Annotated in this window: 54 protein-coding genes and 1 riboswitch (2 of these 55 running past the window's edge); of the genes, 27 read left to right on the forward strand and 27 right to left on the reverse strand. The window is 73.6% G+C overall.

Annotated elements, in window-relative coordinates; all coding sequences use genetic code 11:
* Together HL189_RS18915 and HL189_RS18920 are read left to right on the forward strand one after the other, a co-directional pair.
* Nucleotides 1–115, forward strand: partial view of an acryloyl-CoA reductase gene (locus HL189_RS18915; protein WP_369135273.1) — the final stretch only. 881 nt of this gene lie to the left of the window's left edge; only the last 115 of its 996 coding nucleotides appear in the window; the start codon falls outside the window, past its left edge; the stop codon is at nucleotides 113–115.
* A gap of 125 nt (nucleotides 116–240) precedes the next feature.
* Nucleotides 241–1,830, forward strand: a complete 1,590-nt coding sequence (locus HL189_RS18920; protein ID WP_369135274.1) for a PucR family transcriptional regulator — start codon at nucleotides 241–243, stop codon at nucleotides 1,828–1,830.
* A gap of 124 nt (nucleotides 1,831–1,954) precedes the next feature.
* Here the strand turns inward: HL189_RS18920 and HL189_RS18925 are convergent, their stop codons facing one another.
* Together HL189_RS18925 and HL189_RS18930 are read right to left on the reverse strand one after the other, a co-directional pair.
* Nucleotides 1,955–3,517: a gamma-aminobutyraldehyde dehydrogenase gene (locus HL189_RS18925; RefSeq protein WP_369135275.1), complete on the reverse strand. Its 1,563-nt coding sequence runs from the start codon at nucleotides 3,515–3,517 to the stop codon at nucleotides 1,955–1,957.
* Nucleotides 3,518–3,576: 59 nt separating this feature from the next.
* Nucleotides 3,577–4,659 (reverse strand): proline racemase family protein, encoded by a 1,083-nt coding sequence (locus tag HL189_RS18930; RefSeq protein WP_369135276.1) that lies wholly within the window; start codon nucleotides 4,657–4,659, stop codon nucleotides 3,577–3,579.
* A 180-nt stretch (nucleotides 4,660–4,839) separates the two neighbouring features.
* Between HL189_RS18930 and HL189_RS18935 the strand changes: the two genes are divergently transcribed.
* The 4 genes from HL189_RS18935 to HL189_RS18950 all read left to right on the forward strand — a co-directional run bounded on the left by HL189_RS18935 (nucleotide 4,840) and on the right by HL189_RS18950 (nucleotide 11,238).
* Nucleotides 4,840–5,742, forward strand: coding sequence for a dihydrodipicolinate synthase family protein (locus HL189_RS18935; protein ID WP_369135277.1), 903 nt, complete (start codon nucleotides 4,840–4,842; stop codon nucleotides 5,740–5,742).
* A gap of 65 nt (nucleotides 5,743–5,807) precedes the next feature.
* Nucleotides 5,808–7,100 carry an NAD(P)/FAD-dependent oxidoreductase gene (locus tag HL189_RS18940; protein ID WP_369135278.1) on the forward strand — a complete coding sequence of 431 codons (1,293 nt, stop codon included), beginning with the start codon at nucleotides 5,808–5,810 and terminating at the stop codon, nucleotides 7,098–7,100.
* Nucleotides 7,101–7,355: 255 nt separating this feature from the next.
* Nucleotides 7,356–9,281, forward strand: coding sequence for an APC family permease (locus tag HL189_RS18945; protein ID WP_369135279.1), 1,926 nt, complete (start codon nucleotides 7,356–7,358; stop codon nucleotides 9,279–9,281).
* Between the two features lie 112 nt (nucleotides 9,282–9,393).
* Complete coding sequence (locus HL189_RS18950; RefSeq protein ID WP_369135280.1) at nucleotides 9,394–11,238, forward strand: putative nucleotidyltransferase substrate binding domain-containing protein; 1,845 nt, start codon at nucleotides 9,394–9,396, stop codon at nucleotides 11,236–11,238.
* Between the two features lie 352 nt (nucleotides 11,239–11,590).
* Here the strand turns inward: HL189_RS18950 and HL189_RS18955 are convergent, their stop codons facing one another.
* Nucleotides 11,591–11,902: an SDR family NAD(P)-dependent oxidoreductase gene (locus tag HL189_RS18955; RefSeq protein WP_369135341.1), complete on the reverse strand. Its 312-nt coding sequence runs from the start codon at nucleotides 11,900–11,902 to the stop codon at nucleotides 11,591–11,593.
* Between HL189_RS18955 and HL189_RS18960 the strand changes: the two genes are divergently transcribed.
* Nucleotides 11,786–12,130, forward strand: a complete 345-nt coding sequence (locus HL189_RS18960) for a hypothetical protein (protein ID WP_369135343.1) — start codon at nucleotides 11,786–11,788, stop codon at nucleotides 12,128–12,130. The genes HL189_RS18955 and HL189_RS18960 overlap by 117 nt on opposite strands.
* A 580-nt stretch (nucleotides 12,131–12,710) precedes the next feature.
* Here the strand turns inward: HL189_RS18960 and HL189_RS18965 are convergent.
* From HL189_RS18965 to HL189_RS18980, 4 genes are all read right to left on the reverse strand, one after another.
* The gene (locus tag HL189_RS18965; RefSeq protein WP_369135281.1) at nucleotides 12,711–13,310 is read right to left on the reverse strand and encodes a short chain dehydrogenase; all 600 of its coding nucleotides are present in this window, start codon (nucleotides 13,308–13,310) and stop codon (nucleotides 12,711–12,713) included.
* A 55-nt stretch (nucleotides 13,311–13,365) separates the two neighbouring features.
* Nucleotides 13,366–14,496: an alanine dehydrogenase gene (gene ald / locus HL189_RS18970; protein ID WP_369135282.1), complete on the reverse strand. Its 1,131-nt coding sequence runs from the start codon at nucleotides 14,494–14,496 to the stop codon at nucleotides 13,366–13,368.
* A gap of 109 nt (nucleotides 14,497–14,605) precedes the next feature.
* The gene (locus HL189_RS18975; RefSeq protein ID WP_369135283.1) at nucleotides 14,606–16,000 is read right to left on the reverse strand and encodes an aspartate aminotransferase family protein; all 1,395 of its coding nucleotides are present in this window, start codon (nucleotides 15,998–16,000) and stop codon (nucleotides 14,606–14,608) included.
* 184 nt (nucleotides 16,001–16,184) lie between these two features.
* Complete coding sequence (locus HL189_RS18980; protein ID WP_369135284.1) at nucleotides 16,185–16,826, reverse strand: GntR family transcriptional regulator; 642 nt, start codon at nucleotides 16,824–16,826, stop codon at nucleotides 16,185–16,187.
* 446 nt (nucleotides 16,827–17,272) lie between these two features.
* On the opposite strand from HL189_RS18980, the gene HL189_RS18985 reads away from it, so the two are divergent.
* Together HL189_RS18985 and HL189_RS18990 are read left to right on the forward strand one after the other, a co-directional pair.
* Nucleotides 17,273–17,419, forward strand: a complete 147-nt coding sequence (locus tag HL189_RS18985; protein WP_369135285.1) for a hypothetical protein — start codon at nucleotides 17,273–17,275, stop codon at nucleotides 17,417–17,419.
* Nucleotides 17,420–17,437: 18 nt separating this feature from the next.
* Nucleotides 17,438–17,698, forward strand: a complete 261-nt coding sequence (locus HL189_RS18990) for a hypothetical protein (protein WP_369135286.1) — start codon at nucleotides 17,438–17,440, stop codon at nucleotides 17,696–17,698.
* A 27-nt stretch (nucleotides 17,699–17,725) separates the two neighbouring features.
* On the opposite strand, the gene HL189_RS18995 is transcribed toward HL189_RS18990, so the two are convergent.
* From HL189_RS18995 to HL189_RS19020, 6 genes are all read right to left on the reverse strand, one after another.
* A complete protein-coding gene (locus HL189_RS18995; protein WP_369135287.1) occupies nucleotides 17,726–18,862 on the reverse strand; it encodes a serine hydrolase domain-containing protein in 1,137 nt (378 codons plus the stop codon).
* 85 nt (nucleotides 18,863–18,947) lie between these two features.
* On the reverse strand, nucleotides 18,948–20,123 hold the full coding sequence (locus tag HL189_RS19000; protein WP_369135288.1) for an MFS transporter: 1,176 nt from the start codon (nucleotides 20,121–20,123) through the stop codon (nucleotides 18,948–18,950).
* Nucleotides 20,124–20,241: 118 nt separating this feature from the next.
* Nucleotides 20,242–20,841, reverse strand: a complete 600-nt coding sequence (locus HL189_RS19005) for a YceI family protein (RefSeq protein ID WP_369135289.1) — start codon at nucleotides 20,839–20,841, stop codon at nucleotides 20,242–20,244.
* A gap of 211 nt (nucleotides 20,842–21,052) precedes the next feature.
* Nucleotides 21,053–21,892, reverse strand: a complete 840-nt coding sequence (locus HL189_RS19010; protein WP_369135290.1) for a transglycosylase SLT domain-containing protein — start codon at nucleotides 21,890–21,892, stop codon at nucleotides 21,053–21,055.
* A gap of 14 nt (nucleotides 21,893–21,906) precedes the next feature.
* Nucleotides 21,907–22,061: riboswitch (cyclic di-AMP (ydaO/yuaA leader) on the reverse strand.
* 165 nt (nucleotides 22,062–22,226) lie between these two features.
* Nucleotides 22,227–22,874, reverse strand: coding sequence for a methyltransferase (locus HL189_RS19015; RefSeq protein WP_369135291.1), 648 nt, complete (start codon nucleotides 22,872–22,874; stop codon nucleotides 22,227–22,229).
* A 51-nt stretch (nucleotides 22,875–22,925) separates the two neighbouring features.
* A complete protein-coding gene (locus tag HL189_RS19020; RefSeq protein ID WP_369135292.1) occupies nucleotides 22,926–23,465 on the reverse strand; it encodes a universal stress protein in 540 nt (179 codons plus the stop codon).
* A 230-nt stretch (nucleotides 23,466–23,695) separates the two neighbouring features.
* Here HL189_RS19020 and HL189_RS19025 point away from each other — a divergent pair, with 230 nt between their 5' ends.
* The gene (locus tag HL189_RS19025; RefSeq protein WP_369135293.1) at nucleotides 23,696–24,088 is read left to right on the forward strand and encodes a cupin domain-containing protein; all 393 of its coding nucleotides are present in this window, start codon (nucleotides 23,696–23,698) and stop codon (nucleotides 24,086–24,088) included.
* Nucleotides 24,089–24,168: 80 nt separating this feature from the next.
* Nucleotides 24,169–25,905, forward strand: a complete 1,737-nt coding sequence (locus HL189_RS19030) for a pyruvate dehydrogenase (RefSeq protein WP_369135294.1) — start codon at nucleotides 24,169–24,171, stop codon at nucleotides 25,903–25,905.
* Between the two features lie 29 nt (nucleotides 25,906–25,934).
* Here HL189_RS19030 and HL189_RS19035 read toward each other — a convergent pair whose 3' ends face one another.
* Nucleotides 25,935–26,228, reverse strand: coding sequence for a hypothetical protein (locus HL189_RS19035; protein WP_369135295.1), 294 nt, complete (start codon nucleotides 26,226–26,228; stop codon nucleotides 25,935–25,937).
* Between the two features lie 370 nt (nucleotides 26,229–26,598).
* On the opposite strand from HL189_RS19035, the gene HL189_RS19040 reads away from it, so the two are divergent.
* Complete coding sequence (locus HL189_RS19040; RefSeq protein ID WP_369135296.1) at nucleotides 26,599–27,195, forward strand: hypothetical protein; 597 nt, start codon at nucleotides 26,599–26,601, stop codon at nucleotides 27,193–27,195.
* A gap of 119 nt (nucleotides 27,196–27,314) precedes the next feature.
* On the forward strand, nucleotides 27,315–28,151 hold the full coding sequence (locus HL189_RS19045) for a CoA ester lyase (RefSeq protein WP_369135297.1): 837 nt from the start codon (nucleotides 27,315–27,317) through the stop codon (nucleotides 28,149–28,151).
* Nucleotides 28,152–28,249: 98 nt separating this feature from the next.
* Here the strand turns inward: HL189_RS19045 and HL189_RS19050 are convergent, their stop codons facing one another.
* Nucleotides 28,250–29,017 carry a putative protein N(5)-glutamine methyltransferase gene (locus HL189_RS19050; protein ID WP_369135298.1) on the reverse strand — a complete coding sequence of 256 codons (768 nt, stop codon included), beginning with the start codon at nucleotides 29,015–29,017 and terminating at the stop codon, nucleotides 28,250–28,252.
* Nucleotides 29,018–29,022: 5 nt separating this feature from the next.
* Nucleotides 29,023–29,814, reverse strand: a complete 792-nt coding sequence (locus HL189_RS19055; RefSeq protein WP_369135299.1) for a putative hydro-lyase — start codon at nucleotides 29,812–29,814, stop codon at nucleotides 29,023–29,025.
* A 109-nt stretch (nucleotides 29,815–29,923) separates the two neighbouring features.
* Between HL189_RS19055 and HL189_RS19060 the strand changes: the two genes are divergently transcribed.
* The 9 genes from HL189_RS19060 to HL189_RS19100 all read left to right on the forward strand — a co-directional run bounded on the left by HL189_RS19060 (nucleotide 29,924) and on the right by HL189_RS19100 (nucleotide 38,220).
* Nucleotides 29,924–31,165, forward strand: coding sequence for an NRAMP family divalent metal transporter (locus HL189_RS19060; protein ID WP_369135300.1), 1,242 nt, complete (start codon nucleotides 29,924–29,926; stop codon nucleotides 31,163–31,165).
* Between the two features lie 14 nt (nucleotides 31,166–31,179).
* Entirely contained in the window at nucleotides 31,180–31,932 is a 753-nt protein-coding gene (locus HL189_RS19065; protein ID WP_369135301.1) for a LamB/YcsF family protein, read from the forward strand.
* Nucleotides 31,932–32,540, forward strand: a complete 609-nt coding sequence (locus HL189_RS19070; RefSeq protein ID WP_369135302.1) for an allophanate hydrolase subunit 1 — start codon at nucleotides 31,932–31,934, stop codon at nucleotides 32,538–32,540. The genes HL189_RS19065 and HL189_RS19070 overlap by 1 nt, the downstream gene beginning before the upstream one ends.
* Nucleotides 32,537–33,412, forward strand: coding sequence for a biotin-dependent carboxyltransferase family protein (locus HL189_RS19075; protein ID WP_369135303.1), 876 nt, complete (start codon nucleotides 32,537–32,539; stop codon nucleotides 33,410–33,412). The genes HL189_RS19070 and HL189_RS19075 overlap by 4 nt, the downstream gene beginning before the upstream one ends.
* Nucleotides 33,413–33,446: 34 nt before the next feature.
* Nucleotides 33,447–34,700, forward strand: coding sequence for an AAA family ATPase (locus tag HL189_RS19080; RefSeq protein WP_369135304.1), 1,254 nt, complete (start codon nucleotides 33,447–33,449; stop codon nucleotides 34,698–34,700).
* A gap of 746 nt (nucleotides 34,701–35,446) precedes the next feature.
* Nucleotides 35,447–35,686, forward strand: a complete 240-nt coding sequence (locus HL189_RS19085) for a response regulator transcription factor (protein ID WP_369135342.1) — start codon at nucleotides 35,447–35,449, stop codon at nucleotides 35,684–35,686.
* A gap of 88 nt (nucleotides 35,687–35,774) precedes the next feature.
* Nucleotides 35,775–36,713 carry an alpha/beta fold hydrolase gene (locus HL189_RS19090; RefSeq protein ID WP_369135305.1) on the forward strand — a complete coding sequence of 313 codons (939 nt, stop codon included), beginning with the start codon at nucleotides 35,775–35,777 and terminating at the stop codon, nucleotides 36,711–36,713.
* Nucleotides 36,713–37,522, forward strand: coding sequence for a CPBP family glutamic-type intramembrane protease (locus tag HL189_RS19095; RefSeq protein WP_369135306.1), 810 nt, complete (start codon nucleotides 36,713–36,715; stop codon nucleotides 37,520–37,522). Before HL189_RS19090 ends, HL189_RS19095 begins: the two co-directional genes overlap by 1 nt.
* Complete coding sequence (locus HL189_RS19100; RefSeq protein WP_369135307.1) at nucleotides 37,519–38,220, forward strand: spermidine synthase; 702 nt, start codon at nucleotides 37,519–37,521, stop codon at nucleotides 38,218–38,220. The genes HL189_RS19095 and HL189_RS19100 overlap by 4 nt, the downstream gene beginning before the upstream one ends.
* Here HL189_RS19100 and HL189_RS19105 read toward each other — a convergent pair.
* The 3 genes from HL189_RS19105 to HL189_RS19115 form a co-directional block, all read right to left on the reverse strand.
* A complete protein-coding gene (locus HL189_RS19105; RefSeq protein ID WP_369135308.1) occupies nucleotides 38,208–39,560 on the reverse strand; it encodes a nitrate/nitrite transporter in 1,353 nt (450 codons plus the stop codon). The two genes, HL189_RS19100 and HL189_RS19105, sit on opposite strands and share 13 nt — an antisense overlap.
* Nucleotides 39,561–39,624: 64 nt before the next feature.
* A complete protein-coding gene (locus HL189_RS19110) occupies nucleotides 39,625–40,935 on the reverse strand; it encodes an alpha-amylase family glycosyl hydrolase (RefSeq protein WP_369135309.1) in 1,311 nt (436 codons plus the stop codon).
* A gap of 72 nt (nucleotides 40,936–41,007) precedes the next feature.
* On the reverse strand, nucleotides 41,008–44,145 hold the full coding sequence (locus HL189_RS19115) for an efflux RND transporter permease subunit (protein WP_369135310.1): 3,138 nt from the start codon (nucleotides 44,143–44,145) through the stop codon (nucleotides 41,008–41,010).
* A gap of 89 nt (nucleotides 44,146–44,234) precedes the next feature.
* On the opposite strand from HL189_RS19115, the gene HL189_RS19120 reads away from it, so the two are divergent.
* Nucleotides 44,235–44,723 (forward strand): MarR family winged helix-turn-helix transcriptional regulator, encoded by a 489-nt coding sequence (locus HL189_RS19120; RefSeq protein ID WP_369135311.1) that lies wholly within the window; start codon nucleotides 44,235–44,237, stop codon nucleotides 44,721–44,723.
* Between the two features lie 10 nt (nucleotides 44,724–44,733).
* On the opposite strand, the gene HL189_RS19125 is transcribed toward HL189_RS19120, so the two are convergent.
* The 3 genes from HL189_RS19125 to HL189_RS19135 are packed head-to-tail and all read right to left on the reverse strand — an operon-like array spanning nucleotide 44,734 to nucleotide 46,508.
* Entirely contained in the window at nucleotides 44,734–45,141 is a 408-nt protein-coding gene (locus HL189_RS19125) for an ankyrin repeat domain-containing protein (RefSeq protein WP_369135312.1), read from the reverse strand.
* Nucleotides 45,138–45,914, reverse strand: a complete 777-nt coding sequence (locus tag HL189_RS19130) for a dienelactone hydrolase family protein (RefSeq protein WP_369135313.1) — start codon at nucleotides 45,912–45,914, stop codon at nucleotides 45,138–45,140. The genes HL189_RS19125 and HL189_RS19130 overlap by 4 nt, the downstream gene beginning before the upstream one ends.
* 45 nt (nucleotides 45,915–45,959) lie before the next feature.
* Entirely contained in the window at nucleotides 45,960–46,508 is a 549-nt protein-coding gene (locus HL189_RS19135) for a hypothetical protein (RefSeq protein ID WP_369135314.1), read from the reverse strand.
* Between the two features lie 135 nt (nucleotides 46,509–46,643).
* Here HL189_RS19135 and HL189_RS19140 point away from each other — a divergent pair, with 135 nt between their 5' ends.
* Entirely contained in the window at nucleotides 46,644–48,188 is a 1,545-nt protein-coding gene (locus HL189_RS19140; RefSeq protein WP_369135315.1) for a UDP-N-acetylglucosamine 1-carboxyvinyltransferase, read from the forward strand.
* A 35-nt stretch (nucleotides 48,189–48,223) separates the two neighbouring features.
* On the opposite strand, the gene HL189_RS19145 is transcribed toward HL189_RS19140, so the two are convergent.
* Genes HL189_RS19145 through HL189_RS19160 form a run of 4 tightly spaced genes read right to left on the reverse strand, consistent with a single transcriptional unit; the run spans nucleotide 48,224 to nucleotide 50,843 of the window.
* Nucleotides 48,224–49,129, reverse strand: coding sequence for a DUF559 domain-containing protein (locus tag HL189_RS19145; RefSeq protein WP_369135316.1), 906 nt, complete (start codon nucleotides 49,127–49,129; stop codon nucleotides 48,224–48,226).
* A gap of 33 nt (nucleotides 49,130–49,162) precedes the next feature.
* Nucleotides 49,163–49,741 (reverse strand): hypothetical protein, encoded by a 579-nt coding sequence (locus tag HL189_RS19150; RefSeq protein ID WP_369135317.1) that lies wholly within the window; start codon nucleotides 49,739–49,741, stop codon nucleotides 49,163–49,165.
* Nucleotides 49,738–50,322: a hypothetical protein gene (locus HL189_RS19155; RefSeq protein WP_369135318.1), complete on the reverse strand. Its 585-nt coding sequence runs from the start codon at nucleotides 50,320–50,322 to the stop codon at nucleotides 49,738–49,740. Before HL189_RS19155 ends, HL189_RS19150 begins: the two co-directional genes overlap by 4 nt.
* Nucleotides 50,323–50,360: 38 nt before the next feature.
* A complete protein-coding gene (locus HL189_RS19160) occupies nucleotides 50,361–50,843 on the reverse strand; it encodes a PPOX class F420-dependent oxidoreductase (RefSeq protein ID WP_369135319.1) in 483 nt (160 codons plus the stop codon).
* Nucleotides 50,844–50,942: 99 nt separating this feature from the next.
* On the opposite strand from HL189_RS19160, the gene HL189_RS19165 reads away from it, so the two are divergent.
* The 3 genes from HL189_RS19165 to HL189_RS19175 all read left to right on the forward strand — a co-directional run bounded on the left by HL189_RS19165 (nucleotide 50,943) and on the right by HL189_RS19175 (nucleotide 54,672).
* On the forward strand, nucleotides 50,943–52,241 hold the full coding sequence (locus HL189_RS19165; RefSeq protein WP_369135320.1) for an AI-2E family transporter: 1,299 nt from the start codon (nucleotides 50,943–50,945) through the stop codon (nucleotides 52,239–52,241).
* A gap of 93 nt (nucleotides 52,242–52,334) precedes the next feature.
* Entirely contained in the window at nucleotides 52,335–53,288 is a 954-nt protein-coding gene (locus tag HL189_RS19170) for a proteasome assembly chaperone family protein (RefSeq protein WP_369135321.1), read from the forward strand.
* 139 nt (nucleotides 53,289–53,427) lie between these two features.
* Nucleotides 53,428–54,672 carry a globin domain-containing protein gene (locus HL189_RS19175; RefSeq protein WP_369135322.1) on the forward strand — a complete coding sequence of 415 codons (1,245 nt, stop codon included), beginning with the start codon at nucleotides 53,428–53,430 and terminating at the stop codon, nucleotides 54,670–54,672.
* Between the two features lie 84 nt (nucleotides 54,673–54,756).
* On the opposite strand, the gene HL189_RS19180 is transcribed toward HL189_RS19175, so the two are convergent.
* On the reverse strand, nucleotides 54,757–56,178 hold the 3' portion of the coding sequence (locus HL189_RS19180) for a catalase (protein WP_369135323.1). It continues 246 nt past the right edge of the window; the window shows 1,422 of its 1,668 coding nt (coding positions 247–1,668); its start codon lies off the right edge, out of view — the gene reads right to left on this strand; it ends in the stop codon at nucleotides 54,757–54,759.

The raw sequence follows: 56,178 nt of genomic DNA on the forward strand, positions 1-56,178 counted from the left end.
CCCGTCGCTCGACGCCCTGGCCACGGACGAGGTGGAGCTGACCCAGGTTCCCGGCGCGCTCGAGCGCATCCTCGCCGGTGGCGCCCGCGGACGCACACTGGTGCGGGTCTCCTGAGAGCCCCCACCGGAGCACGCTGGACCCGCAGGCGCTGGACCTTCCCTAGGCTCATCGGGTCACCACCGACGAGCTGATGGCCGACGGGCTCAGCAGCACCATCCGAGGAGTGCACCGTGGCGAGCATGACCGTCAACGATGCACTGGCCGTGCCCGCGCTGCGCGGTGCGGGCCCGGTGCTGCTGGCCGGCGCCGCCGGACTGAGCCGCCAGGTGCGGTGGGTTCACACGACCGAGCTCGTCGACATCGCACCCCTCTTGCGCGGCGGGGACCTGGTGCTGAGCACGGGCATCGCTCTGCCCGACCGGGCCGCGGACCTGGCGGCCTTCGCCGAGAGCCTCGACCGGAGCGAGGTCGCCGGCCTGGTCATAGAGCTGGGACGGCGATGGGCGGAGGTCCCCGAGGCGCTGGTGGCCGCCTGCGAGCGGCTGTCGCTGCCGCTGGTCGCCCTCGCCCGTGAGGTCCGGTTCGCTGCCGTTGCCCAGGCGGTGGGCGAGCGGATCGTCGACTGTCAGCTGGAGGAACTCCGCGAAGCCCAGCGTGTGCACGAGGTCTTCACCGAGCTGAGCATCGCCGAGGCAGGCCCGGCGGAGATCTTGAGGTCGGTACAGCGCCTGGCCGGCGCCTCGGTCGTCCTCGAGGACGCGCAGCACCGGGTCGTCGACTACCGGTCGGGTCCTGGGGACGACGCAGCCTTCCTGGCGGACTGGTCGGCCCGCTCACGCGTCGTCGTGCTGGACGGCCGCACCGGGTGGGACGAGGCCAACGGGTGGCTCGTGACCGGCGTGGGCAAGCCGGAGCGCGGCTGGGGTCGACTCGTCATCGAATCACCGGGCAAGCCGCCCGAGCGCCTCGTGGCAACGGCGGAGCGAGCCGCGGCGGCGCTGGCGCTCCACCGGTTGCACGACCGCCAGCGCGACAGCCTGGTCCGGCGCACGCACCACGAGTTGCTGGTCCGGCTGCTCGCCGACCCCAGCGCACCCGACGTGCTGCAGCGCTGCGAGGTGGCCGGAGTCCCTCTGACCCGGCGCCGGCTCGTCGGCCTGGCGGTGCGCCGCCCGCGGTCGGCCGACGACCTCGGCCAGCGTGCCGGGTCGCAGCTGGACGCTGTGGTCGCTGCCGTCGTGCACGCCGTGCACGAGATGCGGGTCCCTGCGCTCGTCTGCGAGATCGACGGCGCGGTGCGAGCCCTGCTGTCCTTCGACTTCTCGACCACCGGCGTCGAGGCGACCGAAAACCTCGCCGGCCGCGTGCACCGGCGGGTTCCGGTGGTGATCGGCGCCGGCCGTTCCGTCGACCGGGTCAGTGACGCCGGGCGGACCCTGCGTGAGTCGCTGCACGTCGTGGACTCCGTGCGGCCGGGCGCGCGGGCACGCCCGGTGAACCGCCTGGAGGACGTGCATCTGCGGGGGCTGTTGACCATGCTGGCCGACGACGAACGGCTGCGGTTGTTCGCCGCGCGGGAACTCGACGCCCTGAAGGAGCACGACGCCCGCGCGCAGACCGGGCTGTTCCCCACGGTTCGTGCGTTGGTCCGTCATCCGGGCAGCAAGTCCGATGCAGCGGCCGAGCTGCACCTGTCCCGGTCGGCCTTCTACGACCGGCTCGCCAAGGTGGAACGGCTGCTCGGTGTCGACCTCGACGATCCGGACATCCTGGCGTCCCTCCACGTCGCCGTGCTCGCCGACGAGGTGCTCGGCGACGGAGCCGGATGAGCAGGCAAGCACCGGGCTCTCCGCCCGCGTGCACACAGGCCGGGGCTCCCTGTCCCTCGCCGCGGGGCCACCTGGTCGACCAGGTACCCCCGCGGCGTTGCGGCGACGCAGGAACCCCGTCGGTTCAGGCGGTCATGATCCGGGTTGAGTGGTGGTCGCCGTCCCCCCCGGAGGGGCTGGTGAAGATGACGTCGTGCCAGTCCTTGCGCGGCTGCGGGGAGAGGGCCGACATGATGTGCTTGACCTGGGTGTACTCGTCGAACGAGTAGGTCGACAGGTCCTTACCGAAGCCGGAGGCCTTGTACCCGCCGTGCGGCATCTCGCTGATGATCGGGATGTGGTCGTTGATCCACACGCAGCCGGCGGCGATCGCGGCGGCGGCTCGCTGGGCGCGGAACACGTCGCTGGTCCACGCCGAGGCGGCGAGCCCGTAGGGGGTGTCGTTGGCGAAGGTCAGGCCCTCGTCGTCGCCGTCGAAGGGCAGCGCGACCAGGACGGGGCCGAAGACCTCGTCCTGGACGATCTCCGAGTCCTGCGCCGCGTCGACCACGAGCGTGGGCTCGTAGTAGGCACCCGCCTCGAGCGCGCCGGTGCCGGGGCGACCGCCGGTGACCACCTTGGCGCCGGCCTGGCGCGCGCGGTCGACCATGCCGGCGACGTTGTCGCGGTGGTTGAGCGAGATCAGTGACCCGAGGTCGGTGGCAGGGTCGTCCACGGGGCCGACCACGACCTGGGACATGAGCTCGGCGACACGGCTGACGAAGGCGTCGTAGAGCGGACGCTGCACGTAGGCGCGGGTCGCCGCCGTGCAGTCCTGACCGGCGTTGATCAGCGATCCAGCGACCGCGCCGCGGGCGGCGGCCTCGAGGTCGGCATCGTCGAAGACGACGAACGGCGCCTTGCCGCCGAGTTCCAGGTGCACCCGCTTCACCAGTCCTGCGGCCAGCGATCCCACCCGGCTGCCCGCCCCGGTCGAGCCGGTGAAGGAGATCATGCTGACGTCGCGGTGTGTGACCAGCGCCTCGCCGACGACCCGGCCGCGCCCGGTGAGGATGTTGACCACGCCATCGGGGATGCCGGCGCGCTGCGCGGCCTCGGCGAAGGCGACCGAGGTGGTGGGGGTGAGTTCGGCGGGCTTGAGCACGATCGTGTTGCCGGCGGCGATGGCGGGCAGGATCTTCCAGGCCGCCATCTGCAACGGGTAGTTCCACGGGGCGATCGAGCCGATGACCCCGATCGGCTCGCGGCGGATCGTCGAGGTGTGCTCGCCGGAGTACTCGGCGCTGGCCTTGCCCTCGAGGTGGCGCGCGGCACCGGCGAAGAAGGAGACGTTGTCGACGGTGCCGGGAACGTCGAAGCCCCGGGTGAGCCTGATCGGCTTGCCGGCCTGACGGCTCTCAGCGGTGGCCAACTCGTCGGAGACGGCGTCGAGCTCGCCGGCCAGACGGTGCATCGCCGCCGAGCGCTCGGCGGGCGTCGCGCCGGCCCAGCCAGGGAACGCGGCCTTCGCGGCGGCGACGGCGTCCTCGACGTCGTCTGTCGAGGCCAGGGTGTCGGTGGCGATGACATCGCCGTTCGAGGGGTTGGTGACCGTCAGAGGGTCGGACGAGCTGCCGCGGCGACGTCGGCCGTTGATGAACTGCTGGCCCGTGTCGTCGGTGGCAGGTGAGGCGGCGGAGGCGGACATGGTGCTCCTCAGGTGCGGGTCGGGGTCGGGTGTCGGTCGGTTCGAGGGCGTCCGCGCGGTCAGTCGCGGACGGTGCTCCAGATGTCGCCCACGGTCAGACCCGTGGGGAACGGGTCGTCGGGCTGCAGGACGTGCTGCGCGTAGCCGGTGATCCACGCCCGCCCCTGAATCGAGGGGACCACGGCGTCGAGCCCGCCCACGGTGGTGCGCTCGTGCAACATGCCGCGGAACGTCGTGCCCAGCACGCCCTGGTGGACGAACGGCACATCGAGCTCGAGCTCACCGCGGGCATGGAGGGCCGCCATGCGCGCTGAGGTGCCCGTGCCGCAGGGTGAGCGGTCCAGGGTCCCCCGCCACGAGGCCGGGTCGTCGAGGCTGATCCGCCCGGCGGGCAGGACGACGCTGTTGCGCCCCGAGACCCCGGCAGACTCGGCGGGCCCGTGCAGCATGACCAGGGCGATCTCGCTCATGTCCGACTTCTCCGGGTGGGTGACGGGCACGTGCTCCCGAGCGGCCGCGAGCAGCGCTGCCCCGGCGCGGGCGATCGCGGGGGCGTGCTCGGGACCGAGCCCCACCCCCATGTCGGCCGCCCGCGCCTGCACGTAGAACTGGCCTCCGAAGGCGATGTCGGCGGCGATGGTGCCGTACTCGGGGACGTCGATCGGGCGGTCCAGCGCCACTGCGAACGAGGGCACGTTGCGCACCCGGACCCAGCGCACCCGACCGCCCTCCACCCGGGCGGTGGCCTCGACCGGGCCGACGGCGGTGTCGATGCGCACGACCGTTTCCGGCTCGGTCGCCGGCAGGTTGCCGGTCTCCAAGAGGGCCGTGACCGCGCACATCGTGTTGCTCCCCGACATCGGTCGGAACCCGCCCTGCTCGAGGACGATGATCCCGACGTCGGCACCGGGGTCCAACGGCGGCAGCACGAGGACCGCGCACATCGAGGGGTGCCCGCGCGGCTCGCGCAGCAGCAACCGACGCAGCCCGTCCAGCTCCCTCGTACACCAGCGCATCCGCTCGGGCCAGGTGGAGCCGCGTACGAGCAGGTGAGCGCCGAGCAGGATCCGCCCGGGCTCTCCCTCGGCGTGCACGTCGATCGACGAGATGGTCGTCGTACCGGTGGAGGACGAAGTCACCATGTTGGGCCTTCCTGTCCGGGACTCCGGTTCGGGCCCGGCATCGGAACGGGGGCTTGACGAACCGCGTGACGGCCCTCACTCTTTCGGGGTAACTGCAGATTGTCAAACAATCTGTGGCGCACGGGCGAACCCGCTCACCCCGTCGTCCGTGGAACCCCAGCTCCGACCGAGAGGCACATCGTGACCCACACCGACCTCACCGGCGTCCTCGTCGCGCTCCCCACCCCCTTCACCGCCGACGGCAGCGAGATCGACGCCGCGGCCCTGGACGCTCACGTCGACCGGCTGATCCGGGAGGGCGCGCACGGTCTGGTCCCCGGCGGTAGCACCGGGGAGTTCACGACCATGACCCTCGACGAGCGCAAGCAGCTCACCGAGCTGGTCGTCAAGGCTGCTGGTGGCCGGGTGCCCGTGGTGGCCGGCACCGGGGCGCTCTCCACCCGGGATGCGGTCGACCTCGCCGGGCACGCCGCCGGGACCGGCGCCGCGGCGCTGATGGTGGTGCCGCCGTTCTACGACGCGGTGGACCTCTCCACGTTCAAGGAACTGCTGCGCGAGATCTACGCCGCCTCGCACCTGCCGATCATGTTCTACAACATCCCGTCGGCCAGCGGTCTCAGCCTGTCCCCCGCCGAGATCGCCTCGCTGGCCGAGGTCGAGGGCGTGCGTTACCTCAAGGACACCTCTGGCGACGCCGTCGGGCTGACCGAGCTCCTGCAACTCCACGCGGACCGGATCACGGCCTTCAACGGCTGGGACACCCTGACCTTCTACGGCATCGCCGCCGGCGCCAAGGGCTCGGTGTGGGGGGCGACCAACGTCATCCCGGAGCTGTCCCGGCAGCTCTGGGACGCCCTCGCCGTGGACGGCGACCTGGTCCGCGGCCGGGAGCTGTGGGCGAAGATCTACCCGATCTGCCGCTTCCTCGAGCAGCACCACTACGCCTCCGCGGTCAAGACCGGCATGCAGCTGCGCGGCTACGCGACCGGACCGGTGCGCAAGCCCTTCGCCCTGCTCGACGGCGAGCCCCGGGCCGAGTTCGCCCGGCTGCTGCGTGCCGCCGGCGTCGAGGTCGTGGACTGATGCCGCCGTTCCGCGACCGGACGAGCTGCTGAGGACATGATCCGACGCCGGATGGGGGTAGCGCAGTGAAGATCGTGGTGGTCGGGGGTGGCATCGTCGGACTGGCGAGCGCCTATGAGCTCGTCCGTGACGGGCACGACGTGACCGTTCTGGACGCCGGCGCGCTGGGTGCGGGGGCGTCACACGGGAATGCGGCCAAGATCACGATGGCCGAGGCGACGCCGGTGCCGGCGCCGGGGATGGTGTTGCAAGGCCTGAAGTGGATGCTGAAGGCCGACAGCCCGCTCTTCGTGCAGCCGTCGCTGTCGCCGACCTTCCTGCGGTTCATGCTCACGATGGCGCGCCACTGCAACGAAGGCGACTTCCGGCGTTCCCTCAACGTCCACCTCGAGATGGCCTCGACCTGCGTCGAGGTCCTTGACGAGTGGGCCGACGACGGGCTGTCGTTCGAGATGCACCGCAAGGGCGTGCTGCTGGTCTTCGAGAACCGGGAGAGCTTCGAGCACCGGGTGGCGCTCAACGACGCGTTCGCGCCGTTCGGGATGACACCCGACCTGCTCGATGCGGACGCGCTGCACGACCGCGAGCCGTGCCTGTCGGAGCGGGCACGCCACGCCCTGTTCTTCGCCGACGACCGGCAGGTCGAGCCGGACTCCTTGACCGGTGCGTTGGCGAAACGGTTGCGGGAGCTGGGAGCGCAGCTGCGCGAGCACACCCGCGTGCTGGACTTCGAGCAGACCGGCGACCGCGCCACGGCCGTGATCACCGACGGCGGTCGGTTCGAGTGCGACCAGGTCGTCCTCGCCACCGGGGTCTGGACCGGCGTGCTCGCCGCCAAGCTGGGTCCTGCTCTGCCCATCGGCCCGGGCAAGGGGTACAGCGTCGACTACTTCCCCTCCCCCGTGTCGCTGAACACGCCGCTGACCTTCGAGGACGCGCACGTCGCGGTCACGCCACTGGATGGGCGGCTGCGGCTGGCCGGCACGATGGAGTTCTCCGGCCTGGACACCGGCATCAACGCGCGCCGGGTCGAAGCGGTGAAACGGGCGGCCGCCTCCGGGTTCCGCGACTGGGACGAGCACACCCCGCACGCCGAGCCGTGGGCGGGTCTACGTCCGATGACAGCTGACGGGCTGCCGATCATCGGCCGGCTGCGCCCGGAGGGCAACGTCCTGGTGGCCTCCGGCCACGGCATGCTCGGCCTCACGCTGGCGCCGAGTACGGCGAAGACGGTGCGCGACCTCGCCCGCGACGTCGAGGCAGGCCGCCCGAGTCCGCTCACGGCCTACGGACCCGAGCGGTTCCTGCGGTCCTCCCGCAGGAGAGCCCGTCGAGCAGGAGCTCCCGCTCGACGGTGAGAACGGCACCTGCCATCGGCCATGAACCCGTCGACTGCAGGCCGCCCACACGCGTCACAACAGCGGCGCGGCAAACCGGGTCACACCGCCGACGCCGCGCGCGCTCGATCTGCCGCGCGCTGAGAACCGACGTGATCAGCCGAACCGCCGTGCTCCTGCGACGGGCCGCGTCCACGTCGGCGAGCAAGGAACCACGCACTGAGACACGGGGATCCGCACAGCAGACATCCGTAGCCGACCAAGGAGAGAGTCAGCATGTCCGGAACGCCAGAGGCCCTCCCGGTAGAGGGCGCGTACGAGGCGAGCGACGCCCATCTCAAACAACAGATCAGCCTCTGGGGGCTGATCGCCCTCGCGGTCAGTGTCCAGGTGGGATCCGGCTGGCTCCTCGCCACCCTCGCTGCGGCCAGCATCGCGGGGCCGGCGTCGATCCTCACCTGGGTGCTCGGCGCCGTCTTCTTCGGCATCATCGGCGTCACGTGGATGGAACTCGGCGCGATGCTCCCCCGATCCGGTGCAGGGGTGCGCTATCCCCGGTTGACGCACGGGGCGTTCCTCAGCTGGTTCAACGGCTGGGGCTACCTGATCGCGGCGTTGGCCCTGCCCGTGATCGAGGTCCAGGCGGTGCTGACCTACATCGGGGGCAACTGGCCGGAACTCGGTTTCCTGGAGGAACGGGCTGGCATCACGGTGCTCTCCTGGCCGCTCGGCATCCTCGTCGGCTTCGTCCTGCTCTTCGTCTTCTTCCTGCTCAACCTGTTCGGGGCGAAGCTGCTCAGTGAGTCCAACAAGTACGTGACCATCTGGAAGATCGTCATCCCGCTCGTCACGTCGTTCCTCATGTTCACCGCGTTCTCGTCGGCGAACTTCACCATCGGCGGCGGGTTCGCGCCGCTGGGCGGCGGCGCGGTCTTCGGCGCCCTCGCGACCGGTGGCATCGTCTTCGCTTACTCGGGTCTCCGGCAGATCCTCGACTTCGGTGGCGAAGTCGTGAACCCGCAGCGCAACATCCCGATCGCGATCGTCGTGGGCGGGCTGCTCATCCCGCTCGTCATCTACATTCTGCTGCAGATCGGGTTCCTCGGGGCGATCAACTGGGCTGACGCCGGGGTGGAGCCCGGTGACTGGACCGGCCTCCTCGGCAGCGACTGGGCGTCCGCCCCCCTGCTCAACGCCGTCGTCGCGGCCGGCTTCACGTGGTTCTCCGTCGTCCTGCTCTCCGACGCCGCACTCTCGCCGGCGGCCACCGGATGGGTGTGGCTCGGCATCGGCACCCGAACGGTGTACTCGATGTCGGTCAACAAGGAGGTCCCCGCGGTCTTCCAGCGGATCAACCGCCACGGGACCCCCATCGTGGCTCTGTTCGGGTGCACCGTGGTCGGCCTGCTGTTCTTCTTCCCGGCGCCGAGCTGGTACCTCTTCGTCGGGATGGTCTCCATCGCGCTGACCCTCAGCTACGTCATGGGCGGCCCGGTCCTGGCGGTGCTGAGGCGCACCGCGCCGGACCTCCCGCGTCCGGTCAAGCTCAAGGGAGTCACCTTCTGGGCCATGTCCGGGTACGTCGCCAGCCTCATGCTCATCTACTTCGCGGGATGGGTGCCGCTGATCAACCTCTTCACCATCGTCTTCTTCGCGCTCCCCATCTACGGCGCCTACACGAGTGCCCGGGAAGGGTGGAGCCGGCCCGTCCCGAGCCGGCTGCTCTCCGCCGCGTTCACGATCGCCTGGGTGGTCACCGCAGTCGGAGGTGGCTGGCTGGCCACCCTGGACCAGCAGCAGCGCGAAGGGAGCTGGGGGTTCCCGGTGTTCTTCACGGCGATCGTGCTGATCGTCGTCCTGTTCACGGCGGGCCTCTACGCGGTGAGCACCGACGTCGGCCGGCGGCACATCCACGGCGGGATCTGGCTGGTCGTCACGATCCTCGCCCTGTTGTTCCTCGCCTACGTCGGGCCGTTCGGACCCATGGAGGACCCTCTGCTGGACAATCCGATCGATCTGATCCTGATGATCCTGGTCGCCATCGGCTCCTTCCTCTGGTCGGTGCGGGCGGGCGGCCCCACCGAGGAGCTCACAGAGATCCTCAAGGCCCAGGAGGAACGCGACCGCGCGGCGGGCAACGTCCCCGCCTCGTCCAACCCCCGCACCGAGCCCGCCCGGCCGACCAAGGCCGTGGAAGGCTGAACTCATGACGCGAGCGGTCCGGGTGTTGCGTGTGAGGCGCCCGGGCCGCTCGCGCCCGCGTGTCCTGGGCATGAGGTCGGCGCGGTCGGTCCGCGACCTACCATTGGCAGTCGTGCCCACCACCACCTCGAGCGCAGAGGATGTCGACGTCGCGACGTTGACCGACTTCCTGGGCTCCTGCGCTCCCTTCGACGGTTTGGAGCCGGCCGAGCTGGCCCGGGTGGCCGCGCACGCCGTCGTCGAGCAGTACGAGGCCGGTGCCGTCATCCTCGATGCCTTCGACTCCCGCGTTGCCGAGCTGTTCGTCGTGTGGGAGGGCCGGGTCGACATCTGGGTGAACCGGGACCGGCTGACCGAGCTACCGGACAAGACAGAAGGAGCAGGTGGCCTCTTCGGCTACGTCGCTGCCCTCACCGGAGCGGCCCTCAGGCCGCAGGCTGTCGCCGTCGGGAAGGTGGTCGTCATCCGGCTGCCGGCCGACCTCGTGGCACCGGCGTTCGCGTCCCGTCGCGGTGCTCGCTTTCTCGCACAAGAGGTCTGGTCGACCAATCAACGCGCGGTCGGGGTCCCCACGTACACGCTGGTCGACGACCTGGTGGCGCGCACCCCACTCGTCATCGAGCCCGAGGCCTCGATCACCGAAGCCGCATCGAAGATGGCCGAGGCCGACCTCGGATACGCCGCCGTCCGGATCGCGCCCGGACGCTTCGGCCTCGTCACCGACGCGGCCATCCGCAACGCCGTAGCGTCAGCCTGCCCGACGACGATCCCGGTGGTCGAGATCATGGTCTCCGACCCACCGGCGGTGCATCTCGGGGCGTCGGCGGCCGAAGCGCTCATCAAGGTCCTGGACCGGGCGGCGGACTTCGTGCTGGTCACTGACCGCCGAGGTGAGTTGTGCGGCGCCGTCGCACCCATCGACTTCGTGGTGTCGTCGACGACCGCCGGAGCGGCGCTGCACGAGCAGCTACGGCGCGCGACCACGGTGGCGGAGCTGCAGCAGCGCTTCCGGGAAGTACCCCACCTGGTCAGCGACCTCATGGCCCGCGGCCTGGCGTCGAGCCGGGTCATCACCGTGCACTCCGCGCTCGTGGACACCTTGGTGCGCCGCGCCATCCGTCTGGTCATGGAGGCGCACCCCGACCTGGACCGGGAGGCATTCACCTGGCTGTCGCTGGGCAGCAACGGACGACGGGAGGCGGTGCTCAGCTCGGACATGGACGCGGCGGTGTCGTTCGCCGCCGGCCTGAGCGCGGACGAGATCGCGCGCTACCGTCCTGCGTTCATCGAGATCACACACGTCCTGGAACAGGCCGGGCTCAACCACGACCTCCACGGGGTCAGCCCGGCGAACCCGGACTTCGCCCGCACGCACCGCCAGTGGGAGGCCGCGGCACGGGGATGGCTGTCCCGGCCCACGGAGGACGACGCGGTGATCAAGACCTGCCTGCTCGTCGACGGCCGGCCCATCCACGGCGACCTCGCCCTGCCCGAGGTCGCTCGCGTGTTCGGCGACCTCCGCCTGCACCCGACGACGATGAAGATGCTCCTCGCCATCTCGATCGACCGGTCCAAGGCGGCACGCGGACGGTGGCGTCGCAAGCAGATCGACCTCAAGAAGGAGGCCCTCCTGCCGATCACGAACATCGCCCGTTGGGCCGCACTCAGCGCCGGGTCACCCGCCCTGCAGACGCAGGAGCGACTGCGGGCCGCCGCCGGATCGCGCATGCTGAGCGTCGAGGACGCCGACACACTTGACGACGTGTTCGAGATCGTCCAGCAGATCCGACTCCGTCACCAGCTCGGGCAGGTCCAGTCGGGTGAGCGACCGTCGGACACGGTGCGGCCACGCGACCTGTCGTCGATAGAGGCAAGCGTGCTCGGCGAGGCGATCGGCGAGATCACCGCGATCCAGCGCCGAATGGCGACCAAGGCCAAGTACGTCCAGGACCTCTGAGGCTGAACGCCGGCGTGGGCGCGGGCGTTACGAGGGCCGCTGCTGCACGGTGGAGGCCTTGCTCGTCCTGGCGCCCTCGATGGACCTCACGTACGCCGCAGCCACCAGGTAGAGAGCACGGGCGTGACCGCCGAGAAGAGTGGCCGCACCCGGCCGTCGAGCGTCATGTTGACGGCTCGCGTCTTCGTGTCGTCGCCTGCACCGCTCGCCACCGAAGCGTGGTCGCTGACGCCTCCGCGCACGACGGGTGCAGCAGACCCGCCGGGCCTCAGCGCACGTAGTCCGCTCCGGTGATGTCGATGGTCGCGCCCGTCGTGTGCGGGCCCGGCCTGAGGCCAGGAACGCGATGACCTCAGCCACCTCCTGCGGCGGGGTCACTTCCCCCAGCGGCAGCGCTGCGGCCTTTCTGCGGCGTCCACGCCCGCAGCGAGGTCGGTCGCCACCCAGCCCGGTGCCACGCGCAGGCGAGTACTCCGTCTCTCGAACAACCTCGTGCGATGCCCTTCGTCAGCGCCAGAAGGCCCCCCTTGGCCGCCCCGTAGGCGAGGTGCTCGGCGTCATCACCTCGGTGCGAGGATCGGCTGGCGACGTTCACGATGATGCCGCCGCGCCGCTGACGGAAGTGGTTGAGCGCATGCCGGCAGAGATCAGCCGGTGCGGCCAGGTTCATAGTGAGGTTCGCGGACGATCCCGCCTGCCACTGCCCCTCGTCCTCGATCGGACTGCCGATCCACACCTCGTCAGAGGCGACTTCCTGCAGCCGAACGCTGCTTTGTCGGTCTGGAGGGCAGCGCTCGATGCCACCGGCCATGTCGACGTGCTGTTCAACAACGCGGGGTGCGGTGCAGCGCACGCGCCGTGGCCGCTCCGATGCCCCGTGACGCGCCGGTGACGAGGACCGTGCGGGCGGTCGCTCGAGGTGCCGTCATCACGCCATCGCCTGTACGTCAGTCGGCGCTACGACGCGGCCCGGCGTCGAAAAGCCATCCCGCGAGACGACGGATGCTAGTGGTGCGGCGCCATCGGGCCGGCCGGTGGGGTGGGAGCCAGCCGCACGCAGGGCGGCAGCACGACCGACCTCTCGCCGACATCGACCCGGGTGCGTCGTCCGGATCCGGAGGCGGTGCGGTGAGCGCGGTGGAACTGCCAGCGGGTCATTCCCAGGTGACCTCCTTCGACGTCTGGACACAGATGGCATCCACGAGGGCTGCACACATGCCGCGGGCCCCGCGGAACCGGCGTACGGGTTGTTCGGTCCAGTGCAGCGCCTTCGATGCCCTGACGCCGGTGCGCCTTCCGAGCCACCTTGCACCGGTTGGCGAGGGTGCTTCCGCGCTGCTGGAAGGGTTCGAGGTCTGGGTGCCCAGGACGCGCCTGGCACATGCAGGCGGCACAAGAGTCCACCGGCGTCATCACCCAGTTGCACGGGACGGTCAACGAGGCCAGACGGTCACGGTCGAGCGCCAACGGTGTCACTGCACGATGAAGACCTGGCCGGTCTCGGCACCCTCGATGGAGCGGACGTACGCCGCGGCGGCGACGTCGACCCCGACCGGCGTGACACCTGGGAAGAGATGGCCGTACGCCGCCATGCTCTCGGCGAACACCGTGGGGCTGACGGCGTTGATGCGTTGCGGGGCGAGTTCGATGGCTGCGGCACGCACAAAGGACTCCACGGCTCCGTTCACCATGGCGGCCGCGCTCCCGGTGACGATGGGCTCGCGGTTCAGGATTCCTGCGATCAGGGTGAATGAGCCGCGCTCGGCGACGTGCCGCGTGCCCTGCCGGACCAGCTCGATCTGGGCGCCGACCTTGCCGCGATAGGCGCTCAGGTAGTCCTCGGGTGTCATGTCGACGAAGTGCTTGTACGGCACGTCGCCAGCGGTACAGACCACCGCATCGAGACCACTCGCCTGAGCGAAAACCGCGGCGATCTGGTCACCGTCGGCGATGTCGGCTCGGATGTCACCGGCCGTGCGTCCGACGGTGATGACGTGGTGCCCACGCCCGGTGAGCGTCTCGCCCACCGCGCATCCGAGGCGCCCCGTCGCCCCGACCAACAAGACCCTCATGGTGCCCACCTCCGCTGCAGTTCCATGCCCGTGTCCTTCCCGCCCACCGGACGTGTCACCGTGCCGCGAGCAGGTCGGCCGGGTCCGCGAACGGCAGCTGGTGCGCCTCGGCGACCGGCTGGTTGACGAGGTCTCCCCCGAGCGTGCTCAGGCCGAGCCGGAGGGCGGGATCGACCTTGGCCGCGCCGACCACACCGTGCCGTGCGACCCGGACCAGGTAGGGCAGCGTGGCCGAGGTCAGGGCGAGGGTGGAGGTGCGGGCGACCGCCCCGGGGATGTTGGCCACGCAGTAGTGGATGACGTCCTCCTCCACGTACGTGGGGTCGGAGTGTGTGGTCGGCCGGCTGGTCTCGAAGCAGCCACCCTGGTCGATGGCGATGTCGACGACCACGCTGCCCGGCCGCATCGCGGCGATCATCTCCCGGCTGACCAGCTTTGGTGCTTTGGCGCCGGGCACGAGGACTGCGCCGATCACGACGTCTGCCTCGGCCACGTAGGCCGCCGTCCGCGCTCGATTGGGGGTCACCAGGTCCAGCCGCCCGCCGAAGATGTCGGAGAGATAGGCCAGCCGAGCCGGGTTGGTGTCGAGGACCCGCACTATGGCCCGCATGCCCAGCGCGATCTTCGCCGCCTCGGTGCCGGCAACCCCGCCGCCGATGATGAGGACCTTCGCCGCGGGGGTGCCCGGGACGCCGCCGAGCAGGATCCCAGCCCCGCCGGCGGGGTTCTCCAGATGGTGCGCGGCGGCCTGGACGGCCATCCGGCCGGCGACCTCACTCATGGGCGTGAGCAGCGGGAGCTTGCCGTCGGCGGTCTGCACGGTCTCATAGGCGATGGAGTCGATCCGCCGCTTCAGCAAGAACTCGGTCAGCCCGCGGTCGGCGGCCAGGTGCAGGTAGGTGAACAGCTGCTGGCCCGGACGGAAGCGGTCGTACTCCGCGGGTACCGGCTCCTTGACCTTGACGATGAGGTCGGCGGCGGCGAACACCTCGTCGGCGGTCGGCACGACCTTGGCGCCGGCCGTGGCGTACTCGTCGTCCGCGAACCGGGACCCAGCACCGGCGCCGGCTTGCACGACCACCTGGTGACCATCGTGCAGGAGTTCCACGACCCCATCGGGGGTGAGTGCAACCCGCCTCTCGTTGTCCTTGATCTCGCTCGGTACTCCGACGACCAGCGTGCTCATGGCGTGTCTCCTCCGGTGGTCGCCCCGTGCGGTGGCACCGGAGCGAGGGTTGTCGAGTCACGACGCCAGGTGCCGTCGTGGGTTCGCAGGGACGGGTGACCGTCCGTCGTCAGAGCAGGTCTTGGGCCTGGGTCAGCGTCGCCCGCAGGATCTGCTCTATCTGGTCAAACTCGGCCTGGCCGCAGATGAGCGGCGGAGCCACCTGGACGACGACGTCACCCCGGTCGTCGGGGCGGCAGTACAGGCCGTTGTCGAACAACGCGCCGGGCAGGAAGCCGCGCACGAGCCGCTCCCGCTCCGCGGCGTCGAAGGTCTGCCGGGTGGCCTTGTCCTTGACCAGCTCGACGGCCCAGAAGTAGCCGTCCCCGCGGACGTCGCCGACGATCGGCAGGTCCAGCAGCTTGCCCAGGGTGGCGCCCAGCGCGGTCTCGTTGTCCAGCACGCGCTGGTTGAGCCCCTCCCGCTCCATCAGGTCGAGGTTGGCGAGCGAGACGGCAGCGGCCACGGGGTGGCCGCCGAAGGTGTAGCCGTGTGGAAAGGCCACGTTAGGGCGCAGGAAGGGCTCCATCACCCGCTCCGAGGCGATCATCGCGCCGATCGGGCCGTACCCGGAGCTCATCCCCTTGGCGCACGTGATCAGGTCAGGGACGTAGCCGAACTTCTCGCAGGCGAACGTCGCACCGTGCCGGCCGAAGGCGCAGATGACCTCGTCGGAGACGAGCAGGACGTCGTGCCGGTCGCAGATCTCGCGGACCCGCTCGAAGTAGCCCGGCGGCGGCACCAGGCAGCCGCCGGAGTTCTGCACCGGTTCCAGGAACACCGCGGCGACGGTGTCGGCGCCCTCGAAGAGGATGGCCTCCTCGATCCGGTCGGCGGCCCACAGCCCGAAGGCCTTCGGGTCGTCGGCAAACTCCGGGTGGCGGTAGAGGTTGGTGTTGGGCACCCGGAAGCCGCCCGGGGCGAGCGGCTCGAAGTCCTTCTTCATGGCGGGCAGCCCGGTGATGGCCAGGGCGCCGTGTGGGGTGCCGTGGTAGGCCACCGCCCGGCTGATCACCTTGTGCTTCTGCGGCTTCCCGATCAGCTTGAAGTACTGCTTGGCGGCCTTCCACGCCGACTCCACCGCCTCTCCCCCGCCGGTGGTGAAGAAGACGCGGTTCAGGTCGCCGGGCGCGAGGCCGGCGATCCGCTCGGCCAGCTCGGCCTGCACCGGGGTGGTGTAGCCCCACACCGGGAAGTACGCCAGCTCGGCGGCCTGCTTGGCGGCCGCCTCGGCGAGTTCGCGACGCCCGTGCCCCACCTGGACGACGAACAGCCCGGACAGGCCGTCGAGGATCTTCCGGCCCTGGTTGTCCCAGATGTAGGCACCCTCGCCGCGGGTGATGACCGGGACCGGCGTCTCCGGATGGCGGCCCTGGCGGGCGAAGTGCATCCAGAGGTGGTCCGCGGCACGCGCGGCCGTCGCATCCGGGATCCCGGCCGGGGGCTGCTCGATCGAGGTGGTCATGTCGGGCTCCTCGTGGCTTCGGGGTCGGACGAGCGCTGCCACGAGTCTGCTGACACCTGCCCTCGTCGTCACCCGACGATCTGTACCGGCCTCCGCGATCGGCCCGACAGTCCGTAGGGACAGAGCGGCATGTCCGACTGGCCGAAGTGATCGACCCGCCGCCGATGCGGGATCGCCGACACGGCTATGGGAGCCGGCGCAGCACCTCGTCGACGCTGCGCCTGATGTGCTCCTCGACCTCGGCGGCGATCGTGGACTCGTCGCCCTCCTCGATGACGCGGACCAGCCGACGGTGGAGCGTCGCATCCCGCTCCGGGTCGTGTCGCACCGCCTGGTCCACGGTGAGCGCGATGTGTATCTGCGATCCCACCAGCGGCCAGATCTTGCGCAGCGTCGGGCTGTCGGCCTGGTCCCAGATCGCCTTGTGCAGCCCGATGTGGGTCACGTGCGCCTGCAGGTCGTCCGCGCGCTCGATGGCGGCGAGGTGACGCGCCAACGCCTCTCGGACGCCGTCCATCGCCGGTCCGTGCGGATCTTGCGACAGGCGCAGGGCCGCCATGGTCTCCAACGTCATACGAACTTCGGCGACGTCTCGCAGTTCATCGGCCGTGGGTTGCGCGACGTGGATCCCCTTGTAGGGCACCTGGACAAGAGCCCCCTCGTGGACCAACTGCTGGAGCGACTCCCGCAGGGTGGGGCGGCTGACCCCGAGTGCTTCGGCGAGGTGGACCTCCTTGATGCGCTGGCCCGGTTGCAGCTCGCCGGTGAGGAGCGCGCGCCTGATCCGCGTCGTGACCTCCTCCCGCCGGGTGGACGAGACGACCACCCCGCCTCGCAGGGTCACTGCCGGTTTCGGCACACACATCTCCCCACGTACACATTGCCTGACAGTCCTCATCGATTGTCCATGATCGCCAACGCCTGCGCGCAGAGCCACGAGGCGGGCCGTCCCAGGGCACCGCATCGACCGCTGGACGGTGCGCCCCGATGAGCCCGAGCGTGAGGGCCAACTGCAGGCCCGGGGCCGTCTCCGCCGAGGTCTACGTCACCCGATCGATCGCCCGCATCGTCGCGTGCAGCCGGACCATCCCGGGCTGGTGGACGTCGCCCCGCAACGACCCCCGACGGTCACCGGTGGGGCCCCTCGCGTGTGACCTCGCCGACGCCCCAGGGATCCTGCCGCCCTGGCGCGCCGCCACCGCCCGGCAACTGGTACGACCTGGCGGCGAAGAGCGGCGCCAACGTGCACGACTTCGAGGGGTGGCGCAGGCAATGACGCTGCTGAAGCAGGGCCGTATCGACGCCACGGTCACCGACCGCCTGACCTTCCTGTACTGGCAGAAGACCACCGGTGACACGAGCCTCGGGGTGGCCGCGACGACGGACCAGTCGCACAACGCCTTCGCGTTCCGCCCCTGAGGCCGGGTCGCCGGACACGTGCCAGCGGCGATGCTCGGACCGATCGAGGCAGCGGCCGCTGTGGTGCCGGTGGCGTACAGCAGCCGCACGGGCGCCGGACCGGTGCTGCGGCACACCTACGGTTTCCGGGGCTCGGAGCGGGATCTGCACCGCATGGGACTCCTGGACGCCGGTGACCTCCCACCGCTCAAGGCCCGGGTGCTGTTGGTCGCCGCGCTGTGGTCGGAGCGCGACCGCGACGCCCAGCGGCGGGTCTTCGCCGCCCACGCGCTCCCCTGACACCTCACCGTCGAGCGGGGCCGACCCTCACAGGCAGCGGTGGACGGCCTGCCAGAACCAGTCTGTCCCGTCGCCCGGACCGCCGTAGCCGCGGGTGGTCAGCAGCACCGCCACCAGGTCGCGGTGCGGATCGACCCAGCCGGTGGTGCCGGTGCCGCCGTCCCAGCCCCACCGGCCGGCCGCCTGCCAGGGCTCTCTGCCGCCGGTGTCCACCCCGACCTGCAGACCCCACGACGTCCCGGCGGGCAGGAAGTCACCAGCGCCGCGGCGCTGGGCGGGCGTGAGGGAGTCGCTGGTCATCGCCGCGACCGAGGCCTGGCGCAGCACCGGCGCGCCGCCGTCGGCCAGCGCGCAGAGGAAGGTCAGCACGTCCTCCGCCGTGGACACCAGCCCGGCGGCCAGTCCCTCGAACCGCGGGGCCCGGGCCGCGCGGCCGTCGGCCGCGTCCAGCAGCCGCAGTCGGCCGTCCTGGGGCAGGTAGGCGGCGGTGAGCCGGGATGGGTCGACGGCGGAGAACCCGGTGGACCGCAGCCCGAGCGGACCGGTGACCCGCTCGGCGAGCAGTTCGCGCAGCGGCCGATCGGTGGCGCGGGCCAGCAGGACCGACAGGACGTCGGTGCTGCAGTGGTAGGTCCAGCGCTCTCCCGGCTGGGCGAGCAGCGGCAGCTCCGCCCATCGGGCCAGGTACTCGTCGGGCCCGACGCCCGGGGACTCCGGCCCGGGGCCGATGCCGGCCGCGGCGACCGCCCGGTCGAGCGGCGAGCCGTCCCAGGGCCGGCCGAACCCGGCGGTGCTGCTGAGCAGGTGCCCGACGGTGATCGGGACGGACGCCGCCACGGTGTCGTCCAGGGGCCCGCGCGGGGTGTGCAGCACGCGGGGCGCGGCGAGCTCGGGCAGCCAGCGGGCCACCGGGTCGTCCGGGCGCAGCACGCCGTCCTCGACCAGGGCGAGGGTGAGCGCCCCGGCGAACGGTTTGGACAGCGACGAGAGCCGGAACAGCGCGTCCGGGCCGGCCGGGGCCCCGCCGAGGGTCAGGCAGCCGCCGGCGCGGACCTCGATCTCGCCGCGGTACCGGACGGCGGCGGCCCAGCCGGGCACGCGGCCGTCCTCGACCCGGGCCTGCAGGGCGGACCACACGGTGACGAACCGGGACAGGTGCGACATGCCGGGGCCTCCTGGGGACGACGCGCTCGTCGTCAGAGACCGTCGGCATCCAGCGGACTCATCGCTGCCGGCCGGGTCCGGGAACTCAGGCCGGCCCCGACCCGGTCCGCAGCGGTGCCGCCGGCGTCGTGTGGCACATCAGCAGGGCCGCTCCCGATGCGGTCAGGACCGCGCCAGCGAGGAAGGCCACGGGGATGCTGCTGGTCGCCGCCACCACGCCGAGCAGGACTGGACCACCGCTGAACCCGAGGTCGATGAAGACGGTCGCCGTCCCGGCTGCGCTGCCGCGCTCGGTCGGCGGAACGCGGCTGAAGACCGCGGCGAAGGCGGCGGGCGTGAGGAAGGCCGTTCCGACGCCCAACACGGCCGCGCCGGCGACGAGGGCCCATGCCGTGGGGACGACGGCGCAGAGCACCAGCCCCGCTCCGCTCACCCCCAGTGCGAAGGCGGACAGACGCAGCGGGGGCAGCCGGTCGGGCAGGGTCGCGAACACGACCCGGCAGGTCACCACCACGCTTCCGAAGACGGCGGGAACGGTGCTCCACAGGTCCAGGCCCAGATCGGTGGCGTACAACGCCGCGAACGCGAGGAAGCCGGAGACTGCCGCCACCCCGGTGGACAGTCCCAGTCCGGGGACCAGCGCGGCAGGATGGAACAGCGGCGCGGGAAGACCGGCTTCGACGACGGCCTCGAGCGTCTCGGGTACCCGGACGGCGAGCAGCGCGGCGGCTCCCAGCAGCAACGCGGTGGCGGCCCACACCAGCGGGAAGCCGCTCCAGCGGAGCAGGGCCTGCCCCATCAGGGGGCCGGCCGCCAGGCCCACGTACAGGGCCAGCGAGTTGTAGCTCAACGCCTCGCCGGCTCTGCCCGGCTGCGCGAGGTCGGCCAGGGCGGCGAACCCGGCGACGAAGTACAGCGCCTCGGCGGCACCCAGGAGCAGTCGCAGGACCACCAGCCAGGCCGGCTCGGTGACCAGGAGGTGACCGAGGACGAGCACGGCGAACAGGGCTGCGCCGCCGATCAGCAGGGGGCGCCGACCGCGGCGGTCCGCCCAGCGGCCGGCCAGCGGGCGGAGCGCCAGGGTGGTGACGCTGAACGCCCCGACCGCGAGGCCGACCGCGGCCGGTCCACCACCCAGGGGCCCGGTCACGAAGAACGGGGTGACCCCGATCAGCACCCCGCCGGCCGTGCAGTACGCCAGGTCGGACAGCGTCAAGGCGATGAAGGCGGGGGTGAACAACGTGTCCGGGGACCGTTGCATGGCCCGGCACGCTACTCGCGGGAGACGGTGGACGGACCTCCTCTCGACCGCAGCCGGTGAGCCGGCGCGGATGGCGTCCGCCGGTCACTCAGGCGACCGGCGCGCCCCCGTCCCCGACTCAGGAGACCTTGATGGCCGAGACGTCGAACTCCACCTGGACCCGGTCGCTGACCAGCACACCGCCGGTGTCCAGCACCGTGTTCCAGGTGAGGTCCCACTCGCTGCGCTTGATCGCCAGCGCGCCCTCGAACCCGACCCGCAGGTTGCCGAAGGGGTCCAGCGCGGAGCCGGTGAGGGTGAAGTCGATCGACACCGGACGGGTCACGCCCTTAATCGTCAGATCGCCGGTGACCTGGTAGACCTCGGCGTCGACCTGCTCGACCTCGGTCGACCGGAAGACGATCTCCGGGAAGCGCTCCACGTCCAGGAAGTCCGCGGACCGCAGGTGCGCGTCGCGGTCCGGGACCCCGGTGTCGACGCTGGCGGTCGCGATGCGCAGCTCGACGCTGCTGGCCGCGGGGTCCGCCACGTTGAGGTGGGCGGTCCCGGCGAACTCGGTGAAGGACCCACGGACGGTGGTCACCATGGCGTGCCGGGCGCGGACGCCGATGCGGGTGTGCGCGACGTCGACGGAGTACTTCCCGGTCACGTCGGCGAGCGCACTGGTGGCTGCATCGAAGTCCGTCGCGGCACCCTCGGGTGCGCGGTGCTTGGCCACGGGTCGGTGCTCCTCGCTCGGGTGGGTGGACAGGTGGAGTGTCCCCGATGGTCCTCCCACGCGCGGCACGTGGCCCTGCGGGGGGGACGGGGTGTCGCCGTCGCCCGCTCGACCACCGGGCGATCCTGCGGGCACGGGAGCCGCGGAACGCGGACGAGGCCCCACCCCCGTCGGGGTGGGGCCTCGTCGGCGGGTCAGGCCGCTGCTGGGGTCAGTACCAGTTCTTGGCCTTGGAGTGGGACCACGCGCTGCACGGCGAGCCGTACCGCGACTCGATGTAGATCAGCCCGGCGTCGATCTGGCGGTACGGGTCTGAGGTCTTGGCGATCCCGGTGCTCGCCCAGGTCGAGTTCAGGAACTGCGGGATGCCGTAGGCGGTGCTGGAGGGGTTCTGCGCGTTGGGGTTCCAGCCGCTCTCCTTGCCCCACAGGTTCTCGAGGCAGGAGAACTGCGACGAGTCACCGCCGACCTTGGCGAGCGCGTAGTCCTGGTACGAGCCCGATGCGGCGACGCTGCCGGACCGCGGCGCCGGGGACTCCTCCTTGGCGGCCCGGGCGGCAGCAGCCTCCTCGGCGGCCTGGGCCTCGGCGGCGAGCCGGGCCTCCTCCGCGGCCTTGGCCTCGGCGGCGAGCCGGGCCTCCTCGGCGGCCTTCGCCTCAGCGGCGGCCTGGTCGGCGGCAGCCTGGGCAGCGGCGGCCGCGGCCTGCTCGCCCTCCCGCTGGCTGCGCTGCGCGGCGAGCTCACCGAGCCGCTCGCCGACGACGCCGTCCGCGACGACGCTCTGCTGCGAGGTCAGCCCGAGGGTGGCGGCGACGCTGACCGGCTCGGCCGTGGCCTGGGCCGCGGGCTCACTCGTGGCGAGCACGTTGACCATGATCGCGCCCGCGGCGGCGGCCGCCAGGTAGATGGCGGGACGGCGGAAGCCGGCCGGGGTGCGCCGGCTGCGGCGCGGGGAGTCGGTCCCGACCGTGGCGTCCGCCTCGGCCAGCGCGTGGACGTCGGTGGCAGGAACCTGCTCGATCGAGGTGTGCGCGTTGGTGCCGTGGGACATGAAGAGAGGGGCTCCGGATCTTCCGTGGCCGCCTACCGAGTTAGCTGACGGGTTCGGGCTGGAAGTCGCCCTACCCGTCCCAGGCACACGTGTGCCCGAGGCGGGATTCACCCCAGTGCTGCGGTGGGTCCCCGGCTCGCTGCGCGCAGCGACTCGGCGGCATCCGGTGCGGGCTCCCCCGGGTGGGGATCTGTCGTCCGACCGAATACTGCCAACGTACGGGCCGTTACCTGGCCGTGACAATCGCCGGGGCCCGATTTCGTCGTGATCTGCCACTCGTTGCGCAGGACGCCGAGGTGTGGCAGCACCCCTGGGGCGGGTGTGACGGGTGCGCTCAGGGCAGTCGCCAGACCGTCGTCCGGCGCACCTGCTCCCCATCGGCGTCCGGGACGTCGTACTCAGCCGCCGCGATCAACCCCTCCCGCGGCACGTAGGCCCGGCCCGGGTCGCCGAGCAGCACGGTCGCGCCGCGGAGCCAGGCCTGGCCGAGGAAGGGCAGCACCCGGGCGGTCATCTCCCGGTCGTAGCAGACGTCGCCGGCCAGCACGACGTCGACGGCGGGGGGCTCGCCGTCCAGCACGTCGCCCACCACCTCGATCCCGGACACCCCGTTGACCTGCTCGTTGAGGGCGACGGCGGTGTGCGAGTACGGGTCGACGTCGCTGGCGACGACCGCGGCCGCACCGGCCCGCAGCGCGGCGACGGCGACCAGCCCGCTGCCGGCGCCCAGGTCGAGGACCCGCCGACCGGCGACGACCTCCGGGTGGTCCAGCACGTAGCGCGCCAGGGCCTGGCCGCCCGGCCAGGCGGCGGCCCAGAACGGCGGGTCCTGCCCGGCGCCGCCGACCTCGGTCTCCATCGCCTCCCAGAGGGCCACGACGTCGTCGGCGACGTGCAGCTGCACCTCGGGGACCAGGGACGGGCGGGCGAGCCGGGTGTGGCCCTGCAGGAAGGACGGCGGGACGGCGCGCGGAGCGGACACCCCGTCAGTGGACACCGCGACCGGGACCGCGGACCGGCCGGGTCCTCGGGGTCAGTGGCGGCGCTTGCTGCGCACCACGGTCACCGGGCACGGCGCGTGGTGCGTGATCTGGTCGCTGGTCGACCCGAGCATCAGGCCGGCGAAGCCACCCCGGCCGCGGGCGCCCACCACCAGCAGGTCGGCGTGTTCCGCCGACTGGATCAGCGCCTTCACCGGTGCGACGTGCACGACGTGGCACGTGACCTGGCGGGCCCGCTCGGCGCCGAGCGCCGCCACCACGTCGGCTTCGAGGTCGGTCAGGACCGCCTTCTCGTAGTCGGTCATCGGCGGGACGTAGCCCACCTCCCAGCTGGACGGCTGAGGCGCGGTGGCGATCCGCCAGCTGCGCACCACGTGCAGGGGCCAGGAGGCACGCTCGGCCAGCCGGGCCGCCCACTGCAGGGCGTCCTGCGCGCAGGCGGACCCGTCGTGGCCCACGACCACGCCCCCGTCGATCACCGCCCGGGTCGAGACCTCGTGCTCGCCGCCCGGCTCGCGGACCGCATCGTCCCGCTCCGCCGTCCGTGCCGCGTCCGCTGACTGGTCGGTCACCGTCGTCCTCCCCTGGCCGCACCCGGCACCGCGCCGGGACCTGTCCCACCCTGGCGCACGACGGGCCGGTCGGGCCAGGGACAACCGCGCGCCGTCGATGTGCCCGCGGCCTGCAGCTCGGATCGCGCGGGCCGCCTACCTGCACTTGACTGGATCACGAGCCGGCGTCCGTGCCGGCCGGCCGGCGCTGCGCCGGCCGTGGAGCGAGGAGATCGGGAGAGAGGGCGTCCATGGAGCACTTCACGATCGCCACCGTCGCCGAGCAGAGCGCCGACTTCCGTCGGGTGCTGTGGACGGGCGAGCACACCCAGCTGGTGATCATGACCATCCCGCCGGGCGGGGAGATCGGCGAGGAGGTGCACGACGTCGACCAGATCCTGACCTTCGTCAGCGGCACCGGCCAGGCGCAGGTCGGTGGTCAGAAGAAGAACGTCGCGCAGGGCGACCTGGTGGTCGTCCCGGCGGGCAAGAAGCACAACTTCGTCAACAACGGGGTCAACCCCCTGGTGCTCTACACCGTGTACGGCCCGCCGGAGCACGCCGACAAGGCGGTGCACCACACCAAGGAGGAGGCCGACGAGCTCGAGGAGCAGGGCAAGGACGAGCCGCCGACGTCCGACTGATGACCCCCCTCGGGCGGGGCGGCGCTGCCCCCCGCCCGAGGGGCCTGTCCACAACCCCGCCGTCCTGACCGGAGGCACCCATGGCCCATCCCACCGTCGCCGCCCAACTGGTCGAGATGCTGCGGGACGCCGGGGTCCGCCGGGTCTACGGCGTCGTCGGCGACAGCCTCAACCCGATCGTGGACGCCATCCGGCACACCGACGGGATCGAGTGGGTGCACGTGAGCAACGAGGAGGGCGGCGCGTTCGCCGCCGCCGCGGAGGCCCAGGTGACCGGCCGGCTCGCGGTCTGCGCGGGCTCGTGCGGTCCCGGCAACACCCACCTCATCCAGGGGCTCTACGACGCCCACCGGAGCGGCACGCCGGTGCTGGCGATCGCCTCGCACGTCCAGTCGCAGGAGATCGGGACGGGGTTCTTCCAGGAGACCCACCCGGAGCGCGTCTTCCAGGAGTGCTCGTACTGGTGCGAGGTGGTCACGCCCAAGCAGATGCCGCACGCCCTGCGGGTGGCCGTCCAGACCGCGGTCGGCAGGCGCGGGGTCTCGGTCGTGGTGCTGCCCGGCGACCTCGCCGCCGAGGAGTCCGGCGGGCCGACCGAGGCCATGACCCTGGTGACCGAGCCGTCACCGGTGCGGCCGGCCCCGGACCAGGTCGCGGCCCTGGCGGAGGCGATCAACTCGGCCCGCACGGTGACCCTGTTCTGCGGCGCCGGCTGCGCGGGGGCGCACGACGAGGTGATGGAGCTGGCCGGCCGGGTGCTCGCTCCCGTCGGGCACGCCCTCGGCGGCAAGGAGGTCATCCAGCACGACAACCCCTACGACGTCGGGATGAACGGGCTGCTGGGCTACGGGGCGGCGCACAAGGCCACCCACGAGGCGGACCTGCTGGTGCTGCTGGGCACCGACTTCCCGTACACGAACTTCCTGCCGCAGCGGAGGACGGCCCAGGTGGACGCGGACGTCTCGCACCTGGGCCGGCGCACCCCGCTGGAGGTCGCCGTGCACGGGGACGTCGGCGAGACCATCCGGGCGCTGCTGCCGCTGCTCGAGCAGAAGAAGGACCGGCGCTTCCTCGAGTCGATGCTGCGCCAGCACGCCGAGGCGCTGGAGAAGGTGGTCGGCGCCTATGCGTCGCGGGTGGAGCACATGCGGCCGATCCACCCCGAGTACGTCGCGGCGCAGCTGGACGAGCTGGCCGCCGACGACGCGGTGTTCACCGTGGACACCGGGATGTGCAACGTGTGGGCGGCCCGGTACCTCACGCCGAACGGACGGCGGCGGGTGATCGGGTCGTTCAAGCACGGGTCGATGGCGAACGCGCTGCCGCACGCGGTGGGAGCGCAGTTCGCCGACCGCGACCGGCAGGTGGTCTCGATGAGCGGCGACGGCGGGCTCGCCATGCTGCTCGGCGAGCTGATCACCGTCCGGCTGCACCGGCTGCCGGTCAAGATCGTGCTGTTCAACAACGCCTCGCTCGGCATGGTGAAGCTCGAGATGATGGTCGACGGGATCCCGGACTTCCAGACCGACCACGAGCCGACGGACTTCACCGCGATCGCCGAGGGTGTGGGCATCCGGGCGATGCGGGTGGAGGACCCGCGCGACGTCCGCGACACCCTGGTGCGGGGGCTGGCCGAGCCCGGTCCGGTGCTCATGGAGTTCGTGACCGACGCGAACGCGCTGTCGATCCCGCCGGCGATCACCGGCGAGCAGATCCGCGGGTTCGCCGCGTCGGCGACCAAGACGGTGCTGGGCGGTGGCGTGGGCAAGATGATCGACCTGGCCCGCGCCAACCTCCGGAACGTGCCCCGCCCGTAGCCGCCGGGCGGGACGGCCCGCCCGGCGGATCAGGCGGCGTTCGCGCCGGTGGTGCGGCTGCCGTACCAGCTGATCAGCAGGTGACTGCGGACGGCGGCGGGCAGCGCACCCCAGCGCAGCAGCGCGGCGCGGGCGGGCAGTGCGCTCGCCGCGGCCAGCTGCCCCAGCTCCCGGACCCGCTCGGGGCGCGGACTGAGCGGACTGCGGTCGTGCAGGCCGGTGGCCAGATGGCTGTCGAAGGCCACGAGGATGTCGGCCTGGTGCGCGGGATCGAACCACTGGGGGCTCCGCAGCGAGCCCCGCTCGACGTCCTGACGGATCACACCGCCCTTATCGGCAGGACGCAGCCGCCCCGCTACTCGATCGGGGCGACCATGAGCCCACCGCCACAGTCGTCACAGCCGCCACTCGAGGTCGGGCATCGCGGGCCGGCAGTGTCCAGCAGCTGCCGGGCCCAGAAGGGGGCTCCTCATCCGCCGGGACGGTCGGGGGCAGGCTGAGCCCGGGCGGCCGGGTGGTGCGGGTGACCCCGGAGGTCCAGCTGCTCCAGCAGCTCGACCTGGAGAGGGGATACGACAGTTCTTCCTCGTCAGCGGCCCGACGACGGCCGGCAGACGCCGGAGCGGGCGGGCGGTGCGCGAGGCGGGCCGCGCCTCCGCGGAGCCGTCGGACCCGCCGGGCAGACTGCCGGCCGTGGAGAACTCCCCCGACGCCGTCGTCGCCCGGCTGCGACCGCTGTTCGTCGCCGTCCGCGACGCGCTGGCCGCCGGGGTCGCCGTGAGCCGCCGGATCCACGCCGATCATGGGTGGCAGCCCTCGGCCGACCGGCACCTCGACCACCAGCTGGTCCGGCGCGAGGCCATGGAGCGGCTCCGGCCGTTCGGCGCGCACCTGGACGACGGCCCGCTCAGCGGCCAGCTCGACCTGCTCGACCTCGGCACGGACAACCTGGGGCTGCCGATGAGCGGGCTGATCCTGCACACCGCGACCGACGTGGTCCGCGTCTGGCACAGCGACGACGGGGAGCCGCCCGCGGCCGACACCCAGGGGCTGCGCGAGTTCTACCGGCAGGCCCCGGTCCAGCAGACCCAGCTGGCCCTCGGTGCCTCCGACGAGCGGCAACCCGGCCGCGCCCACCTGGCCCTGCTCTGGGCCGACGGGCAGCTGCCCGGTGGGCGCACCGGCCTGGTCCGCCTCGACCTGGTCCGGCCGCGCGGCTCGACCGGCCGGCGGGTCGACGTGGACTGGCACGTCGGCCTGCTGGACCGGCTCGGCGACCGGGCCGCCTGAGGTCGGACGGGCAGTCAGGGGAAAGCCGGGAGGAGTCAGCAGGCGACCGACAGCCACTGGGACGTACTCCACGGCACCCCAGCGGGTGCGACCGGCGCCACACCACGCACAATGTCGGGGTGCACAGAGGCAGGAACGTAGACCCCGGAATCGCCCGCTCGTGGCTGTTGGTGAACGGCGCTCGCAAGGAGCTGTTCGACGAGGCCCACGACTCGCGCGCCGACCAGATCATCCTCGACATCGAGGACGCGGTCGACCCGGCACGCAAGCCCGACGCCCGGGCCGACGTCGTGGACTACCTGTCCAGCGGCGAGAAGAAGGCGTGGGTGCGGATCAACGACCACTCCACCCCGTTCTGGGCCGACGACGTCGCCGCGCTGGCCGGGCTGCCCGGTCTCAACGGCGTGATGCTGGCCAAGACCGAGCTCGCCGAGCACGTCACCGAGACCTTCGACCGGCTCGGCGGCGCCACCCCGGTGCTCGCGCTGGTCGAGTCCGCGCAGGGCATCGAGGAGGCGGTGAACATCGCCCGCGCCCGTGGCGCGTTCCGGCTCGCCTTCGGCAGCGGCGACTACCGGCGCGACACCGGTACCAGCGCCGACGACCTGGCGATGGCCTACCCGCGGTCCCGCCTGGTCATCGCCAGCCGGGTCGGCGGGCTGCCCGGCCCGATCGACGGCCCGACCGTGAGCACCAGCCACCCCATCCTGCGCGAGCAGTCGGCGCTCACCGTCTCCCTCGGCCTCACCGGCAAGCTGTGCCTGCAGATGGACCAGCTCCCGGTGATCAACGAGGTGATCAGCCCGACGCCGTCGGACGTCGCCTGGGCCCGCGACTTCCTCGCCGACTTCGAGGCCCGCGGCCGCGTCATCCGCGACGGCAGCGACCTGCCCCGCCTCGGCCGGGCGCGGAAGATCGAGAACCTCGCCAGCGCCTTCGGCGTCGAGCCCAGCTGAGCAAGGACCCTCCTGCCCGCCGCCGCTCGCAGGCTCGCAGCGGGCCCCTGCAGGAGGGCCGCACACGGCCCCCTCCGCACCTGCGGAGGGGGCCGTTCTCACGTCCCGAGGGTGCCGACCGCGACCGTGGCGTCGAGGTCGTCGTCGCGGACCACCCCCGCCCGGAGCCCGGCCGCGGTCATCGCCGCGGCCGTCGCCGACGCCTGCCGCTCGCTGGTCTCGACCAGCAGCACGCCGCCCGGCGCCAGCCACGGCGGGGCGCCCGCCGCGATCCGGCGGTGCAGGTCGACGCCGTCCGCCCCGCCGTCGAGCGCGGTGCGGGGCTCGTGGTCCCGGGCCTCCGGCGGCATCAGCCCGATCGCCGCGGTGGGCACGTACGGCGCGTTCGCGGTCAGCACGGCCACGCGCCCCCGCAGCGCCCCCGGCAGCGCGTCGAACAGGTCCCCCTGGTGGACGGCGCCGGAGCCCAGGTTGCGCCGGGCGACCGCGACCGCGGCCGGGTCCAGGTCCGCGGCGTGCACCTCCACCCCCGGGACGGCGGCCGCCACCGCCGCGGCCACCGCTCCGGACCCGCAGCAGAGATCGACCACGACGTCCCCCGGCCGGACGCGCGGCGCGGCCAGCCGCACGACCAGCTCCGTGCGGCGCCGCGGCACGAAGACCCCGGGCCCGACCGCGATCCGCAGCCCGCAGAACCCCGCCCAGCCCAGCAGGTGCTCCAGCGGCTCCCCCGTGACCCGGCGTCCGACCAGCTCCTCGAGCTCGGCCGGCGTGCCGGCGGTGTCCAGCAGCAGCCGCGCCTCGTCCTCGGCGAACACGCAGCCGGCCGCCCGCAGCCGCCGGACCACCGGCTCGGCGGCGGTCACCCGGGTCAGGCCTGCCGGTAGGTCGCGTCGGGCACGTCGGTGACGAACATGTGCCCGGGCGCGTGGGTGATCGCGAACGGCGGGCGGGAGGCCATCAACGCCGCCTGCGGGGTCACGCCGCAGGCCCAGAACACCGGCACGTCGCCGTCCTCGACGTCGACCGGGTCGCCGAAGTCCGGCCGGGACAGGTCCTCGATGCCGAGGGCCGACGGCGTCCCGACGTGCACCGGCGCCCCGTGCACCTGCGGCATCCGGGCGGTCACCTGGACCGCCGTGGGCACCAGGTGCCCGGGCACCGGGCGCATCGACACCACGAGCGGTCCCGAGAGCCGCCCGGCCGGCCGGCACGGCCGGTTGGTCCGGTACATCGACACGTTGCGGCCCTGCTCGATGTTGCGCACCGGCACGCCTGCCTCCAGCAGCGCCGTCTCGAAGCTGAAGCTGCACCCGATGAGGAAGGCGACCAGGTCGTCGGACCACAGGTCCACGACGTCGGTGGGCTCGTCGACCAGTTCCCCGTCGCGCCACACCCGGTAGCGGGGCAGGTCGGTGCGCAGGTCGGCTCCCGGCGCGAGCACCGTGTGCGGCGAGCCCTCGTCGGTCACGTCGAGCAGCGGCACCGGCTGCGGGTTGCGCTGGCCGAACAGCAGCACGTCCCAGGCCCATGCGCGGGGCACGACGAACAGGTTGGCCTGGGTGTAGCCGGGCGCCCAGCCCGACGAGGGGACGGCGAGCCCGGCGCGGTACCGCGCCCGGGACTCGGCGGGGCTCGCGGCAGGCGGGACGACGGTGGTCACGGCGCCCATCCTCCCCCCGGACCGCCGCCCACGAGACCCGTGGGCCCGGTCCTGCATCGCCCGGCCGGAACCGGGTACCGACCGCACCCGACCGACCGAGAGGGCCGCCATGGCAGACGAACCGTCCGCGACGACCGCCGCAGCGCCACCCGGCGGGCGACTGGCCGCCAGCACCCGGTCCACCCTGCTCGGCGCGATGTTCCTGATGGCCACCTCGGCCATCGGGCCCGGGTTCATCACCCAGACCACGACGTTCACCGTCCAGCTCGGTGCCGCCTTCGCCTTCGCGATCGTCATCTCGATCCTGATCGACATCGCGCTGCAGCTGAACGTCTGGCGGGTCATCGGCGTCTCCGGCCGGCGCGCCCAGGAGCTGGGCAACCTGGTCGCCCCGGGCCTGGGCTGGGTGATGGCCGCGCTGCTGCTCGTCGGTGGGCTGGTCTTCAACATCGGCAACGTCAGCGGCGCCGGGCTGGGCACCGACGCGATGTTCGGCCTGGACCCCAGGATCGGCGGGGCGCTCTCCGCCGTCGTCGCCATCGGCATCTTCCTGAGCAAGCGGGCCGGGGTGGCCGTCGACCGGATCGTCGTCGTCCTCGGCCTGGTGATGATCCTGCTGACCGCCTACATCGCGATCACCTCCGGCCCGCCGGTCGGGGAGGCGCTGAGGAACGTCGTGCTGCCCGAGCAGGTCGACTTCCTCGCGATCACGACCCTGGTCGGCGGCACGATCGGCGGCTACATCGTCTACGCCGGGGCGCACCGGCTGCTCGACTCCGGCGTCAGCGGCCCCGAGCACGTCCGCGGCATCACCCGCGGCTCGATCACCGGGATCATCATCACCGGGATCATGCGGATCGTGCTGTTCCTGGCGATCCTCGGCGTCGTGGCCGGCGGCGCAACCCTCGACCCGGAGAACCAGGCGGCCTCGGCCTTCCAGCAGGCCGCCGGCGAGGTGGGGCTGCGGGTCTTCGGCATCGTGCTGTGGGCGGCGTCGATCACCAGCGTCATCGGCGCCAGCTACACGACGGTGTCCTTCGTGACCTCCCAGTCCAGGACCAGCGACCGCACGCGCACGCTCCTCGTGGTCGGGTTCATCGCGGTCACCACGCTGGCCTTCGTGCTGCTCGGCACCCCGCCCACCACGCTGCTGGTGTTCGCCGGCGCGTTCAACGGGCTGCTGCTGCCGATCGGGATCGCCGTCCTGCTCTACGTCGCCACCCGCCGCGCCGACCTGCTGCACGGCTACCGCTACCCGCGCTGGCTGCTCGTCATCGGGTGGCTGGCCTGGCTGCTGACGCTCTTCCTGGCCGTCCGCTCGGTGCAGCCGGTCATCGAGCTCTTCTCGTGAGGCAGGCTGTCCGGATGGACCTCAACTCCGACCTCGGCGAGGGCTTCGGGCAGTGGACGCTCGGCGACGACGACGCGCTGCTGGAGATCGTCACCAGCGCCAACGTCGCCTGCGGCTTCCACGCGAGCGACCCGTCGATCATGCGGCGGGTGTGCGCCCGCGCGGTGGAGACCGGCGTCGCGATCGGCGCCCAGGTCGGCTACCGCGACCTGCCGGGCTTCGGCCGCCGGTTCATCGACGTCGAGCCCCCGGCGCTCACCGCCGACGTGCTCTACCAGCTCGGCGCCCTCGAGGCCTTCGCGCGGGTGGCCGGGTCGCGGGTGCGCTACGTCAAGCCGCACGGCGCGCTCTACAACACGATCGTCCACCACGAGGAGCAGGCCGCCGCGGTGGTCGAGGCGGTGGTCGCCTACGACCGCGGCCTGCCGGTGCTCGGCCTGCCCGGCTCGGTCTGGCTGCGGCGGGCGCAGGAGGCCGGGCTGACCACCGTGCACGAGGCCTTCGCCGACCGGGCCTACACCCCCGAGGGGACGCTGGTCTCCCGGCGGCTGCCCGGCGCGGTGCTGCACGACCCGGCCGAGATCGCCCGCCGGTGCGTCGCGATGGCCGCGGGGGAACCGATCCGGGACGTCGAGGGCGGGGAGCTCACGCTCCGCCCGGACTCGATCTGCGTGCACGGCGACACCCCCGGCGCGGTGGAGATCGCCCGGCAGGTCCGCGAGGCGCTCACCACCGGGGGGGCCGAGCTGGCCCCCTTCGCCCCCTGATGCGCCTGCTCCCCAGCGGCAGCAGCGCGCTGCTGGTCGAGCTCGACGGCCTGGACGACGTCCTCGCCCTGTACGCGGCCCTCGCCGCCGCACCGCCGGAGGGGGTGCTCGACATCGTCCCCGCGGCGCGCACGGTGCTGCTGGTGGTCGACCCCGGGCGCACCACGCTGGCCGAGGTCGCCGACACGGTGCGGCGCACGTCTCCGCGGGCCGACGCGCGCAGCACCGGCGAGGTGATCGAGCTGCCCGTGCACTACGACGGAGCGGACCTCGCCGAGTGCGCCGAGCTGCTGGGCACCGACCCCGACGGCCTGGTCCGGCGGCACGCCGACGCCGAGTGGACCGTGGCCTTCTGCGGCTTCGCGCCCGGCTTCGGCTACCTCACCCAGTCCGGCGGCTCGTGGGACGTGCCGCGCCGGCCCACTCCGCGGACCAAGGTGCCGCCGGGCTCGGTCGCGCTGGCCGGCGAGTTCAGCGGCGTCTACCCGCGGGAGTCCCCGGGCGGCTGGCAGCTCATCGGCCGCACCGACGTCGCCGTGTTCGACCTCGACCGTGAGCCCGCCGCCCTGCTGCGGCCGGGCGTCCGGGTGCGGTTCGTGCCCGCATGACCCGCCTGCTCACGGTCCTCGCCCCCGGCCCGCTGACCACCGTCCAGGATCTCGGCCGGCCGGGCCAGGCCGCGCTGGGCATCGGCCGCTCGGGCGTCTGCGACCGGTCCTCCGCCGCGCTGGCCAACCGGCTGGTCGGCAACCCGCCGGACGCCGCGCTGCTCGAGGTGACCTTCGGCGGGCTGGTCCTGCGCGCCGAGGACGACGTGCTGCTGGCCACCGCGGGCGCCCGCTGCGCCGGGCCGTTCCCGCACGCGGCGCCCGCCCCGCTGCGCCGTGGCCAGGAGCTGCGGCTCGGGGTGCCGGCGACCGGGCTGCGCACCTACGTGGCGGTCCGCGGCGGCATCGCCGTCCCGCCGGTGCTCGGGTCGCGGTCCACCGACGTCCTCGCCGGGCTCGGCCCCGACGTCGTCGCCGCCGGGCACCAGCTGCCCGTCGGGGAGCCCACCGCTCCCCCGCCGACGCTCGACGTCGCGCCGGTCGCGGACCCGCCGGGCGACGACGTCACCGTCCCGGTGCTGCCCGGCCCGCGCGCGGACTGGTTCGGGGAGGCCGGCTGGGCCGCGCTGGCCACCCGGCCGTGGACGGTCACCAGCGAGAGCAACCGGGTGGGGCTCCGGCTGGACGGCGAGCCCCTGCAGCGGGTGCGCGAGGGCGAGCTGCCCAGCGAGGGCATGGTCCGCGGCGCGCTGCAGGTGCCGCCGTCCGGGCTGCCGGTGCTGTTCCTCGCCGACCACCCGGTCACCGGCGGCTATCCCGTGATCGGCTACGTGGTGGACGCCGACGTGGACCGCTGCGCCCAGCTGCGCCCCGGCCAGCCGCTCCGGTTCCGCGCGAGCAGCCGTCTGGACGCAGGGGCCCCCAGCCGGTAGACCCGGGGACGGTCCGACCCGGGAGGTGGACGCCGTGGCCGAGACCGGCCCCCTGCTCACCGCCAAGTCCCGGGTGCCGCCGGTGCCCGCGTCCCTGGTGCCCAGGTCCCGGCTGGCCCGGCTCCTCGACGGCGGTCGCACCCCGGTCACCGTGGTCACCGCGGGCGCCGGCTGGGGCAAGACCACCCTGCTGGCCGCCTGGGTGCGCACCGTCCGCGGCCCGGTCGCCTGGCTGACCCTGGACGGCGGCGACGACGACCCGGCCCGGTTCTGGACCTACCTGGCGACGGCGCTGTCCGGGCCCGCACCGGAGGCGACCGGGCGCGCGCTGGCGGCCCTCGCCGTCCCGTCGGTCGATCCGCTGGGCGTCGCCGTCCCCGAGCTGCTCAACGGGCTGGCCGACGTCCCGCGGCCACTGCTGCTGGTCCTCGACGACCTGCACGAGGTGACCGACCGCCGGGTGACCGAGGGCCTGGAGTTCCTGCTCGACCACCAGCCGGCGGCGCTGCGGGTGGTGCTCGCCGGCCGCACCGAGCCGCCGGTCGGGCTGGCCCGGCTGCGGGCCCGCGGCCGGCTGACCGAGATCGGCCAGGCGGACCTGCGGTTCACCGACGACGAGGCCCGCCAGCTGCTCGCCGCCGTGGCCGGTCCCGTGCCCCCGGACGGCGCCGTCCCCGGCGTGCTGCACCGGTCCGCGGGCTGGGCGGCCGGTCTGGTGCTCGGCGGCCTCGCGCTCCGGGACCGCCGGCAGGGCCGCCCGCTGCCCGCCGGCCCGCCCGGGCAAGAGCACGCGCTGGCCTACCTGGTCACCGAGGTGCTCCGCGGGCAGCCGCCGGAGCGGCGGGAGCTGCTGCTGCGCACCGCGCCCCTGGACCGCTTCTCCGGCGCGCTGGTCGACGCGGTCCTCGGCCGGTCGCACTCCGCCGCCGCCCTCGCCGGCCTGCAGCGGACGGGTTGTTCGTCACCACGGTGGACGGCGAGTGGTTCCGCATGCACCCGCTCTTCCGGACCGCGCTGCTGCAGGAGCTGGCCGACCCCGAACTGGTGGCTGAGCTGCGGCGGCGCGCGGCCGGGTGGTTCCTGGACGCCGGCCTGCCCGAGGACGCGGTGCGCGCCCTGCTCGCCGCCGGGGACCACCCGGCCGCCGCCGCTGCCCTCGTGGCGCACAGCACCACGTTCATCGAGTCCGGCCGGGTCGGCGTCTTCGCCCAGCTCGGCGGCCTGCTCGACCCGTCGGCCGCCGGCTCGGTGCCGCTGCTGGCGTCGCTGGCCTGGGCGGCCGGGGTGACCGGCCGGCTGGACCGCGTGCCCGCCCTGCTGGACCGCGCCGAGGCCCGGCTGCGCGCGGGCGCCGCCGACCCCGGCTACCCCGGCTTCGCCACCACCGCCGGGCTGCTCGCGTCACTGCGCTCGGTCTACGGCACGAGCCCGGACGCGCCGCCGGGGACGGGGCTGGCCCTGGCCCGGCGCGCGGTGGACGAGGAGACCGACCCGCGGCTGCCGGGGTGGGTGGTGGCGCGGGTCGCGCTGGGCGGCGCGCTGCTCGGCACCGGGGACGACGCCGCCGCCCTCGCCGTCCTGGAGACCGCGTGGCAGTCACCGGCGATCGAGGTGCTGCCCGCGTTCTCCCGCCTCGAGGTCGCCGGCCTGCTCGGCTGGTGCCTGGTCCGGGTCGGCGCCGACCAGCGGGCCCGGCTGCTGCTGGGGGCCACCGCGGAGGAGGCGGCCGCCGTCGAGTCCACGCTGGGCGACGCCGCGGCGTCGGCCGTCGCCCTGCTGCACGCGGTCGCCGCCGAGCTCGACCAGCGGGACGGCGACCTCCGCGCCGCCCGCCGCCGGTCGGCCCGGGCGGCCGAGCTGGTCGCGGTCCAGGCCCATCCGGCGACGGCCGCACTCGTGCTGGTCGCCGCGGCCGCGATCGCGCTGCGCTGCGGCGAGGGCCGGGCCACCCTCGCGCTGCTCGACCGGGCCGTGGAGGCCCGGTGCGAGGCGCCGCCGGACCCGGGGACCGACGCGCGGATCGCGGAGCTCACCGTGCGGGCGGGCGCGCAGGCTGCGGCCCAGACCCGCGCCGCGCTCGCCGAGCCGCTGACCGAGCGGGAGCTCGCCGTCCTGCGGGCGCTGCGGGGCGACCTCAGCCTGCGCGGGATCGCCGATTCCCTGCACCTGTCGGTCAACACGGTGAAGGGCTACGCCAAGGGCCTCTACCGCAAGCTCGGCGTCGCCTCCCGCGCGGAGGCCGTCTCCCGGGGCCGCGAGCTCGGCCTCTGCTGACCACCCCGGGTGGGTGTGGCCCGCGGGTGGTGCGGCACCACCCGCCCGGGCCCGACGGTGGGGCTCCACCCGATCCGAGGAGCTCCCGATGCCGCAGTCCACCTCCCCGGCGCCCGCCGCCACCCCCGTCGCGTGGCCACCGGGCGCCCGCTCGGTCCTCACCGACCTCGACGGCCCGGTGCGCTCCCTGCAGCTCGGCGGCCCGGCCGGCGCGCCGGTGCTGCTGTGCGTGCACGGCCTGGGCGGCTCGGCGCTCAACTGGGGCCTGCTGGCCCCGCGGCTCACCGCGACCCACCGGGTGCTCGCCGTCGACCTGTTCGGCCACGGCGGGTCCGGGCTGCCCACCCGCGGGCGGGGCCTGGCCGCCGACCGCCGGATGCTGGCCCGCTTCGTGACCGAGGTCGTCGGCGAGCCGGTGGTGCTGGTCGGCCACTCGATGGGCGGGGTGCTCGCCCTGCTGCACGCCGCCACCGCACCGGAGACGCTGCGCGGGCTGGTGCTGCTGAGCCCGCCGGTCCCGGACGGCACCGGGCGCCGGGACCTCGCGCTCACCGCCCGGCGGGCGTTCCTGGCGCTGCCCGGCGTGGCCGCGGCGGTGCGCCGGAAGCTGTTCCGGATGACCGCCGAGGAGGTCGTCGCGCAGCAGCTGCGCCAGGCCACCCCGCACGCGGACCGGCTACCCGCCGACGCGGTGGCCGCCGTGGTCGCCGAGACCCGCGAGCGCTCGGCGAGCCCGGACGCCGGCGCCGCCCAGGCCCAGCAGTGGACCGGGATCCTGGACACCATGGCGCTGCTCGCCCGGCCCCGTCGCTGGCGGGACACGGTCGCCGGCATCGACGTCCCGGGGGTGTGGCTGCAGGGCACCGACGACCCGCTCGCCCGCGCCGAGCACGCCCGGGCGCTGGCCGCCGTCCGGCCGGACTGGCCGTTCCGGCTGCGTGAGGGCGTCGGCCACCTGCTGGCGGTGGAGGACCCGGAGTGGACGGCCGACGCGATCCGGAGCTGGCCGGTCGCCGGGAGCGCCTGATGGACCGGCGCCCGCTCGCCACCTTCTGGCTGCTGGCGTTCGGGCTGACCTGGGCGGTGTGGGTGCCGCGCGCGCTGACCGGCGGCGACCCTGGCCCGTGGGGTCCGCTGTCGACCTACGGCCCGGCGCTGGGCGCCGTGCTCGCCGCGGTCCTCACCGGCGGCCGGCCCGCCCTCGCCGCGCTCGGCCGCCGGCTGATCCGCTGGCGGGTGGGCCGGTGGTGGGCCGTGGTGCTGCTCGGTCCGGCCGCCCTCTGGCTGGTCACCGTCGCACTGACCGTGGCGGTCGGGGGCCGCCCGGGCGACGCGACGCCGCTCGCCGGGACGACCGGTCCGGCCGGCGTCCTGGTCCTGCTGCTGGGGCTGGCCCTGACCGACGGCCTCGGTGAGGAGACCGGCTGGCGTGGCTCCGCCCTCCCCACCCTGCTGCGGCGGACCGGGCCGGTCGCGGCCTCGCTGGTGCTCGGGCTGGCGTGGGCGCTGTGGCACGCCCCGTTGGCCCGGACCGACGGCGCGGTGCTGGAGGGGACGGCGATCTGGCTGCTGCTGGTGCAGCTGCCGGCACTCGCCGTCCTGCACACCTGGGTGTTCCTCGGCACCGGCGGCAGCGCCCTGACCGCGGTCGCGCTGCACGCGACGACCAGCCTGTTCGCCGTGCCGCTGCCCGGCGACGGCAGCCCGTGGCCGCCGTACCTGGTGCAGCTCGGCGTGCAGGTGGCCGCGGCGCTCGCCGTGGTCGCCGGCTGGCGGCGCGCGCCGACGGCGGCCGGTGCGGGGCAGCGCCACGATGCCCGAGACTGGGCGGTGTGACCGGCGGCGAGGCACCCTTCCGCGAGGAGCTCGGCCGGGCACCGGGCGCGTACGGCGAGGTGCTGCTGCGCCGGCGCGCCGCTGACGACGGCGAGCACCTCGAGCTCGTCGTCGACGGGGTGTTCGCCATGGACGACGTCGACACCGCCACCGAGCGGGCGCTGGCCACCGAGGCGCTGCGCCGGTGCCGGGGGCAGGGCCTGACCGTCCTGGTCGGCGGGCTCGGCCTGGGCTGCACGGCGGCCGCCGCGCTCGCCGACCCCCGGGTGGCCGCGGTGGAGGTCGTGGAGGTGCAGCCGCCGCTCGTCGACTGGGCGCGGGAGGGGCTGCTGCCGGCGCTGCCGGTCGCGGACCCCCGGCTGCGGCTGCGCGTCGGGGACGTCGCGGCCCACCTGTCCGGCACCCGCGCCCGCTACGACGCCGTCCTGCTCGACGTCGACAACGGGCCGGTGTTCCTCGTGCACCCGGCCAACGCCGGCCTGTACGAGGAGCCCGGCCTGGCGGCGGCGCTCGGCGCGCTGCGCCCGGGCGGGATGCTCGCCATCTGGTCCAGCGCGCCGGTGCCGGAGCTCGCCGGCCGGCTCGCCGGCCGGTCCGGAGCCGCGGACGTCGAGCACGTCGTGCTGGCGGTGGAGCGGGACGGCCGCCGCCACGAGTACGCGCTCGTCCTCGGCCGGAGGGCGGCTCAGGCCTCCTGACGCGGGTGCGCGTACGCCGACCGGGAGCGCAGGCGCGCGGTGACCGCGGTGGTCAGCGGGGCCAGCACCACGCCGTCCTGCGCCATCCGGGCCCGCAGCTGGCGGCGGTGCCGGACCACACCGAACAGCCCCAGCGCCCAGAACACGTACTGCACCGCGAACGCGGCCCGGAAGGCGTCCAGCGAGTAGGCGGTGGAGCTGCCCGGGGTGAGCGCGTCGAGCACGAACCCGATCGCCAGCACGGTGCACAGCGAGGCGACGAACCCGCCGACGTTGACCACGCCGCTGGCGCTGCCCGAGCGCTCGGCCGGGTTCCAGGTCCGGGCGAAGTCGAAGCCGATCATCGAGCCCGGCCCGTTGGTGCCGAGGACGACCACGAGCAGGACGAGCAGCCACAGCGGCGCCCGCCCCGGCCACAGCAGGACCGCCGTCCACACCGCCGCGGTCACGGCGAGGATGCCGAACACGAGGTTGGACCGGCGCAGCGGCCACTGGGCGCACAGCCGGCCCACCAGCGGCCCGAACCCCATGCCGACGACCACCAGCAGGCTGAGCAGCGTCGCGGCGGCACCGGCGGAGAGGCCCTGGCCGGTGGTCAGGAACGGATAGCCCCACAGCAGGGCGAAGACGGTGCCGGAGAACTGGGTGACCAGGTGGGTGGCCAGCCCCATCCGGGTGCCCGGCTCGGCCCAGGTGGCGGCCAGGTTGCGCCGCACCTCGGCCATCGTCGAGGGCGGGGCGAGCTGCGTGCCGGGCGGGGTGTCGCGCAGGGCGACCAGGACCAGCACGCCCACGAGCACGCCGACCGCCGCCGCGCCGAGGAAGGTCGGCGTCCAGGACGCGGTGTGCAGCAGGGCGACGAGCGGGTACGCCGCGATGATCTGCCCGACCTGGCCGAGGATGCCTGTCAGCTGGGTGATCAGCGGGACGGTGCGGCCGGGGAACCACAGCGGCACCAGCCGGAGCACGCTGATGAAGGTCATCGCGTCGCCGGCGCCGACCAGCACGCGGGCCACGACGGCGGTGGGCACGTCGCTCGCCAGAGCGAGGACCAGCTGCCCGGCGGCCATCGTCAGCGCTCCGGCGACGATCATCCTGCGCGAGCCGAACCGGTCCAGCGCGACCCCGACCGGCACCTGCAGGCTCGCGTAGACGGCCAGTTGCAGCACGAGGAACAGCGAGATCGCCGACGCCCCGGCGGAGAAGCGGTCCTGCGCCTCGACCCCGGCGACGCCGAGGGAGGCGCGGTGGAAGACCGCGACCCCGTACGCGAGGAGACCGACCACCCAGACGGCCCAGGCGCGGGCGGGCACACGGATGGCGGTGGTCGGGGACGTCACGTCCACCTGGGAACGCCGTTCCGGTCCGGGCTGTTCCGCGGCCGGTCGTGACCGCCCGCACAGGTCAGCCCGCGAGCACCGCCCAGCCGTGGGCCGGCAGCCGGACCGACCGGCCGGAGCGCACCTCTCCTCCGCCGGCCCGCAGCTCGCCCGCCCCCGGGGCCGGCAGCTCGGCCGGCGCGTCGTCCAGGTTGAGCGCGACGACCAGCCGTCCGCCCTCGGCGGCGGTGGCGTAGCTCAGCTGCCGGTTGGCCAGGTGCAGCGGGGTGGTGCGGGCCCCGTGCAGCCAGCGGTGCCGACGGCGCAGCCCGATGAGCTCCTGGTGCAGCTTCTGGGTGGGCGCGCCGTGGGGCGCCAGCTCGCCGGGCGTGGCCGGGAAGGGCGGGCGGACGGCGTCGTCCCCGCCGGCCCGGTCCTCCTTGACGCCGGTGAACGCCTGCTCGTCGCCGGCGTAGACCGACGGGGTCCCGCCGACGGTGAACAGCACGGCCAGCGCGTGCGGCAGGTGCCGGACGTCGGTGAGCCGGCTGGCGATCCGGGTGACGTCGTGGTTGCCGACGAACGTCAGCGGCGCGAAGACGTCGAGGAACCCGTCGTGCCGCCCCAGCGCGTGCGCGAGCTCGTGCAGGTTCCCGTCGTTGAGCGAGCTCCAGATCGCCTTCCACAGCTCGTACTGGGTGACGGCGTCCATGCCGGACCCGGTGACGATCCGTGCGTAGTCGCCGTGGATCACCTCGCCGACCACGTAGGCGTCGGGGTGCGCCGCCCGGACCCGCGGCAGCACGGTCGCCCAGAACGCCGGGGGGACGGCGTAGGCGGCGTCCAGCCGCCAGCCGTCCGCGCCGCGGTCCAGCCAGGAGGTCATCACCCGGGTGACCAGGTCGGCCACATCCGGCGACCCGTGGTCCAGGGCGACCAGCTGGCCGTGCCCCTCGAAGGTGTCGTAGTCCGGCTCGCTGCCCGGCCCGCCCGGCCAGCGCAGCCGGAACCAGCCCGCGGTGGGCGCCTCCGGCCCCTGCTCCAGCACGGCGCGGAACGCCGGGTGGCCGCGGCCGACGTGGTTGAACACCCCGTCGAGCAGCACTCGGATGCCCCGCCGGTGGCAGGCGTCCACGAGCGCGTCGAAGTCCGCGTCGTCACCGAGCCGCGGGTCGATGCGGAAGTGGTCCTCGGTGTCGTAGCCGTGCGTGCCGCTGGCGAAGACCGGGCCGAGGGCCAGGCCGTTCGCGCCGAGCTCGAGGACGTGGTCCAGCCAGTCGAGCAGCTGCGGCAGCCGGTGCCGGACGTCGCCGTCCGGCGGGCGCTCCCGTTCGGCTCCCACGAAGCCGAGGGGGTACACCTGCCACCACACCGCGTCCTGCACCCAGTTCGGCATCGCCGCTCCGTTCCCCGCACCTGGAGCGGTCACACCGTGAGGTGCGACGCACGGCGGTGGCAGCCCACCCAGTCAGGCCACGGGCACCGGCTCGGGCGCCGGGCGCGCGCTGGAGGCCGGGGCCCGGTGCCGCCGGTGTGCCCGCCGGCGCCCCCGCCGCTCCCGCCGGCTCTCCAGCGAGGTGTAGAGCACCGGCACCAGCAGGAGGGTGAGCAGGGTCGAGCTGATCAGCCCGCCGATCACCACCAGCGCCAGCGGCTGGCTGATGAACACCCCGCCCCCGGTGAGCCCGAACGCCATCGGGGTGAGCGCCAGCACGGTGGCCGCCGCGGTCATGACGATCGGCCGCAGCCGCTTGCGCGCGCCCTCGGTGACCGCCTCGGCCAGCGGCCGGCCGCGCTCGCGGTACTGGTTCACCAGGTCGATGAGCACGATCGCGTTGGTCACCACGATGCCGATCAGCATCAGCACGCCGATCAGCGCGGGGACGCCGAGCGGGGTCCCGGTGGCCAGCAGCATGAGCAGCGCCCCGGTCGCGGCGAACGGCACCGACACCAGCAGGATCAGCGGCTGGGCCAGGCTGCGGAAGGTCGCCACCATGACCAGGTAGACGATCACGATCGCGATGAGCAGGGCCAGGCCCAGGTCGGCGAAGGCGTCGCCCTGGTCCTCGGCGACACCGCCGATCGAGACGTCGACGCCGGTGGGGAGGTCCAGCCCGTCGACGGCGGCCTGCAGCTCGGCGGTCAGCGTCCCGAGGTCGGCGTCGCCGGGGGTGACCGCGACGGTGGCGCTGCGCTCGCCGTCGACCCGGCTCGCCGACGTCGGCGTCTGGACCTGCTCCACCGCGGCGACCCGGGCCAGGGGCACCCCGCCGTTCGCGGTGGGCAGCACGACGGCGCGCAGCTGCTCGACCGACTGCAGCTGCTGGGCGGGCTGCAGGAAGACCGGGGTGGCGACGTCGTCGACGTCGATCGAGCCGAGCGGCACCGCGCTGGTCAGCCCCGCCAGCGCTCGCGTCACCTCGGCCGCGGTGAGCCCGACCGCCGCGGCCGCGTCCGGATCGACGGTCACCTGCACCACCGGCAGCGCCGCGGACAGGTCGTTGGTGACGTCGTCGGCCCCGGGGACCCCGCCGACCGCCCGCTGCACCTGCTCCGCGGCCCCGGCGAGCAGGTCGGGGTCGTCGCTCCGCACCAGCACGTCGACGGTGGAGCTGCCGAAACCGGAGCCGGCCGTGGCCACGGTGACGTCCCCGACGTCCGCCAGGCCGTCGGCCAGCGACCGGATCTCCTCCCGGGCGGCCTCCGGGTCGGTGTCCTCGGCCAGGGTCAGCGAGAACGTCGCCGTCGGCGTGCCCCCGCCGCCGGCGAAGGCGGCGAAGCCGCCGGCCGAGCCGACGCTGGTCTGCACGGTCCGCACGCCGTCGACGCCCCCCAGCGCCTCCTCCAGCGTGCGGGCGCGCGCGTCCTGGGCCGCCAGGCTGGTGCCGGCCGGGTACTCGGCGGTGACGGTGAGGGTGTCCTGCCCCGAGTCGCCGATGAAGTTCGTCTGCAGCAGCGGGGTCAGCGCGAGCGTGCCGACCAGGACGGCGAGGGCACCGGCCACCGTCCAGCGCCGGTGGGCCAGGGTGCCCCGCAGCGCGGGCAGGTAGACGCGCTGCAGCCAGGTGCGCCGCTCGGCCGCCTCGGCCGCCTCCCGCTCCCGGGCCAGCTCGGCCGGGTCCCGCTGGCCGTCGGGCGCCTTGAGGAAGACCGAGGCGATCGCCGGCACGATGGTCAGCGACACCACCAGCGAAGCGAGCATGGCGATGGCCACGGTCAGCGCGAACGGCCGGAACAGCTCCCCCACCAGCCCGCCCACGAGGGCGATCGGCAGGAACACGGCCACGGTGGTGAGCGTGGAGGCGGTGACCGCGCCGGCGACCTCCCGGACGGCCCCGACGATCGCCGTCGTCCGCCCCTCGCCGTAGGACAGGTGCCGCTTGATGTTCTCGATGACCACGATCGAGTCGTCGACCACCCGGCCGATCGCCACCGTCATCGCGCCGAGGGTGAGGATGTTGAGCGAGAAGCCGGCCACCTGCAGGCCGACGAACGTGACGCACAGCGACACCGGGATCGACACGGCCGACACCAGCGTCGAGCGCACCGAGGCGAGGAAGACCAGGATCACCACCAGGGCGAACAGCAGGCCCAGCCCGCCCTCGGTGGCCAGCCCGCTGATCGACTCCTCGATGAAGGGCGCCTGGTCGAAGACGACGGTCACCGTGCTGCCCCCGCCCAGCGCCCCGCGGACCTGCGGGAGCAGGTCGGTCACGCCGGAGCTGATGTCGACGGTGTTGCCGTCCGGGGTCTTGGTGAGCCCGACCGACAGCGCCGGCTGGCCGTCGACCCGGGAGTAGGAGGTGGCCGGGGCCTCGCCCAGCTCGACGGTGGCGACCGAACCGAGCGTGGTGACCGCGCCGCGGGCACCGGTCAGCGGGACCGCGCGCAGGTCCTCCACCGAGGTCAGCCGGGAGCCGGCCTGCACCGGGAGGGTCTGCTCGCCGGAGGTGAGCGTCCCGGCGGGCAGCACGATGCCGTTGCCCTGCAGCACGGTGGTGACCGCGGCGGGCGACACCCCGGTCGCGGCCAGCGCCGCCGGGTCGAGCGTGATCGTGATCCGGGGGGCGCTGGCGCCGGTGACGGTCACGTCGCGGACGCCGTCGATGCCCTCGAACAGCGGGACGACGCCGCTGTCGATCCGGTCGGCGAGCGTCGCGGCGTCGCCCGGTGCCGCGACCGCGAGCTGCACCACCGGCAGGTCGGCGAGCGAACCGGCGAGGACCTCGGGCTCCACGCCCTCGGGCAGCTGGCCGGCGACCCGGCTGATCGCGGTCTGCAGCGAGCCGGTGGCCCGGTCGAGGTCGGTGCCGTACTCCAGCTCCACGGTGACCGTCGCCAGCCCGGTGCTGGCGGTCGAGGTGGTGGACAGGACGCCGTCCACGGTGGCGACCGCCTGCTCCAGCGGCTCCACGACCTGCCGCTCCACGACGTCCGGCGAGGCGCCGGGCTGGGTGGCGACCACCGCCGCCGCGGGGATCTCCAGCGAGGGGATCAGCTCCTGCTTCAGCGAGATCGCCGACACCAGGCCGAACACCAGGACCGCGATCGTGGCCAGCGCGACGAGGGCGCGGTTGCGCAGGGACAGGACGGCGAGACGGGACACTCTTCCTCCACGGCCGGGCGGCCGGAGCCGAGGTACTTTGCTTGACGCAAAGTACCCGTCGGGAGTTGCGGTTCCCCGGAGGAGGCCCGATGCCGGGAGGTGACGTCGTCGAGGACGGGCCCGACTCCTGGCGCGACCTGCCGGAGGAGGTCGCCGCCGTGCTCCGGCTCGGCGCCGAGATCGGCGCGCACGGCGTGCGCCGCCGGCTGGGCCCGCTGCTGGAGACCCCGCTCACCGTGCAGCAGCTGCGCTGCCTCACCGCCCTGGTCGCCGACGGCTCCGGCACGCCGGCGCACCTCAGCGAGCTGCTGCAGGTCTCCCCCGCGACGACGACCGGGATCGTCGACCGGCTGGTGCGGGCCGGGATGGTGGACCGGGCACCGGACGCCCGGGACGGCCGCGGCCGGGTGCTCTCCCCGACCGCCGCCGGTCAGCGGGTGGTGCGCGAGCTGCTCGCCTCCGACGTGGAGACCGACGCCGCCGTCCTCGCCGGGCTCACCGCGGAGGAGCTGGCCGCCCTGCACACCGGGCTGGGTGGGGTGCTCCGGGTGCTGCGGTCCCGGGACCCTGCCCGCTGACCCGGGCGCGTCAGCCGGGCTGCTGCTGCGCGAGCAGCGCGCCCATCTCGGGGAGGTCGAAGAACTGGGCGGTGGCGCGGGCGCTCGGCTGACCGGCGTCCGGATCGGCGCCCGCGGCGAGCAGCCGGCGCACCGTGTCGGCCGACTGCTTGAACACCGCGGCCGCGAGCGCGGTCTGCCCTCGGTCGTTCGCCCGGCCGTGGTCGGCTCCCCGGTCGAGCAGCGCCCCCACCGTCTCGGGATGGCCGTGGTAGGCGGCGAGGATGAGGAGGGTGTCGCCCTTCTCGTTGGTCAGGTTGGCGGGCACCCCGGCGTCGACGTAGGCGGCGAGCTCCTCGGTGACCCCCTCGCGGGCCAGGCCGAACACCCGCTGGGCCAGCTCCAGGACGCCCTGCTCGATCGGCTGCTGCTCGCTCACGCAGGCGAGCGTACGTCCGGCGGGCCGGCGGAGACCCGGTCGGTGAGGGCCAGGACGTGCCGCCAGGCGTCCGCGCAGGCGTCGGCCCACTCGGCGGAGGCGCGGTCGAAGAACGAGTGCGGCGCACCCTCGTAGACGACGTCGTCGACGTCCGCCCCCGCGGCGCGCATGGTCGCGGCGAGCTGCAGCTGGTCGGCCACGGGCGTCGCCCGGTCGGCCCCGGCGATGATCATCACGACCGGCTTCGCGGCGTGCTGCGCGGCCTCCCCGACCACCCCCGGCTTCCCGTAGAAGCCGGCGCTGCCGGCGATGTCCAGCGCACCCGCCGACTGCCGCCAGGCGTGGCTGCCGCCGAGGCAGAAGCCGACGGTGACCACCGGCAGGACCGGGTCGGTGCGGGCGCGCAGGTACTCGATCGCCGCGGCGGTGTCGGCGTCGACGCCCTCGGGCGTGACCTGCGGGACGTGCGGTCTGTGGTCGAAGTCCGCCGTCCGGGTGCCGGTCTCGGCGAGCCCGGCGGTGCGGCCGAACCAGTCGATCGCGACGGCGGCGAGCCCGGCCTCGGCGAACCGCTCGGTCAGGGCCACGTAGTAGGGGTGCAGCCCGCGGATGTCCGGGAGGACGACGACGCCGGCCCGGGCGGGCGCCGCGGGCGCGGCGTAGGCGGCGGAGAACTCGGTGCCGTCGGCGGCGGTCAGGGTCAGGGTGCCGCGCTCGGCGACGTCCCCCGTGCGCGGCGGGACGGGCGGGCGGCTGTCGTGGTCGTGGCACATGGCTGCGGTTCTACCGGGACCCTCCCGGACCCGCCCGCCGGACGGTCAGAAGTCCTCGGTCCCGGCGACGGCCGCGGGGTCCCCGCCGAAGACGCCCGCCGCGACCTCGCGGCGCGCCTCCGTCAGCCACGCGAACTGCCGGTTCGCCTGGTCGATGAGCCGGTCGAAGAGCGCCTTGTCGATCCGGTCGTCCACCTCGGCGGCGATCCGCATCGTCTCGAAGCCGCTGCGCTTGCCGCGGACGGCGGAGGCGAGGAACTCGAACTCGACCAGGTCGCTGAGCGGTGAACGACTGAGCAGGTGGCCGTTCAGCTTGGCCCGGCTGGCCTTCTCGGCGACCCAGACGGCCAGCTGCTTGTACTGCCGCACCGGCAGGCCCAGCGCGCGCGTCTGCCGGGTCAGCGCGGACTTCTCCTCGCGCAGCTCGTCGAGCAGCTGCCGCAGGGGCCCCTCGTACCGGGTGCCCCGCTGGACCCCGATCATCCGTGACACGAGCTCGATGCCCCCGGCCGCGGACGCCAGGTGGTCGTTGCAGTAGACCCCCAGGAGGGCCGGCTGCCGGACGCCGGGGGTGCCTGCTGAGCTGTCGGTCACGGGATCTCCTCGCTTCGCGCTGCGTCGTCCACCCCATCATCCCGGCTGGTCACGGCGGCGGCACGCCCGCGCCGCCGAGGTGGCCGGTCAACGGGCCGTCCGGAGATCCCACGCGTGTAATACGGTCCCGCTCCGATGACGCTCACCGAATCGGTCACCGGTCAGGACGTGCGCAACGTCGGCGGCCTGGTCCAGGGCGCCCGCCGGCACCGCGGGCTGACCCAGGCGCAGCTCGCCGAGCGCCTGGGCACCAGCCCGGTCGAGGTCGCCCGGATCGAGCAGGGGGACCAGGAGGTCAGCTGGGAGCTGCTCGGTCGCCTGGCGGCTGCCCTCGGCGACGGCCCGGTGCCGGTCGGCCGGACCGTCCGCACCCACCTGCGGGTCAGCGGCGGCACCCCGCTGCACGGCAGCGTGACGGTCAAGTCGTCGAAGAACGCCGCCGTCGCCCTGCTGTGCGCGTCCCTGCTCAACCGCGGCCGGACGACGCTGCGCAACGTCGCCCGGATCGTCGAGGTCGACCGCATCCTCGCCGTGCTGACCTCGATCGGTGTCTCGGCCACCTGGGACGCCGGCGGCCGCGACCTCACCCTCGTCGTCCCCGAGCGGCTCGACCTCGCCGCGATCGACGCCGACGCCGCCCGCCGCACCCGCAGCATCATCATGTTCCTGGGCCCGCTGCTGCACCGGGCCGACAGCTTCGAGCTGCCCTACGCCGGCGGCTGCGACCTGGGCACCCGCACGGTGGAGCCGCACATGATCGCGCTGCGGCACTTCGGGCTCGCGGTGGAGGCCCGCGCCGGCCGGTACCAGGCGACGGTGACCCGCTCGGCCGGACGGGACCGCACGATCGTGCTGACCGAGCGCGGTGACACCGTCACCGAGAACGCGCTGCTCGCCGCCGCCCGGCACGACGGGACGACGACGATCCGCAACGCCAGCCCGAACTACATGGTCCAGGACCTCTGCCTGTACCTGGAGAAGCTCGGCGTGCGGATCGAGGGCTTCGGGACGACGACGCTCGTGGTCACCGGCCGCCCGGTGCTCGACGCCGACGTCGACTACCCGCTGAGCGAGGACCCGGTCGAGGCGATGAGCCTGCTGACCGCGGGGATCGTGACGGGCTCCGAGCTCACCGTGCGCCGGGCGCCGATCGAGTTCCTGGAGATCGAGCTGGCGATCCTGGCCGAGATGGGGCTGCGCTACCAGCTGTCACCGGAGTACCCCGCCGACAACGGCCGCACCCGGCTGGTCGACGTCACCCTCCACCCCTCGCAGCTGCGGGCACCGCTGGACAAGGTGCACCCGATGCCGTTCCCGGGGCTGAACATCGACAACCTGCCGTTCTTCGCCGTCATCGCCGCGGCCGCCACCGGCGAGACGGTGATCCACGACTGGGTCTACGACAACCGGGCCATCCACCTCTCCGACCTGACCCGGCTGGGTGCCGACGTCCGACTGCTCGATCCGCACCGGGTCCTGGTGTCCGGGCCGACCCGCTGGTCGGGCGCGGAGATCGTCTGCCCACCCGCGCTGCGCCCGGCGGTGTGCATCCTGCTCGCGATGCTCGCGGCCAAGGGGCAGTCGGTGCTGCGGAACGTCGACATCATCGCCCGCGGGTACGAGCAGCTCTACGAGCGCCTGGTGGAGATGGGCGCCCAGATCGAGGTCTTCACCGACTGAAGCACGTACGGCCATGTTGGCCAACATGGCCGGGTTCACCGGGCCAGGGCGGCGCGGACCCGGACGACGACGCCGTCCAGGTCACGCAGATCGACGGCACTGAGCCGGACCACCCGCCATCCCGCGGCCTGCAGGCGGGCGGTGCGGTCGTCGTCCCGGACGATCTGGGTGCCGTCGAAGTGGTGGGCGCCCTCGTACTCCACCAGCACCATCTCCTCGGGGAACGCGAGGTCCGCCCGGCCGACGAACACGCCGTCCACGAGGACCTCGAACTGCGGGACCGGCGCGAGCCCGGCCATGACGAGCGCCACCCGGACCCTCGACTCCGGTGGCGACTCCGCGCGGGGGTCGACCAGGGGGACGGCCCGTCGCATCCGGACGACTCCCTTGCGGCCGGTCGCCCCGGCCGACATGGCGTGCAGTGCGTCGATGCTGACGCTCCCGCAGCGGACCATGGCGTCCAGCGCGGCGACCGCGGTGCCGAGCGGCTCCCACGCCGCCAGGTCCCACGCCGTCCGCACGGCCGAGGTGACCGGGACGTCGTCGTGCCACTCGACCTCTGCGGAGGACAGCTCGGCCTGGTGTACGCACACCTCGCGCGGCCCCTTCCACAGCACGGACGGAGGGCGCACGACGGTGACGGGGTCGGAGGGACCGGCGAACGGGGCACCGTGCCATGCCGCTGCTGAGTGGCCGGCGACCGCGGTCCCCTTCGGGAGGAGCAGCGCGACCCCGCAACAGCGAAGCCGGTGGTCGAACTCGAGTCCGGGGTCGGCGTACACCCCGTGGACGAGGCGTCGGTAGCTCCGTTCCCGCAACTGCCGGCGGGTGAGCAGGCCCGCCGCGATCGCGTGGCTGCCGATGAAGACCCCGGGGAGCAGGTGACCGCGCACCTGGTGCAGCGTGGCGGAGCCGACCGGGTTCCCGCTGCGCTCGTCCACGGGCGGCCATGTTGGCCAACATGGCCGCAGGGGTCAGTGCCGGAGGAGGACGGCGGCGCCCACGCAGCCGAGGGCCCACAGGCCGCTGGCGAGGGTGCCGATGATGAACCGTTCGGCGGCCACCGGGGCCTTGACCTCGTGGAACCGGCCCAGCCCCTTCACCGCGATGAGCACCGCCAGCCCCTCCTGCCAGCCGGCCAGCACCGTGCCGGCGATCGCGGTGCGTTCCAGGACGCCGATCCACGCGCCGCCACGCAGCACCTCCGGATCGGCCAGGGTCCGGGGGGCGGGTTTGACCTCGGCCCCCACGACGTCGGAGCGGGTGGCGGTGGCGGGCGGGCGCGGCTCGTCCCGTTCCGGGTCCGCGGCGCGCAGCACGGCCGTGGCGACCGGGCCGCCGCCGAGCGCGGCCGCGACCACGGCCAGCACCGTGCCCAGGGCCTGCGCGCCGTCGCCGGTGCCGCCGGCCCGCCAGGCGAGCGCGGCGGCGCCGGCCAGCAGGACGACGAGGCACAGCGCACCCAGCGGCCGTCGCACCCGCTCCCCCCGCAGCGTGAGCCCGCCCCCGCAGACGGCCAGGACGGCGAGCAGCGCGAGCGCCGCGTTGGTCATCCGGCGGCCCGCGCCAGCAGCCGGGCGGCGGTGGGCCGCAGGTCCCGCTCGACCTCCCACAACCCGGCGGCCAGCCGCTGGCCGACGGCCTGCCGGGTGACGCCCAGCTCGCCGGCCGCCTGCGCCTGCGTCCGACCCTCCTCCACCAGCTCCACCGCCTCCCACGCCTGGTCGCTGCGCCGGTCCAGGAGCGCGGCCAGGGCGGTGAGCACCGCCTGCGCGTCCTCCGCGGCCTCGGTGACCGCTCCCCGCACGGCCACCCGCACCGGCCGCCGCTTGGCGGCCTCGACGGCGGCCCGCGCCGCCAGGAACGCCGGGCCGGTCGCCGCCCGGGTGCTGCGGGGCAGCGGTGTCTGCACCGGTCCGGCCCCGATCCCGATGCTCCAGCCGCCACCGCGCACCAGGCGGCGGACGACCTCGACCACGGCGGCCGGGTCGTCGAGCACGCCCTGGACCTCGTCGCCGGCGGTGCGCTCGAAGCGGAGCACCGTGGGCACCCCGGACAGCGCGGCCAGGACGGCGGGGACCTGGTCGCTCGACCGGCGGCTCCCCCGCTGGTCCACGGTCAACACGAACGGCATACCGCAAGTTCAGCAGCTTGCATCGAGAAAGGCAAGGCTCAGAACTTTGCGGTAGCTCGGTCGCCGGGGAGCTCGGGCGGGAAGCCACCGGTGGCCACCGGGCCCCACCGCTCGATCGTCACCCGCAGCAGCACCTTGCCCTGGCGCGTCATCGCGGCCCGGTAATCGTCCCAGTCGGGGTGCTCCCCGCTGATCGCCCGGAAGTACCCGACCAGCGGCTCGAGCGCCTCGGGCAGGTCGAGCACCTCGGCGGCGCCGTCCACCTGCACCCAGGGGCCGTCGAAGTCGTCGGAGAGCACGCACAGCGAGACCTGCGGGTCCCGCCGGGCGTTGACCACCTTCGCCCGCTGCGGGTAGGTGGAGACCACGACCCGGCCGTCGTCGTCGATCCCGCAGGTCACCGGCGAGAGCTGGGGCGTGCCGTCCCCCCGGCGGGTGAGCAGCACGGCCTTGTGCCGGGGACGCAGGAAGGCGAGCAACGCGTCGCGGTCGACCCGGTCGGTGGTGGCGGTCTTCGGCATGCCGCTGAACCTACGGCGAGGGTCCGACAGCGTCGTCCCGGCCGGGCGGCACCGTGCGGCGGACAGGTCCCCGGCACGCCGATGTGTTGGGATCAACGCATGCCCGACCCCCGGTCCGACGAGTCCACCGACGCATCGCCGGTCCCCGCTGCCCCGAACGGCCCCGGCTCGACGGCGGTGCGCCGTCCCGCCGGGCCGGCCCCCGACGAGGTGTCCAGCACCCGCGCGCCCGCGCCCGGCCCGGACCGCGCCCAGCGCCTGGAGGCCGCCTCCCGCCGGGTGGCGATCGCCTCCGGTCAGCTGATCCTCATCGTCGCGGCGCTCATCGTCATCGGCTACGTGCTCGGCCGGCTGTGGGGGGTCCTGCTCCCGGTGGTCCTCGGCCTGCTGTTCAGCACCGTGCTCTGGCCGTTCACCCGGTTCCTGCGCCGGCACTCCTGGCCGCCGGCGCTCGCCGCCGCGCTGACGCTGCTGATCTTCCTCGGCGCGCTCGGCGGGATCATCGCCGTCCTCACCCCGCAGGTGGCGGGCCAGGCCGAGCAGGTGGCCGACGGCGTGACCGGCGGGCTGCAGGAGGTGCAGGAGTGGGTCGCCGGTCCGCCGCTCAACCTCGGCGAGGACCAGGTCGGCACCGCCGTCGACTCGGTGATCAACTCCATCCAGAACAACGCGCAGAACATCGCCGGGTACGCGGTCACCACGGCGACCACGATCGGCAACGCGCTGCTCAACCTGGTGCTCGCGCTGGTCCTCACCTTCTTCTTCCTCAAGGACGGCCCGAAGTGGGTCCCGTGGCTGGCCGCCCAGACCGGCCCACGGGCCGCGCCGCACGTCGCCGCGCTGTCGCTGAAGACGTGGTCGACGCTGTCGGAGTTCATCCGCCAGCAGGCCCTCGTGGGCTTCGTCGACGCCTTCTTCATCGGCCTGGGCCTGCTCATCCTCGGCGTGCCACTGGTCCTGCCACTGGCCGTGCTGACCTTCTTCGGCGCGTTCATCCCGATCATCGGCGCCTTCGTGGCCGGCGCGTTCGCCGTCCTCATCGCGCTGGTCAGCGTGGGGTTCACCAAGGCGCTGATCGTGCTGGCGATCGTGGTCGCCGTGCAGCAGCTGGAGGGCAACGTGCTGCAGCCGATCATCCAGGGCCGCGGGCTGAACCTGCACGCCGCCGTGGTCATCCTGGCGGTGACCGCCGGCGCGAGCCTGGCCGGCATCATCGGCGCGTTCCTCAGCGTCCCGGTGGCCGCGCTGCTCGCCGTCTTCTACCGCTACGGCCGGGACATGCTCGACGGCCTCTCCCCCGAGGTCGCGGCCGACGGCACCCGGAGTGAGCTCACCGGCGACTCCAGTGGCGCCCAGCTGGTGCGCCAGTCCGCCGACGACGACACCCCCGGCATCTGACCGGCACCCCCCGCGCGGGGGATCATGGGAATGTCCGCGCTCCGGCCACGGCTGGTGGTCGTGTCGCCAGTCCCGATGTCAGGAGGAGGTCCCGTGCCGCAGCGACCCGAGGACCTGGTCGAGGTGCTCCCCGACGCAGAGCCGCTGCTCGCCCGCCAGGCGGGGGTGGCCGCGCCGGACGAGCGCCGTGAGCTCGTGCTGGTGCACGACCTGGCAGGTGAGTTCGACGCCGCCCACGCCGGTGCGCTGGCCGGCGCGCACCTGCTGAGCGCGCTGCCGCACCGGCTGGTCGCCCGCTTCGACGTCGACAGCCTGGTCGACTACCGCGACCACCGGCCGCGGATGACGTTCTCCGGCGACCGGTACGTCTCGATCACCCCGCCGGAGATCAACCTGTACCTGGTCGAGGACGACGCGGGGCAGGAGTTCCTCCTGCTGCACGGGGCCGAGCCGGACCTCGCCTGGGAGCGGTTCGTCGCCGCCCTGCTGCAGCTGGTCGAGCGCCTCGGGGTGACGACGGTGGTGGCCCTCCACGCCATCCCGATGCCGGTGCCGCACACCCGGCCGGTGACCGTCACGGCGCACGCCACCCGCCGCCAGCTCATCGAGTCCTACCCCGTCTACTGGGGCGAGATGCGCCTGCCCGGCAGCATCGGCGCCCTGCTCGAGCTGCGTCTGGGCGAGGCGGGCGTGGACGCGCTCGGCGTGGCCGCGCACGTGCCGCACTACCTGGCGCAGTCCACCTACCCGGCGGCCTCGCTCTGCCTGCTGGAGCACCTCGCGGAGCTGACCGGGCTGCACGTGCCGACCGAGACGCTGCGCGAGGCGGCCGAGAGCCACCGCACGGAGATCGACGAGCAGGTCGGCCGGTCCAGCGAGAGCACCGCGGTGGTCACGGCCCTGGAGGAGCAGTTCGACTCCTTCACCGCCGCCCGCGAGGACACCGGGCTGCTGGGCACCGGCGGCGCGATGCCCACCGGTGAGGAGATCAGCGCGGAGCTGGAGCGGTTCCTCGCCGAGCAGGACCGCAACCGGCCCACCGACTGACGGCCACCGCCGCCGATCGGGCGATCGCGCGTTCGCGCGATCCGGGCATGGTCTAGGTGCATGGTGGCTACGGGGAGGAGATGCCGCCGTCCCCGTGTGGACGGCGGCGCCTGCACCGTCCCCGACGCGAGGAGCACCGATGCTCTCCGACCGTTCCCGCCCGGTCATCGAGGCGACCCTCCCCGTGGTCGCCGACAACATCCGGGAGATCGCCCAGCGGTTCTACGCCCACCTGTTCGACCAGCACCCCGAGCTGTTCGACGGGGTCTTCAACCGCGGCAACCAGTCCGAGGGCACCCAGCAGGTGGCCCTCGCCGGCTCCGTCGCCGCCTTCGCCAGCGCTCTGGTGAAGACCCCCGAGCAGCTGCCCGAGCACCTGCTGTCCCGCATCGCGCACAAGCACGCCTCGCTCGGCATCACCCCGGCCCAGTACGACGTCGTCCACGACAACCTGTTCTGGGCGATCGCGGAGGTCCTCGGCGACGCGGTGACGCCCGAGGTCGCCGCCGCATGGGACGAGGTCTACTGGCTGATGGCCTACGCGCTCATCAACCAGGAACGCGGCCTCTACAGCGCCCGGGGCGTGCGGCCGGAGACCGTGTGGCGCCAGTGGCAGGTGGAGGAGAAGAAGGACGAGACGGCCGACGTCGTCACCTTCCGGCTCAAGCGGATCGACGACCGGCTGGTCCGCACCTCCCTGCCGGGCCAGTACGTCACCGTGCAGGTACCGACGCCGGACGGCGTGCGGCAGCCGCGGCAGTACAGCCTCACCCGGGCCGACGACGGCGAGCACCGGCAGTTCTCGGTGAAGCGCGTCCGCGGCAACGGGAAGCCCGACGGCGAGGTGTCGAACCTGCTGTGCGACACCGTGGACGTCGGCGACGTCCTGACCATGTCGCTGCCCTTTGGGGACGTCGTGCTGGACGACTCGGGCCGCCCGGTGGTGTTCGCCAGCGCGGGGATCGGCGTGACCCCGATGGTCGGGATGATCTCGCACCTGGCGATGGCCGGGTCGCGCCTGCCGATCACGGTGCTGCACGCCGACGTGGACGACGCGCACTTCGCCCTGCGCGACCAGCTGCTCTCCGACGTCCGCTCGCTGCCCGGGGCGTCGCTGCACGTCTGGTACGAGCGCGGGGCCTCCACGTCGCTGCCGGTCGACGGCGTGCACGAGGGCACGATGGACCTCGACGACGTCCGGCTGCCGGACGGGGCCCTGTACTACCTGTGCGGTCCGCTGCCCTTCATGCAGGCGGTCCGCAGCGCGCTGATCGATCGCGGCATCGCCCCGCGGGACATCCAGTACGAGGTGTTCGGCCCGGACCTGTGGCAGGCGGACATGGACACCGAGCTCGCCCCCGGCGCCACTCCCGTCGCGTCCTAGCGGGACACCGACCGGGCGGAGACCACAGCGGGCCGCGACCGGGATCCCGGTCGCGGCCCGCCGCGGGAGTGCTGAGCGGTCAGCTCACTGGGTGAGGACCTCGCGCTCGTTCGGCACGCAGTGCGTCATGGTCAGGCCACTGACGTCGCGCTGGCCGTTCTTGCCGAGGTTGGCCGCACGCTGCAGCTCGGCCTCGGTGAGCGTCTGGGTCTGGAGCGGCGCCAGGCCACGGACGTCGTCCGCGCTGATGTCCAGGCCGTCGCCCACGCGCTGGCCCAGCTCGTCCTCGGCCATGAACAGGTGCCAGACCATGCGGTCCTGGATCGGGCGGTCGCACTGGGACAGGCCGTCGATCAGGTTGGCCACCAGGTCGTCCTTCTCCCACTGCTCCGACAGCAGGTACCGCTGGCCGGCCTGCGTGTAGTCGTCGGTGCGCGGGATCCGCTTGCGGGTGAGCCGGCCGACGATCTCCGGGCCCTGGTCGTCGTGCGTGGGGTACTGGGCCTCACGCAGGCCGCCCAGGATCGACGGCTCGTAGTTGACGTGCGGGTTCTGCCCGGGGCCGAGGTCCACGCCGTAGGACATCTGCCCGTCGCGCTGGTTGGTGTGCACCTTCGCGGCCTTGGCGGAGTTCACCGGCAGCTGCAGGTAGTTCGGGCCCACCCGGTAGCGCTGGGTGTCGGAGTAGGAGAACGTCCGCCCGACCAGCATCTTGTCGTCGGAGAAGTCCAGCCCGTCGACGAGCACACCTGTACCGAAGGCGATCTGCTCGCTCTCGTTGAAGAAGTTCTCCGGGGTGCGGTTCAGCGTCATGGTGCCGACCTTGCGGAGCGGGAAGTCGTTCTCCGGCCAGGTCTTGGTGTCGTCCAGCGGGTCGAAGTCGAGCTCGGGGTGCTCGTGGTCGTCCATCAGCTGCACGTACAGGTCCCAGGACGGGAAGTCGCCGCGCTCGATGGCCTCGTAGAGGTCCTTCGTGTGGACGCCGAGCTCCTTGCCCTGCGCCACCTCCGCGTCGGCGGCGGTCCAGGACTTGACGCCCTGCTTGGGCAGCCAGTGGTACTTGACCAGCTGGGTCTCCCCGGCGGCGTTGACCCACTTGTAGGTGTTCACGCCGAAGCCCTGCATGTGCCGGTAGCTGGACGGCAGGCCACGCGGGCTGAGCACCAGCGTGATCATGTGCATCGCCTCGGGCGACTGCGACCAGAAGTCGAACACCCGGTTGGGGACCTGCCGGTCGAAGTTGACCGGGTCTGGCTTCTGCGAGTGGATGAAGTCGGGGAACTTGATCGCGTCCCGGATGAAGAAGACACCGAGGTTGTTGCCGACGAGGTCCCAGTTGCCGTCCTCGGTGTAGAACTTCACCGCGAAGCCGCGCGGGTCACGCGCCGCCTCGGAGGAGTCCCGGCCACCGGCCACGGTCGAGAAGCGCAGGGCGACCTCGGTCTCCTTGCCCTTCTCCTGGAACAGCTTGGCGCGGGTGTACTTGCTGATCGGCTCGTCGCCGAC

It is taken from the genome of Modestobacter sp. I12A-02662, assembly GCF_041028325.1.
GTDB lineage: Bacteria > Actinomycetota > Actinomycetes > Mycobacteriales > Geodermatophilaceae > Modestobacter.

Bases quoted from the DNA above. Each gene is read 5' to 3' on its own strand.
- HL189_RS19155 (WP_369135318.1), bottom strand. From the start codon at position 50,322: ATGCCGTTCGTGTTGACCGTGGACCAGCGGGGGAGCCGCCGGTCGAGC.
- HL189_RS18965 (WP_369135281.1), bottom strand. From the start codon at position 13,310: ATGAGGGTCTTGTTGGTCGGGGCGACGGGGCGCCTCGGATGCGCGGTG.
- HL189_RS18920 (WP_369135274.1), top strand. From the start codon at position 241: ATGACCGTCAACGATGCACTGGCCGTGCCCGCGCTGCGCGGTGCGGGC.
- HL189_RS19075 (WP_369135303.1), top strand. From the start codon at position 32,537: ATGACCCGCCTGCTCACGGTCCTCGCCCCCGGCCCGCTGACCACCGTC.
- HL189_RS19165 (WP_369135320.1), top strand. From the start codon at position 50,943: ATGCCCGACCCCCGGTCCGACGAGTCCACCGACGCATCGCCGGTCCCC.
- HL189_RS19140 (WP_369135315.1), top strand. From the start codon at position 46,644: ATGACGCTCACCGAATCGGTCACCGGTCAGGACGTGCGCAACGTCGGC.
- HL189_RS19060 (WP_369135300.1), top strand. From the start codon at position 29,924: ATGGCAGACGAACCGTCCGCGACGACCGCCGCAGCGCCACCCGGCGGG.
- HL189_RS19025 (WP_369135293.1), top strand. From the start codon at position 23,696: ATGGAGCACTTCACGATCGCCACCGTCGCCGAGCAGAGCGCCGACTTC.
- HL189_RS18975 (WP_369135283.1), bottom strand. From the start codon at position 16,000: ATGACCACCTCGATCGAGCAGCCCCCGGCCGGGATCCCGGATGCGACG.
- HL189_RS19000 (WP_369135288.1), bottom strand. From the start codon at position 20,123: ATGCAACGGTCCCCGGACACGTTGTTCACCCCCGCCTTCATCGCCTTG.
- HL189_RS19120 (WP_369135311.1), top strand. From the start codon at position 44,235: ATGCCGGGAGGTGACGTCGTCGAGGACGGGCCCGACTCCTGGCGCGAC.
- HL189_RS18945 (WP_369135279.1), top strand. From the start codon at position 7,356: ATGTCCGGAACGCCAGAGGCCCTCCCGGTAGAGGGCGCGTACGAGGCG.
- HL189_RS19030 (WP_369135294.1), top strand. From the start codon at position 24,169: ATGGCCCATCCCACCGTCGCCGCCCAACTGGTCGAGATGCTGCGGGAC.
- HL189_RS19010 (WP_369135290.1), bottom strand. From the start codon at position 21,892: ATGTCCCACGGCACCAACGCGCACACCTCGATCGAGCAGGTTCCTGCC.
- HL189_RS19070 (WP_369135302.1), top strand. From the start codon at position 31,932: ATGCGCCTGCTCCCCAGCGGCAGCAGCGCGCTGCTGGTCGAGCTCGAC.
- ald (WP_369135282.1), bottom strand. From the start codon at position 14,496: ATGAGCACGCTGGTCGTCGGAGTACCGAGCGAGATCAAGGACAACGAG.
- HL189_RS19175 (WP_369135322.1), top strand. From the start codon at position 53,428: ATGCTCTCCGACCGTTCCCGCCCGGTCATCGAGGCGACCCTCCCCGTG.
- HL189_RS19065 (WP_369135301.1), top strand. From the start codon at position 31,180: ATGGACCTCAACTCCGACCTCGGCGAGGGCTTCGGGCAGTGGACGCTC.
- HL189_RS19095 (WP_369135306.1), top strand. From the start codon at position 36,713: ATGGACCGGCGCCCGCTCGCCACCTTCTGGCTGCTGGCGTTCGGGCTG.
- HL189_RS18930 (WP_369135276.1), bottom strand. From the start codon at position 4,659: ATGGTGACTTCGTCCTCCACCGGTACGACGACCATCTCGTCGATCGAC.
- HL189_RS18925 (WP_369135275.1), bottom strand. From the start codon at position 3,517: ATGTCCGCCTCCGCCGCCTCACCTGCCACCGACGACACGGGCCAGCAG.
- HL189_RS19160 (WP_369135319.1), bottom strand. From the start codon at position 50,843: ATGCCGAAGACCGCCACCACCGACCGGGTCGACCGCGACGCGTTGCTC.
- HL189_RS19090 (WP_369135305.1), top strand. From the start codon at position 35,775: ATGCCGCAGTCCACCTCCCCGGCGCCCGCCGCCACCCCCGTCGCGTGG.
- HL189_RS19150 (WP_369135317.1), bottom strand. From the start codon at position 49,741: ATGACCAACGCGGCGCTCGCGCTGCTCGCCGTCCTGGCCGTCTGCGGG.
- HL189_RS19130 (WP_369135313.1), bottom strand. From the start codon at position 45,914: ATGTGCCACGACCACGACAGCCGCCCGCCCGTCCCGCCGCGCACGGGG.
- HL189_RS18985 (WP_369135285.1), top strand. From the start codon at position 17,273: ATGACGCTGCTGAAGCAGGGCCGTATCGACGCCACGGTCACCGACCGC.
- HL189_RS18995 (WP_369135287.1), bottom strand. From the start codon at position 18,862: ATGTCGCACCTGTCCCGGTTCGTCACCGTGTGGTCCGCCCTGCAGGCC.
- HL189_RS19110 (WP_369135309.1), bottom strand. From the start codon at position 40,935: ATGCCGAACTGGGTGCAGGACGCGGTGTGGTGGCAGGTGTACCCCCTC.